This is a genomic window from Shewanella sp. 125m-1, from assembly GCF_052977065.1.
In genome coordinates this window covers 1-40,528 of record NZ_JBRILT010000042.1, presented here as the reverse complement: position 1 = coordinate 40,528, position 40,528 = coordinate 1, and the positions used below count along the sequence as shown (strand labels likewise).

At 44.7% G+C, this 40,528-nt stretch carries 34 protein-coding genes; 18 read left to right on the top strand and 16 right to left on the bottom strand.

Annotated features, from left to right (window positions below):
- The first annotated feature begins 354 nt into the window (after positions 1 to 354).
- Positions 355 to 1,551, top strand: coding sequence for a DUF418 domain-containing protein (locus tag ACVBIK_RS16330; RefSeq protein ID WP_447158897.1), 1,197 nt, complete (start codon positions 355 to 357; stop codon positions 1,549 to 1,551).
- Positions 1,552 to 1,808: 257 nt separating this feature from the next.
- Here ACVBIK_RS16330 and pdxY read toward each other — a convergent pair whose 3' ends face one another.
- From pdxY to typA, 3 genes are all read right to left on the bottom strand, one after another.
- The gene (gene pdxY, locus ACVBIK_RS16325; RefSeq protein WP_447158898.1) at positions 1,809 to 2,672 is read right to left on the bottom strand and encodes a pyridoxal kinase PdxY; all 864 of its coding nucleotides are present in this window, start codon (positions 2,670 to 2,672) and stop codon (positions 1,809 to 1,811) included.
- Between the two features lie 288 nt (positions 2,673 to 2,960).
- Entirely contained in the window at positions 2,961 to 4,415 is a 1,455-nt protein-coding gene (locus ACVBIK_RS16320; RefSeq protein ID WP_447170101.1) for a disulfide bond formation protein B, read from the bottom strand.
- A gap of 651 nt (positions 4,416 to 5,066) precedes the next feature.
- Positions 5,067 to 6,878: a translational GTPase TypA gene (gene typA, locus ACVBIK_RS16315; protein ID WP_447158900.1), complete on the bottom strand. Its 1,812-nt coding sequence runs from the start codon at positions 6,876 to 6,878 to the stop codon at positions 5,067 to 5,069.
- A 713-nt stretch (positions 6,879 to 7,591) separates the two neighbouring features.
- Between typA and glnA the strand changes: the two genes are divergently transcribed.
- The gene (gene glnA / locus ACVBIK_RS16310) at positions 7,592 to 9,001 is read left to right on the top strand and encodes a glutamate--ammonia ligase (protein ID WP_447158901.1); all 1,410 of its coding nucleotides are present in this window, start codon (positions 7,592 to 7,594) and stop codon (positions 8,999 to 9,001) included.
- Between the two features lie 100 nt (positions 9,002 to 9,101).
- Here glnA and ACVBIK_RS16305 read toward each other — a convergent pair whose 3' ends face one another.
- Complete coding sequence (locus tag ACVBIK_RS16305) at positions 9,102 to 10,109, bottom strand: WD40/YVTN/BNR-like repeat-containing protein (RefSeq protein ID WP_447163495.1); 1,008 nt, start codon at positions 10,107 to 10,109, stop codon at positions 9,102 to 9,104.
- A 242-nt stretch (positions 10,110 to 10,351) separates the two neighbouring features.
- Between ACVBIK_RS16305 and ACVBIK_RS16300 the strand changes: the two genes are divergently transcribed.
- Complete coding sequence (locus ACVBIK_RS16300) at positions 10,352 to 10,657, top strand: hypothetical protein (protein WP_447158903.1); 306 nt, start codon at positions 10,352 to 10,354, stop codon at positions 10,655 to 10,657.
- A 47-nt stretch (positions 10,658 to 10,704) separates the two neighbouring features.
- On the opposite strand, the gene ACVBIK_RS16295 is transcribed toward ACVBIK_RS16300, so the two are convergent.
- Both ACVBIK_RS16295 and ACVBIK_RS16290 read right to left on the bottom strand, forming a co-directional pair.
- Complete coding sequence (locus ACVBIK_RS16295) at positions 10,705 to 11,820, bottom strand: aminotransferase class V-fold PLP-dependent enzyme (protein ID WP_447163496.1); 1,116 nt, start codon at positions 11,818 to 11,820, stop codon at positions 10,705 to 10,707.
- Between the two features lies 1 nt (position 11,821).
- The gene (locus tag ACVBIK_RS16290) at positions 11,822 to 12,997 is read right to left on the bottom strand and encodes a PrnB family protein (protein ID WP_447170100.1); all 1,176 of its coding nucleotides are present in this window, start codon (positions 12,995 to 12,997) and stop codon (positions 11,822 to 11,824) included.
- Between the two features lie 183 nt (positions 12,998 to 13,180).
- Here ACVBIK_RS16290 and ACVBIK_RS16285 point away from each other — a divergent pair, with 183 nt between their 5' ends.
- From ACVBIK_RS16285 to ACVBIK_RS16265, 5 genes are all read left to right on the top strand, one after another.
- Positions 13,181 to 13,633, top strand: a complete 453-nt coding sequence (locus tag ACVBIK_RS16285) for an Lrp/AsnC family transcriptional regulator (RefSeq protein ID WP_447170099.1) — start codon at positions 13,181 to 13,183, stop codon at positions 13,631 to 13,633.
- Between the two features lie 87 nt (positions 13,634 to 13,720).
- The gene (locus tag ACVBIK_RS16280) at positions 13,721 to 14,323 is read left to right on the top strand and encodes a TetR/AcrR family transcriptional regulator (protein ID WP_447159132.1); all 603 of its coding nucleotides are present in this window, start codon (positions 13,721 to 13,723) and stop codon (positions 14,321 to 14,323) included.
- A 165-nt stretch (positions 14,324 to 14,488) separates the two neighbouring features.
- The gene (locus tag ACVBIK_RS16275) at positions 14,489 to 15,646 is read left to right on the top strand and encodes an iron-containing alcohol dehydrogenase (protein WP_447158907.1); all 1,158 of its coding nucleotides are present in this window, start codon (positions 14,489 to 14,491) and stop codon (positions 15,644 to 15,646) included.
- A 110-nt stretch (positions 15,647 to 15,756) separates the two neighbouring features.
- The gene (locus tag ACVBIK_RS16270; protein ID WP_447158908.1) at positions 15,757 to 16,434 is read left to right on the top strand and encodes a type 1 glutamine amidotransferase domain-containing protein; all 678 of its coding nucleotides are present in this window, start codon (positions 15,757 to 15,759) and stop codon (positions 16,432 to 16,434) included.
- Between the two features lie 123 nt (positions 16,435 to 16,557).
- Positions 16,558 to 17,181 (top strand): glutathione S-transferase family protein, encoded by a 624-nt coding sequence (locus tag ACVBIK_RS16265; RefSeq protein ID WP_447158909.1) that lies wholly within the window; start codon positions 16,558 to 16,560, stop codon positions 17,179 to 17,181.
- A 194-nt stretch (positions 17,182 to 17,375) separates the two neighbouring features.
- Here ACVBIK_RS16265 and ACVBIK_RS16260 read toward each other — a convergent pair whose 3' ends face one another.
- Complete coding sequence (locus tag ACVBIK_RS16260) at positions 17,376 to 18,062, bottom strand: MliC family protein (RefSeq protein WP_447158910.1); 687 nt, start codon at positions 18,060 to 18,062, stop codon at positions 17,376 to 17,378.
- Between the two features lie 258 nt (positions 18,063 to 18,320).
- Here ACVBIK_RS16260 and ACVBIK_RS16255 point away from each other — a divergent pair, with 258 nt between their 5' ends.
- The 3 genes from ACVBIK_RS16255 (at position 18,321) to glnG (ending at position 21,486) form a co-directional block, all read left to right on the top strand.
- Positions 18,321 to 18,869 carry a DUF4124 domain-containing protein gene (locus ACVBIK_RS16255; protein WP_447170098.1) on the top strand — a complete coding sequence of 183 codons (549 nt, stop codon included), beginning with the start codon at positions 18,321 to 18,323 and terminating at the stop codon, positions 18,867 to 18,869.
- A gap of 149 nt (positions 18,870 to 19,018) precedes the next feature.
- Positions 19,019 to 20,059, top strand: coding sequence for a nitrogen regulation protein NR(II) (gene glnL / locus ACVBIK_RS16250; RefSeq protein WP_447158912.1), 1,041 nt, complete (start codon positions 19,019 to 19,021; stop codon positions 20,057 to 20,059).
- Positions 20,060 to 20,076: 17 nt separating this feature from the next.
- Positions 20,077 to 21,486: a nitrogen regulation protein NR(I) gene (gene glnG, locus ACVBIK_RS16245; RefSeq protein ID WP_447158913.1), complete on the top strand. Its 1,410-nt coding sequence runs from the start codon at positions 20,077 to 20,079 to the stop codon at positions 21,484 to 21,486.
- A 154-nt stretch (positions 21,487 to 21,640) separates the two neighbouring features.
- On the opposite strand, the gene fieF is transcribed toward glnG, so the two are convergent.
- Both fieF and ACVBIK_RS16235 read right to left on the bottom strand, forming a co-directional pair.
- Positions 21,641 to 22,510 (bottom strand): cation efflux pump FieF, encoded by an 870-nt coding sequence (gene fieF / locus ACVBIK_RS16240; RefSeq protein WP_447158914.1) that lies wholly within the window; start codon positions 22,508 to 22,510, stop codon positions 21,641 to 21,643.
- A gap of 181 nt (positions 22,511 to 22,691) precedes the next feature.
- Positions 22,692 to 23,180, bottom strand: coding sequence for a Spy/CpxP family protein refolding chaperone (locus ACVBIK_RS16235; RefSeq protein WP_447163499.1), 489 nt, complete (start codon positions 23,178 to 23,180; stop codon positions 22,692 to 22,694).
- 231 nt (positions 23,181 to 23,411) lie between these two features.
- On the opposite strand from ACVBIK_RS16235, the gene ACVBIK_RS16230 reads away from it, so the two are divergent.
- Both ACVBIK_RS16230 and ACVBIK_RS16225 read left to right on the top strand, forming a co-directional pair.
- Positions 23,412 to 24,095 carry a response regulator gene (locus tag ACVBIK_RS16230; RefSeq protein WP_447163500.1) on the top strand — a complete coding sequence of 228 codons (684 nt, stop codon included), beginning with the start codon at positions 23,412 to 23,414 and terminating at the stop codon, positions 24,093 to 24,095.
- Positions 24,096 to 25,466: an ATP-binding protein gene (locus ACVBIK_RS16225; RefSeq protein WP_447170097.1), complete on the top strand. Its 1,371-nt coding sequence runs from the start codon at positions 24,096 to 24,098 to the stop codon at positions 25,464 to 25,466.
- A gap of 29 nt (positions 25,467 to 25,495) precedes the next feature.
- Here ACVBIK_RS16225 and ACVBIK_RS16220 read toward each other — a convergent pair whose 3' ends face one another.
- Entirely contained in the window at positions 25,496 to 26,143 is a 648-nt protein-coding gene (locus ACVBIK_RS16220) for a TetR/AcrR family transcriptional regulator (RefSeq protein WP_447170096.1), read from the bottom strand.
- A 121-nt stretch (positions 26,144 to 26,264) separates the two neighbouring features.
- On the opposite strand from ACVBIK_RS16220, the gene ACVBIK_RS16215 reads away from it, so the two are divergent.
- Positions 26,265 to 27,152, top strand: a complete 888-nt coding sequence (locus ACVBIK_RS16215; RefSeq protein WP_447158919.1) for a LysR family transcriptional regulator — start codon at positions 26,265 to 26,267, stop codon at positions 27,150 to 27,152.
- A 105-nt stretch (positions 27,153 to 27,257) separates the two neighbouring features.
- On the opposite strand, the gene ACVBIK_RS16210 is transcribed toward ACVBIK_RS16215, so the two are convergent.
- The 4 genes from ACVBIK_RS16210 to ACVBIK_RS16195 form a co-directional block, all read right to left on the bottom strand.
- Positions 27,258 to 28,364 (bottom strand): hypothetical protein, encoded by a 1,107-nt coding sequence (locus tag ACVBIK_RS16210; protein WP_447170095.1) that lies wholly within the window; start codon positions 28,362 to 28,364, stop codon positions 27,258 to 27,260.
- A gap of 133 nt (positions 28,365 to 28,497) precedes the next feature.
- On the bottom strand, positions 28,498 to 29,742 hold the full coding sequence (locus ACVBIK_RS16205) for a hypothetical protein (RefSeq protein WP_447158921.1): 1,245 nt from the start codon (positions 29,740 to 29,742) through the stop codon (positions 28,498 to 28,500).
- 296 nt (positions 29,743 to 30,038) lie between these two features.
- Positions 30,039 to 30,392, bottom strand: coding sequence for a cytochrome c3 family protein (locus ACVBIK_RS16200; RefSeq protein ID WP_447158922.1), 354 nt, complete (start codon positions 30,390 to 30,392; stop codon positions 30,039 to 30,041).
- Positions 30,393 to 30,420: 28 nt separating this feature from the next.
- Positions 30,421 to 31,941, bottom strand: coding sequence for a flavocytochrome c (locus tag ACVBIK_RS16195; RefSeq protein ID WP_447170094.1), 1,521 nt, complete (start codon positions 31,939 to 31,941; stop codon positions 30,421 to 30,423).
- A 733-nt stretch (positions 31,942 to 32,674) separates the two neighbouring features.
- Here ACVBIK_RS16195 and ACVBIK_RS16190 point away from each other — a divergent pair.
- Positions 32,675 to 33,607, top strand: coding sequence for a LysR family transcriptional regulator (locus ACVBIK_RS16190; protein WP_447158924.1), 933 nt, complete (start codon positions 32,675 to 32,677; stop codon positions 33,605 to 33,607).
- Between the two features lie 341 nt (positions 33,608 to 33,948).
- On the opposite strand, the gene acuI is transcribed toward ACVBIK_RS16190, so the two are convergent.
- Complete coding sequence (gene acuI, locus ACVBIK_RS16185) at positions 33,949 to 34,929, bottom strand: acrylyl-CoA reductase (NADPH) (RefSeq protein ID WP_447163505.1); 981 nt, start codon at positions 34,927 to 34,929, stop codon at positions 33,949 to 33,951.
- 272 nt (positions 34,930 to 35,201) lie between these two features.
- Here acuI and exaC point away from each other — a divergent pair, with 272 nt between their 5' ends.
- The 3 genes from exaC (at position 35,202) to ACVBIK_RS16170 (ending at position 39,441) form a co-directional block, all read left to right on the top strand.
- The gene (gene exaC / locus ACVBIK_RS16180) at positions 35,202 to 36,722 is read left to right on the top strand and encodes an acetaldehyde dehydrogenase ExaC (RefSeq protein ID WP_447170093.1); all 1,521 of its coding nucleotides are present in this window, start codon (positions 35,202 to 35,204) and stop codon (positions 36,720 to 36,722) included.
- A 212-nt stretch (positions 36,723 to 36,934) separates the two neighbouring features.
- Complete coding sequence (locus ACVBIK_RS16175; RefSeq protein WP_447158927.1) at positions 36,935 to 38,503, top strand: YjjI family glycine radical enzyme; 1,569 nt, start codon at positions 36,935 to 36,937, stop codon at positions 38,501 to 38,503.
- A gap of 59 nt (positions 38,504 to 38,562) precedes the next feature.
- Entirely contained in the window at positions 38,563 to 39,441 is an 879-nt protein-coding gene (locus tag ACVBIK_RS16170; protein ID WP_447170092.1) for a YjjW family glycine radical enzyme activase, read from the top strand.
- A 428-nt stretch (positions 39,442 to 39,869) separates the two neighbouring features.
- Here ACVBIK_RS16170 and ACVBIK_RS16165 read toward each other — a convergent pair whose 3' ends face one another.
- Positions 39,870 to 40,445 carry a hypothetical protein gene (locus ACVBIK_RS16165; protein WP_447170091.1) on the bottom strand — a complete coding sequence of 192 codons (576 nt, stop codon included), beginning with the start codon at positions 40,443 to 40,445 and terminating at the stop codon, positions 39,870 to 39,872.
- Between the last annotated feature and the right edge of the window lie 83 nt (positions 40,446 to 40,528).

Genomic DNA, 40,528 nt, shown 5'->3' with positions numbered 1-40,528 from the left:
AGCCGAAAAGCTAACAAAGACGCTGGTACAGTTTTTTCTTTTGCTGTTCCTAGCAGGGCGCAGCCCGTCCTCGAAGCGCAGCGCCCTAGAACCTAGTACCTTGTTTTAAATCGAAACGCCCTAGGATCTAGGGTCTTCTTTTAAAGCTGAGACGGTAATAGCCGAACGGGCTACAGCCTAGGGAACGTGACTACGTCACTTACGGAAAAGGTAGGAAAGGCAAAGAAAGGTTCTAGGACCTAGGAACTTGTTTTAACACGAAGTATGCTAGTGAATAAGATTCATTTCTACTGTGTTCAAATTATGTGTTTATGTTGATAAGCTTCGGCAAAATAGGAAATTCAAAGGGTCAACATGGAACTGTCGACACAAAAACACGCTCAAGCCACGTCAGCGTCACCTTCTACAAGCTCAACAACCCGTAACGCCAATCTTGATGCCATTCGTGGTCTAGCAGTACTTGGTATTTTGTTTATCAATATCTACTCCTTCGGCAACGGCTATTCTGGTTACTCAAACCACCCAATAACTCCGTGGTATGACTCGGCAATTGATATCTTCAATAGCTTTTTTATTGAAGGACGGTTTTTGAGTTTATTTGCGATACTTTTTGGCGCAGGATTAGCCATTCAGTCAGAGAAAAAACTCAACTCAAACCAAGCTAACCAGATGAAGTCACGGCTTAAGTGGCTGATACTATTCGGTGCTTTACATGCCACTTTCATTTGGTTTGGCGACATTTTGTTTACTTACGGCGTCAGTGGCTTATTAACCCTTTGCTATATTTCACTGACACAGCAAAAAATACTCCGCAGAGCCGGTCTATTTTGGGCCATTGGTTTAATCAGTTTAATCCTTATGACAGTATTTCTCTCAGAGCCTTTCCCGCTTCGAGAGAGCGCCGCAGCAGAGTTTCAATACCAACTATGGACAGGCCCTTATTTAAGCCAGTTAATTGAACAAGTTATTTTATTCTTAGCCATTGCCGTCACAACACCTTTAACAATAATGTGGTTTGCATCGGGACTAATGTTATTAGGTGTATACCTGTATCGAGAGGGGATGTTTGAGCAAGGCTTTAGCCGCAAGCAGCTGTTACGCTTAATGATTACTGCACTACTGCTTTCTGCCATAGATGGTCTTTGTAGCTTGTCTAACTCTGCGCTATTGCAAAGTTTCAGCCCGGCGATAGTCGTGATCAGCGCGCTTCCCACTGCATTAATCTACATACACATTTTGGTTAAGATATGCCAAAACCGAGCAACTATCCTCACACCATTGCAGAATGTTGGCCGCTTAGCATTGAGCTTATACATTCTGCAATCAATTGTGATGTCTCTATTATTTAGATACTTCGCACCTTCGCTACTATTAACCTTAGATAGACCAGGCTATGTGGCTATTGCCATTGGTTTTTCAGCCATACAGTTGCTCCTTGCTAGTGTGTATCTGAAGTATTTTAATCAAGGTCCACTCGAATGGTTATGGCGCAAGCTCTCCGGCAGCGGCACGATTGCGCCAACTGCCAACCCTATTACAAACAACCAATAAAAATATCGCTTACGCTTAAAACCAATCAGTATAAAATGGCTGCAGGATGCAGAGGCTGATTAAGTATCTACATCCTTAAACAATGCTTACAGAAGGCTGGACACAGGTAACTCTCATGGCAAGCTTAGGTGTGGTTTGCATTCAGCTATCAACTAAAAGCCATTAATCAAAAAGCAAAAGCCCTGAAGCTATGATAGCGACAGGGCTTTTCAGCATGACTCGCAAAATGTATTTAGCAACAAATTAGCATAAAACCACTAGCTAACTTTTTTGGCCTGCTGCTTAATTGTCGGTGATGCTATCGCATCTTGAGCAGCGATTAATTGCAGCTCATAAGCGCCTTGATTAAAGGTCTCCAATAGCACGGCATCAACGGAGGCATTAGTGCGCTCAAATGCAGCTACAGGGCTAAAGCCCGCCTGCAAGTTAGCCAACATCAATCCACTGATTAGGTCGCCAACGCCTACCGGTTGCTTTTCAAACTCATACAAAGGACGCGATACTAGGTAGCTGCCGCCTTTTATCACCAGCAACATCTCAAACTGCTCTTTGCAGGTTGCCGCTTTTGCAAGATGCTTAACCACCACCATCTTAAGGCCTTTGGCTAGCAAACTCTCACAAGCATCAATCACTTCATCCAGATTATGCAGCTTTGTATCGGTGAGTGTTTCTAATTCTAATAAATTAGGCGCTATGATGTCAGCTTCAGCTAAGGCTTGGTTTTTAAGAAACTCCTGCACGCCCGGCGACACAATACAGCCCTTTTCTGGATGGCCCATTACCGGATCGCAAAAGTAGATAGCATTAGGGTTTAGTGCTTTCATCTTTTTCACTGCGTCTGCAATTTCAGCGCCTTGCTCTGCACTGCCCAAATAACCACTTAATAAGGCATCGCAGGTTTGCAGCTTGCCAATATTATCTAACCCTTGCACCAACTCAGTGATCTGACCCGCTGGCATAATCATTCCAGCCCATCCTTGTGCGTACTGCGTATGGTTAGAGAACTGCACCGTATTAATTGGCCAAACCTCCATACCTAGACGACGCATTGGGAATACAGCACTGCTGTTTCCAGCGCAGCCAAATACCACATGGGATTGAATGGATAAAATCCGCTTCATTGGTCACTACCTTTAATGTTATTAGCGATGTTAATTGAGGGTGCTCTATTGCCGTTTATTGACAACTAGCAGAGATTTTTAGCAATTATACCAATTAGGCTAAATTAGTATTCTCAAACTTAATCAGCTTGTGAGCTATTGCATAGGATTTGTATTCTCGATGGCCAATCACCAGCCTGATAGATCACCTTTGCATGCCACCAGTAGGCTTAAAGCATTAAAAAAGCCCTTAACGATTAATTAAGGGCTTTGTATTATTAAAGCAATTTATTACATTGCTTTAAATTATTAGTGCTTAACTTGGTAGAAGTTAACTCGGTTGTTAGCTTCTGTTGCATCTAATACTGCAAACTCACCATTCACAACTGTCATTGCTTGTGGGTTATTCAGACCCGCAATATCGCTAGCTGTAACAACGGTATTTGAAGTCAAGTCCATGGTTAACATTTGCTGACCAGAATGGCTAAGTAAGTAAGCTTTATCGTCTGCCACGCTAATACCGGTTACATTCGGGTATTGCTCAGCATCAATATTGATAATCGCTTCACTGTTAAGCTCGTAATCTTTGCCACTTAAACGCGAAACCACAAAGTTATTACGCTTAGTATCAGGCAGAGTCACCATTAAATACTCCTGGGTGTTCGCATCCCAACCCACGTTAGCAACGTAGTTGTACTTAGCTCGCACTGTCGCAAAACGGCTACGCTTTAGCTCACGCACGCCATCTGTACCTTCAATGAAGCGACCATAAGTATCGTCAAACTTAACGCTTGGGTCGTACTCAACGCGTACAAAGCTCTTGTGATCCGCTGTAACTAATACCGATGTTGCGCCGTCAAAAGTCACGCCCGCAAGGTTAGAGATCTCAGCTGAGAATGCCGCATCAATCTGCACTTTTGCTAAAATAGTTGTCAGCGTGTCATCTAAGAAGTAAACCCAATTATTGCTAGTCACTACTGCGTATAACTTGCTTTGAGGGTTGTAGCTCATGCCCGTTGCTAGGCCAAAGACGTCACTTGGCAGCTCAACGCTTTTAAGCAATTGAAGCTCGTCGCTTGTCGCAACTTTAGTGGCGTCATTTTGAGTCATGGTTGCAAAATCAGGCTTCTCGATTGAGTAAGCACCACGCGCTGACAGCTTAGAAAGCGTTGGCCAGTTAGCTGTAGACCAAATGGTTTTCTCTGAATCAAAGGTCATGCGCACTGGGTCGCTTTGACCGATATACGGGAATGGGCCTGTTTGCGTAAAGGCTTGTACTATGTTGAAGCCAATAATGACTAGGAACACGTTAACCGTTACCTTGTTCAGTAAGCTCCATTCACTGCTATCACTTTTTTCTACTAGCTTGTCGCCTTGTAGCAGCATTAATACGCCGGCAAACAATAAGATAATCGCAAAGACCACAATCACCCATACATAGGTGTGAACGCCAAAAATCGCTGGGCCAAAACCTTGGCCAATATCACGAAGAATATGCGCTGAACTATGACGATAACCTGCCCATAAGCCGTATACCGCAGTGATAATCAGTGCGCCAATATACTTTGGCTTTAAACCGTAACGCATGATGAAAATTGCGATTAGCGAGACCAGCACCATAGCGGTGCGCTCTTGCCAACAAAGAATACAAGGGGTGTCACCCATGGCAAAGCCCAAGATGATACAAGCGATACCTACCGGTAAAGCGATTAGCGCTAATGCCGCCAACGATATAATTCTGTTTACTGTTAATTCATTCATCATAGTGTTCTCACAAGTTACCGGCAGGCACTAACATGCCCCAAGTGGCGATCAACCAAATCCCCATGCTCATTAAAATGCTCAGAGCCAAAAAAATATGCGCCATTTTTTGTTTGTGAGGTTTAAAGGCAACCAAGAAACAAGCAATAAAAATTAGGCAAAAAAGTAGAAATTCCACAACTTTCTCCAATAGAGTTCACTCGAACTCAATTCAAAAATGCGCTTAGTAATAAGCCAAATATCGGCTAAAAATGTCGACAGCATTCGCTGTAATACTTGGTAATTTGTAGTGCAAGTTACTCAAGCTGAGACTAAATTACGGTAAATCTACTGAAAAAAATGTGCCCCAACCGCCATACCTCTAAATGAGTATTAGCGTGTTCTGGTTTTTGCTAAGCAGGTTCATTTATCACTAAATTAGTGAGCGCTAGCGCTTACACACAATTGATGAGAGAGCGGCGATTCACACTCTAAAGCGAGTTGTGACCCTAGGCTAAAAGCATGAATTAATGGGATTTAAAACAAAGATCTGGGTATAGGGTGAGCAATGCCACTAAACACACGCTACTGCAGATAACAAAAAAGCCCCCAACATTTGCATGTTGGGGGCTTTCAATGCTTAACCTGGTTACAGGTTGAAGCTAAACGCGGTCATTACTTACGGTTATGACGCTTACGCTCGTTTTCAGTCAAGTAACGCTTACGAACACGGATGTTCAGCGGAGTTACTTCTACTAATTCGTCATCATCGATGAACTCAAGCGCTTGCTCTAGTGTCATTTCGATATGCGGAGTTAGTACCTGTGCTTCGTCAGTACCAGATGCACGCATGTTAGTTAGCTGCTTACCTTTCAAACAGTTAACTGTTAGGTCGTTAGCGCGTGCATGAAGACCAACTACTTGACCTTCGTATACTTCTGATGCGTGAGTAATAAACAGACGACCACGCTCTTGTAGACCGAATAGTGCGAATGTTAGTGCTTTACCAGTAGCGTTAGAGATCAATACACCACGTGCACGTTGACCAATATCACCGCCTTTCAAAGGACCATAGTGGTCGAATGAATGGTAAATAAGACCAGTACCAGAAGTCGCTGTCATGAACTCAGTTTGGAAACCAATTAAACCACGGCTAGGGATAACGAAGTCGATACGTACACGACCCTTACCGTCTAACTGCATGTCCTTCATGTCACCCTTACGGATACCAAGCTTCTCGATCACTGCACCTTGATGCGCTTCTTCAACGTCAACAGTTAGTGTTTCGAACGGCTCACACATCTCGCCATCGATCTCTTTAACGATAACTTCTGGACGAGAAACAGCTAGCTCGTAACCTTCACGACGCATGTTTTCAATCAAGATTGAAAGGTGAAGCTCACCACGGCCTGATACGCGGAAACGATCTGGGCTGTCAGTTTCTTCAACGCGCAATGCTACGTTGTGTACTAGCTCTTGTTGTAGACGCTCAAGGATGTTACGTGAAGTTACGTACTTACCTTCTTTACCCGCAAACGGAGAAGTGTTTACCTGGAATGTCATTGTTAGTGTTGGTTCATCAACAGACAATGGAGGTAATGCTTCTACGTTAGTAGGGGCACAAATTGTGTCAGAAATCTGTAACTGGCCAAGACCAGTAATCGCAACGATGTCACCAGCGTTAGCATCTGTAACTTCGTGACGCTCTAGACCCATGTAACCTAATACCTGGCCGATTTTACCGTTACGTTTTTTGCCGTCAGCGCCAAGTACAGTAACTTGTTGGTTAGTCTTAACACTACCACGCTTGATACGACCAATACCGATAACACCCACGTATGAGTTGTAGTCGATTTGAGAGATTTGCATCTGGAAATCACCTTCAGCATCAGCATCTGGTGAAGAAACTTTTTCAACGATCGTTTCGAAAAGTGGCGTCATATCTGCGCTAGTTTCGTCTGGATCTAATGTTGCAAAACCGTTTAGTGCAGAAGCATAAACGATTGGGAAATCTAGCTGCTCATCGGTAGCGCCTAGGTTGTCGAACAAGTCAAATACTTGGTCAATAACCCAATCAGGACGTGCGCCAGGACGGTCAATCTTGTTAATAACAACGATTGGCTTAAGACCTTGAGCAAAAGCTTTCTTAGTCACGAAGCGAGTCTGTGGCATTGGACCATCAACAGCGTCAACTAGTAGTAATACTGAGTCAACCATAGATAGAACACGCTCTACCTCACCACCGAAATCGGCGTGACCTGGGGTATCAACGATGTTGATACGGTAATCGTTCCACTTGATGGCAGTGTTCTTGGCCAGAATCGTGATACCACGTTCCTTTTCAAGATCATTTGAATCCATCACCCGCTCAGTGGCTTCTCCTCGAGACTCAAGGGTTCCTGACTGCGCCAGCAACTTATCAACCAAGGTAGTCTTACCATGGTCAACGTGTGCAATAATGGCGATGTTACGTAAATTCTCTAACACGGCTAAACCTCTTACCATCGGTATAATATATAGGGGGGGTTACTGCCAACGACTAAAACCAATCTAGTATAGTAGTTGCAATAAAAAGCGTGACATTCTACTCTAGCTCAGCGTTATCTCACAGGATTATTTTTAACCAATCGTTAAAAATAACTCTTTCGCATTGATTTTTTTTGCCTTAACGTCTGCTTTTTACACACTTTTTTATACTTTAGTTGTGTGACACTATTAGGTCATCCTAGACAAACACTCCTCCTTAAATTCATCATTTTCACCTTTTAAAGCTATTTTAAGCCTCAAATTCCGCTAGAAAACAACGGATATTCTCTTCACAAAAAAACAAAAAACATGACTGTCCTTAATCCTAATAACACTTATTGAAAATCTAATGTTATTTGCTTGACCTCCCCCCTATAAAATTACTCATGGCTTAGTTATTCTGTGTAACGATTTTTAGCGAGACGCCAACAGTTGATTACAGGGAAAATAGCGGCTGCACTGTTATAGCGCGTGCACCATCTCGATCCATCCCGCGCACCATTACGGTGCAACAAGGATATCAGCATCGAGAACAAAAATATTATCACCCTTAATTATCAGTGAGTTACAAATTTGGCATAAGTCTCGCTTTAAGAATGCCAGAATCGCATTAAGCGCTAAATATTAAAGATAAAACAAAGGGACGCCCCTTTACCCTACTCGGAGACTTTAGAATGTCAGCAGAATCAGTTTTACAACAACTAAAAGAATTAGAAGTTAAGTTTGTTGATTTACGTTTTACCGATACGATAGGTAAAGAGCAGCACGTAACCATTCCAACTCACCAAGTCGATGCTGACTTTTTTGAAGACGGTAAAATGTTTGACGGTTCTTCAATCCAAGGTTGGAAAGGCATTAATGAATCAGACATGGTATTGATGCCAGATCCTGCAAGTTTTGTACTTGACCCTTTCACGGCAGAAACTACTGCTAACATTCGTTGTGACATCCTAAACCCTGGCACAATGACCGGTTACAACCGTGACCCACGCTCTATTGCTAAAAAAGCAGAAGACTACCTACGTTCAACAGGTATTGCTGACACCGTATTGGTAGGTCCTGAGCCAGAATTCTTCCTATTTGACGATGTTAAGTTCGGCGCTGACATGTCTGGTTGTTTCTACAAGGTTGATGCTGAAGAAGCAGCTTGGAACTCAGGTACTAGCTACGATGGTGGCAACAAGGGTCACCGTCCAGGCGTGAAAGGTGGTTACTTCCCAGTAGCACCAGTAGACTCTTCACAAGACATCCGTAGTGCTATGTGTTTAGTGCTAGAAGAGATGGGTCAAGTTGTTGAAGCGCATCACCATGAAGTTGCTACAGCGGGCCAAAACGAGATCGCGACACGTTTCAACTCACTAACACTTAAGGCCGATGAAGTTCAGGTACTTAAGTATGTTGTTCACAACGTGGCCCACGCTTACAACAAGACAGCGACATTTATGCCTAAGCCAATCGTTGGCGACAACGGTAGCGGTATGCACGTGCATCAGTCTCTTGCGAAAGATGGCGTTAACTTGTTCGCAGGTGACAAGTACGGTGGATTGAGCGAAACAGCTCTATTCTACATCGGTGGTGTGATTAAGCATGCGCGTGCAATTAACGCATTTGCTAACCCATCGACAAACTCATACAAGCGTCTTGTACCACACTTCGAAGCGCCTGTTATGCTTGCTTACTCAGCAGCTAACCGCTCTGCTTCTATCCGTATCCCAGTGGTACCAAGTGCAAAAGGTCGTCGTATCGAAATCCGTTTTGGTGACCCAGTGGCTAACCCATACTTAGCGTTCTCTGCAATGCTAATGGCTGGCCTTGACGGTATCCAGAACAAGATCCACCCAGGTGAAGCAATGGATAAAGATCTATACGATCTTCCAGCTGAAGAAGCAGCAGAAATCCCAACAGTTGCCACTTCACTAGAAAACGCACTTGAGTGTCTAGACGCTGACCGTGAGTTCCTAACTCGTGGCGACGTATTCACTAACGACTTTATCGACTCTTACATCGCCCTTAAGTCTGCTGATGTTGAGCGCATCAACCAAACAACTCACCCAGTAGAATTCGAGCTTTACTACAGCTTGTAATCCTCTGAGTGACCCGCTAACCACTCGTAAGTGATTAGTCTTTAAAGCCCTAAACAGTCATGTTTGGGGCTTTTTTATTTAGCAGGTAAATGACTAATCTTTAAAACTGATACACCGCAACACGGCCATTATGCCCTGCAGCAACTAGTGTATTGCCCTCGATAGCCAAAGTAAAAAATCCCTGAGACTCACCGTTAATCAGCAGTGGCTGCCAACTATAACCATGATCATGAGAAATATCGGTTGATAGCTTACCGGTGGCAATACAGGTTTCTTCGTAGCACACCATAGCGCTGCGCAAACCTGGGGTTGTGCCGGGGGCTTTATGCCACACATAGCCTTTTTTATACACCATATTGGCAGCATGCTTATCACGCTGCTGATAATCGCCTCCCAGTACAAATAGATCATCTAGATGATTAAATGCCAGCGCATAACCACCGGCAGTTTGAGTATCATCATAAAGTGCGATTGGATGCCGACGCCAATGCGTGCCTGAATCGGCGGTAAGGTAGACTGAGCTACTATATCCTCCGGTAGTAAACCAGGCGCGGCCTCTCTTGCCAACAACTAAGGTGTTACCGCTAGCGGCAAACGCGACCTCTTTATCAAGCATTTTGGGTAACCCACCTTTCGCCACTCGCTGCCAAGATTTTCCGCCATCGGTTGTACGCAAAATCACATAACAACCACCAACCGGATCACCCAGCAATAAGCCGTTATTACGATCCCAAAAGGCGATTGAATTAAAAAAGCCGAGTTCATCTGGATTATCAAATATTAATTGCCAACTTAAACCCTGATTTTCGGTGATATACAGCTTAGATAAGCCCCCTTCACCCGCGCCCATAACAATGGCAGTGTTGGCATCGAATACTTCAATATCGCGAAAGTCAGTCAAAGGCTGATCTTTTACCGACACATCTAACCAGGTGTTACCTTGATCTTTGGAGATATAAACACGGTTATCTGTTCCCGTAACCCAAGCAACCCCATCAAGTATGGCGCTACCTCTCAAAGCGGCATTGGCCCCAAGCGTTTGCACATTCCAATCCATGGATGAGGTACTGAAGCAACATAAGCTAAGTAACAGTATGAATATCTTCATTTAATTTCCTTAAAAACGGCATCATAAATACTATCGGCCAATCATAGGTAATAGGCAAGCCTAAAGGTGGCAAGCATTTAGCCCATTATTGCTCGCTCACATAAACATCAGTTTATTAGCCTAAGCTAAATAAAGCATGATTAAACAACAAGTTAATAACAAGTATTGCTGGACACTGGCTACACGATAGCCTAAATTAAAAGTGTGACGAAGATCACCGTTTAAGTAATAAGGAACCTACTATGAGAAAAACAGCCACTCGAGTAACACTATTAAGTGCAGGACTACTACTTTCCACCACAAGCCTAGCCGCGATGAGCCCGATTGCAGAATGTAACGATTGCTCAAGCCAAGCAGCACTAAAAGCCGCAGAATCACAACAAAGCGACAGTGTTTTCGTGGTTGATTTTGTGAATCGCACCGCCAAAAAGTTTGTCACCGATGACCAAGGCAGCGCATTACTGACCAAGCTTTCAGTTGGTGAGCTAAGTCAGCTCAATCAAGAATTCAATTACCGCAAAGTACATTTAAGAGCGGTAAAACCATAAGTTAACAGTGACATGTCAGGCCTTAACATTAAGGCCTGTTTTTCTTTTTATACGCTTTTTATCACAGACAGAAGCCGCTCAATATCGGCCATATCATTATAAATATGCGGTGACACACGAATACCTTGGCTCCGCAGATCCACGCTCACATTCGCCTGTTGCAATGCTGCTAACACCTGTTGTTGCTTAGCGCCAAAATCTAAAATCAACGTACCACTGCGCTTTGCCTCAAGCCTTGGAGATACAAACTCCTGCTCAAACTGTTCTGCAACCACATCGATTAACCATTGGTTATGCTCACGAAGCTTATGAGAACCTATATTGGCAAAGTAACCTATGCTATGCGCCGCTATCGCATAGGGAGCAATCGAAGGTGTACCGCCCCAAAACTTAAGTGCGCTTTGGTGATAACGAAAATCGTGAATATCAAACTCAAACGGATTTTCATGGCTAAACCAGCCCACATCTTTTGGCTGGCAGTGCTCAATATGCATTGCGTTTATCCATAAATAAGCTGCGCCCGGACCACCACATAACCACTTAACACTTGAGCCGATTAAGAAGTCAGGCTGCAGAGCCTGTAAGTCTAACGGCACGATACCTGCCGATTGCGCCACATCGAGTAGGGTTAATACATTTTTAGATTTTGCAGCATTAACAATTTCTTCGACAGGGGCTTGCTGCCCCGTGTTGGAATACACATGGCTGACAAACACTAAATCGATATCGGCACTAATATGTGACTGCCAGACCTCGGCATCGGTAATATCTAAAGACTTAGGAATAAAGCGCAACTCACAGCCCTGTGGCAGGGCTTTTTTAAGCGCAAACCCCATACTTGGGAAGTCAATTTCACTCATCAGAACGACTGCATGCTGCTGATTAAGCCGCTCTAACGACATCACCAACTTAGTCAGCGCGCTAGAGAGATTAACCTGAGGACAAAACTCCTCGACGCGCGCATTAAACAACTTAGCCAGCCCCTGACTAAATTGTTCAATCACCTGCAACCAATCATGCCAGGGCTCTTTTCCCGATGTTTGCCAAGGCGCAAAAAACTGCTTTGAGAACGCTTGCTCGGCATCTTTCAATGGCCGACCCACCGAATGGTTAAGCAGGTAGCTCCCTGGCGCTAAACTAAAATCATCTTTAAAAGACTGCATATTACTCTGCCTCCAAACTCGCTTTTAGCGTGCAAATATCATCAAAACGAGTTCGGATATCACTACGTTTAGCAGCGGCTCTTCTATCGCGTAATTTTTCTAGCGAGTTAAGTAATACCGGTAATGGTGGGCCACTGGCGGTGACTTTTGACATATGTTGCTGCTGCATATTTTTTGAAGGCTGAGTAATATACTTAGATACCAGCTCATTATGATGCTGAATCGCCGTTTGCCCGTGTAATTCACATACCTCCAAAAACAACTGAAGATTTTGCTGGTACCATTGCTCGTGACGTAAATGACTCATGCCCAGTAACGCATCCATAAAGCTGGTTCGGCGCATACAGTCACGTAAAATGCGTTGATCTTCAGGCATCATGTATAAAAACTTATCAACCAGCATCTGCGAGTAACCCGGCTCGTTTGCAGCGCATAAGCCCAGCAGCATATCGATAACGTTGATCCCGGCAAAATCCCCCGCATTAGCGCCGCGATAAACTTGGCTACCTACACGATAAGGTTTGTAATAGGGTCTCACGCAATAGAAGAAGTCATCGGCATCAAGCTGCAAAAACAAGACTCGGTTTGATTCAATCACATCTTGTAAGGCTTGCTTAGCAACGTTCAGCAGATCAGAGGCAATGGGATGATCTATGCCTAACGGCTGAATTTTTAACAGTGCATCGGCGGCACGCTTATAAGCCAAAATGCCTTTGGTGTTATAATCAACAAACAGCTTCTCGGCAGCTAAATCAGTAAAGCGTTTATACACCCCCTGGTGTGCACGGTTATGGGTAGTAAGGTGCGCCGTGGCAAATCTTGGGGTCACACCAATAGAGGCGCCAATATGCATAGCAAGGGTAGACGCCTCTGTCAGTGGTGATACGGTTTCTCGTGAAGGCTCGGTAATTTCGTGCCTACGGCATGCCGCCATATACAGGCCAACATTACCAAGCAGATCAAAAGCATGATCAAAGCCTTCGTCAGTATTTCCCTCAGCCAGCAAACTGGCTATCAGCTGGCGCCCTTCAGATTCAAGTTGCAGCTTTAAGTGCTCGCCAACACCTTCAACATTAGCCCTGTCGCTCTGCTCAGCGTAAAGCGATTCAAGCTCACTATTGAGTTCAACAAAACGAGTGCGGATCCAATGATCGAATGCCTGAGTATTTTGCGTCATCTGTTAGTCCTTATTTTTATTTTTTCGATGAGACTGTGCAGTAATCTATAGTCACTTAGCCTAGCAGGATCCCTATGGTGTAAATCGATAAACTGGCGCGAATAACTTCCATTTAAGGTCGAGATCCCCTATAAAATGGATAATTGATACCGATTTTCACCACAAAAAATAAAAAGGCCTCCAATGGATAACAAGGACCGCAACATACTCGCCATATTACAACGTCAAGGCCGTATCGCGATTAGCGAGCTCGCTGCCAAATTAAATATGTCGGATACCCCCTGCCTTCGCCGCGTGAGAAAGCTAGAGCAAACGGGTGTGATTAGCGGTTATGCGGCGCAAATCGATCCTAAAGAAGTTGGGCTTAACGTAGTGGTGTATGCTTTTGTACGCCTCAAAGAAAATTCAGATCAACATGCAATTGTGTTCGAAGAAAGCATGGAAAATCTCAAGCAAGTCATGGAATGTTCAGTGGTCACCGGTGCCCACGATTACCTGCTAAAAATCGTTGCTAGCGACCTGCTCAGTTATGAAAGCTTCGTAAAAAAGTCGCTTGGCAGCTTAAGCTGTATCGCCGGGATCGAATCTACCGTCGTGTTAAAGCAAAACTTCTCGCGCAATACATTGCCGCTATAGCGGCATTCACGCCCCCTAAAAATAACTGATAAAAAAACACTAGACGACCGGTCTAATTGTGTTAGTCTGTTTACTATGAAAACAAGTATCAAAACAGATCCTCAGCAAACACGTCAGCATATTATCGACTCAGGATACAGCCTGATTTCGAGCAAAGGCTTTTCCAATGTCGGTCTATCGCAGATCTTAAAATTTGCCGATGTGCCTAAAGGTTCTTTTTACCACTACTTCAAATCCAAAGAGCAGTTCGGTGAAGAGGTGATTAACAGTTACTTTAAAACTTACTTAAGCAGTATCGACAGCCTATTTGCGCCAGAGAATGGCTCAGGCTTAGAGAGATTGATGAGCTACTGGTTACGCTGGCAAAGCACCCAAAGTGATGCCTGTATCGACCAAAAGTGCTTAGTGGTCAAACTCAGTGCCGAAGTCTCAGATCTATCAGAACCCATGCGCCTTGCCCTAGACAAGGGCTCATCAGCGGTTATTGCTCGCCTTGCGAGCTGTATTGAAGCTGGAATAGAAGATGGCTCTTTGACTGCAATGAATGCCGCCTATACCGCAGAAACCTTATACCAGATGTGGTTAGGTGCCAGTTTAAGAAATAAATTAACCCGTGATCCCAATGTCATCACACGCGTATTACAGATGACTCAAGCCCTGCTAGCTAATCCTGTTTCGGTATTGAAGTGATCTAAAGTGAAATGCTCTTCACTGAAATAATCAGCAAATTTATCTCCCCCGCCTATGCTTATACCTGTTGATGGCGGGCATTTTTTTAACCGTTTACTAGACGACTGGTCTACTAAATGTTAGGCCTTAGTATCATTCGACAATTAGTCGACTATAGGAAAGATTATGTACAGCTTCGATTACTACAACCCTACTCACATTAGTTTTGGTGAAGGAAAAATTGCTGAACTGGATAACTTAGTCCCACAAGATGCAAAGGTCTTAGTGTTGTTTGGCGGCAACAGCGCCAGAAGCACAGGTACTCTCGATGAAGTAAAGGCTGCGCTTAAGCAGCGTGAAGTTGTTGAATTTGGTGGTATCGAGGCGAATCCAACCTACGAAACATTGATGCAAGCGGTCGAAGTCGTAAAACAGCAAAATATCGACTTTCTCTTAGCAGTTGGTGGTGGCTCGGTTATCGATGGCACCAAGTTTGTGGCAGCTGCCGCGCTATTTGAAGGTGAGCCATGGGACATTCTTTTAAGCTGGGGCGCTAAGGTCACTCAAGCAATGCCATTCGGTACGGTTCTGACCTTGCCTGCCACGGGTTCTGAGATGAATAGCGCCAGCGTGGTTACCCGTAAAGAGTTCCAAGCTAAACTCTCTTTTATGAGCAATCACGTCTTTCCAAAATTTTCAGTATTAGACCCAAGCAAAACCTTCACATTACCAGAACGCCAAGTCGCTAACGGCGTTGTCGATGCTTTTATTCACATCACTGAGCAATACCTTAACTACCCTGTTAATGCGCCAGTGCAAGACAGATTCGCCGAAGGCTTGCTTCAAACCCTAATCGAATTAGGGCCAAAAGCCCTAAGCCAACCTCAAGACTTCGATGTACGTGCCAACCTGATGTGGGTGGCAACAATGGCACTGAGCGGCGTGATAGGTAAAGGCGTGCCACATGACTGGGCAACACACATGATTGGCCATGAAATTACCGCGCTTTACGGTGTTGACCATGCCCGTACTATCGCGATGATTTTACCGGGTATGCTCGATGTTCGCCGAGAAGCTAAGCAAGAGAAGTTACTGCAATATGCCGATCGCGTTTGGGGAATTAACCAAGGCTCGGTTGATGAAATCATCGATGCGGCGATAAGCAAGACCCGCGACTTTTTTGAAGCGATGGGCATTAATACTCGCCTATCAGACTACGATTTAGACAGTAGCAGTATCGATGAGATCATTAGCAAGCTTGAAGCCCACGGCATGACGGCTTTAGGTGAAAAACAAGATGTTGATCTGGCTATGAGCCGCAAGATTTTAGAACGTAACTTATAACTCTTAATAATTAAACAGATACAAACTTAACAGAGACCTCAGCTAACTGGCAGGCATCACGTAATAAGGATGCCGCTATTGGCAAACCAACAGATAAAAAGGACGACAAAATGAAGATATTGATGGTACTGACCTCACACGACAAACTTGGCGACACAGGCTTAAAAACAGGCTTCTGGCTCGAAGAATTTGCCAGTCCTTTTTATCGCTTTAAAGACAGTGGCTGTACTGTCACCTTAGCTTCACCTGCTGGCGGACAACCACCAATAGACCCTAGTAGCGAGCAGCCGGACTTTCAAACGGCAGCGACCGATAGATTCAATCAAGATGAACAGGCCAAGCAGCAACTGGCAACCACTAAAGTGTTAGCTGAGATAAACCAAGCTGATTACGACGCGATTTTCTATCCAGGTGGCCATGGGCCATTATGGGATCTCACTAACGATGATCACTCTATCGCATTAATAGCCGCTTTCTACCAGGCTAAAAAGCCTGTAGGACTTGTGTGTCACGCACCGGGGGCACTTAAAAATGTGAAAAACCCCGATGGCACACCTTTAGTTGCTGGCAAGCAAGTGACAGGATTTACTAACGGTGAAGAGGCGGCAGTGCAGCTGACTGATATCGTGCCTTTCCTCGTGGAAGATATGATGCTGGCAAATGGCGCGCTGTATAGCAAAGGCGATGACTGGAGTAGCTACTTGGCGGTCGATGGCAACTTAATCACTGGCCAAAACCCAGCTTCTTCTGAAGTGGTGGCCGATGAGATCATCAAGCAACTGAAGTAACTCAAGTAGCTAACTTCTGACTACACTCTTGACTACATGAACTATGGCGCGATTAACTTCGCGCCAGATTCTATCTTTCGCACAGAACTTCTTAATAGCTCTTATTAATTGTAAGGACCGCCAATGATCACTCTGCATCATTTAAATAAGTCTCGCTCAAAACGTATCATCTGGTTACTTGAGGAACTTGGGGTAGATTATCAAATAAAAGCCTATCAACGAGATAGCCAAACTTTCCTAGCGCCGCCAGAACTCAAAGCCATTCATCCACTAGGCAAGTCACCTGTGATTGAGTATCAACAGCAAGTGATTGCAGAATCAGGCGCAATTACCCAATACCTTATCGATAACCATGCAGCAGGAACGCTCGCACCAGAAAAGGGCAGCCCTGATTATGTTGAGTATCTACAATGGCTTCACTTTGCAGAAAGTTCAGCAATACTGCCTTTATTACTGAGAATGTTTGTCGCCAAAGACGGCTGTCAAACCAACTTCTTAGAGGGCTACGCTGCCATTGAGTCTGAAAAAATTCTTAGCTACGTCAATCAATCGCTTGAAGGTAAGCGTTACCTTGTCGCCGACAAGCTTACTGGCGCGGATATCATGATGTCGTTTATCGTTGAGCTACTCGTGGCCAGTGGTGAAGCTGAAAAGTACCCGCATATTGCCACTTACGCTAAGCAGCTTGGTCAGCACGCCAATCACATTAAGGCTGGCGAGATTGAGCAGCAATACGATAAAAGCTAGCTGTTAGCTGTCAAAAGCTAAAAATGAATATTCAATAGAAAGGCAGCCATAAGGCTGCTTTTTACATAAGCTAATTATGATATTCAGTTTAACGATTCACTTTAGTGCGCCGTCGACTTACGTGACTAAGATTAACTTATGTCGACGGCACAGGCTTACTTAACTAGCACTAACTTAGTGTAGCTGGCACTAACTTACGGAACGGGTACTAACTTAGTAGCAGGCACTGACTTACGTAACTGGCACTGGTAACGTTCACCGAGGTACTGCACGCTGGCTTCGCCTTGATGCTCCCAAAATTCAAAGTTACGTCCCTGGTATTTCGCGCCGCTACCGCTACGCACATTGGTTGCTAACAGCTGTTGTTCACCCATTTTTTCACTCGAAAAGGTAAATACCGCAGTAACCGGATCGAGCTGGGTATAAAAAACCGCAGTGATCTGTGGATGATTATCACAATCAAAAACTACGGCTGCAGGCACCTCTAACAATCCACCTTGGATCTGTAATTCAATAATCCGGCTTTGATAATTTTGTAATACGCACTCACGTACATCTTGCGCCTTCCAACAATCATTACGACCTTTAATCCAGCCTCTTTGCATCGCCTTAGGCTGCTCTGCTGCGGGAATATTAACAACCGCCGCTTGATAAACCTGCGCCATTTTCTGATCTAACACCGCTAACTCGGGATCATTGCAGATTAAAGTTTCAACTTGTCCCTGAGCCTTAGCGCAATCAAAAGCCGGAGCAACATGTTGATGGCCATCAACTGTAGCAGCACTGTCGACTGCCGCTATCGCTGGAGCTGTTTGAGTCGTTTGAGTCGAATCACATGCAGCCAACAATAATAGGCTACTCACTAACATCGTTTTTTGCATCTGTTATCCTTATGTGTTGCCAGCAATAATCTAAGCTAATTGATAGCCATCTTACTGCTAAATTACTGCTAAATTACTACTAATTTACTGCTAAAAACTGGCTATCAACAAGATGCCAATCAAGTGAAATGAGCTTATCACTCAAGACAGTCAACTTCTGCACGACCCCTCGCGGTATAAAATCACCACAAAGTTCATGATTTTTTATGTTAAAACAGCTAATCTTCGGTATCAAACCCTGTAACAAAGGATGTCACAATGCGTGCTGGCTTTATACTACTTATGCTACTGGTTACAACGCTTGCTCATGCGACGGTTTATAAGTGGGTCGATGAAAATGGTAACGTTCATTTCTCTGATGAACCGGTAAAAAATGCTGAAGTGGTCGAATTTAAAGAGAACACTCAAAACAGCCTTAAATTACCAGAAGTCTCCGTACTCCCCGGCACGACAAGCGATTCCGAAGCCGTTAAGCCTCTTTATAAAATGAGTATTGCCTCTCCAACTGAAGAAGAGTCTATCCGCAGCAATGATGGCGATATTACCATTATCACCAATATCACTCCGCAGCTCGCAACAGCACATCAATTAGCGCTCTACATGGACGGCAATCAGATAGGCAGCAAGCAAACCATCGGCATATTTAAGCTGAAAAACATTAATCGTGGTGAACATACCTTTGCTGTTAAGGCTTTCGATCAGAACGGCAAAATAATTGCATCGACTTCTACCAGAACGATTTTTCTTCATCGGACGTCGATTTATGGGCCTGCTCGCTTAAAACCTCAGCCTAGAGATAATGGGTAAATACCTTTTAATATAAAAGCTTAGGATTATATTGATTTAGTCTACATTCCGATGAAGTCCAGTTGCAGGGCGCACCACTTTGGTGCACCATAGTGGTGCGATCAACTGAAATGCCCAAACAGGTGCATGTGCATAATTCGGAGTAGCTGATGGATACAAGTTTATTGCTCAACCATTTAGTAACGGCGGTAATCGTTACCAATGAAGAGCTTGAGTTACTCTACGTGAATGCGGCCGCCGAGCAGTTGCTCGGTGTGGGCAGTCACCGCCTTAGCGAACACCCTTTACCCGAACACTACCAATTACTCGGTGTCGATCCTCAAGTGCTAAAATTGGCAATTTTCGATGGTCAAGGCCTGAGTATTAATACTGTCTCTTTAGTCACCCTTGATGGTCAGCAACATACTGTCGATGTCACGCTCACGCCACTTGAGCAAGAACAGAACCTTGCTCTGATAGAATTTCGCCAAGTAGATCAACAGCGCCGCATCCATCAACAGTTGACTCAAGATGCTCAGCAGCAGGCTGCGCAATATTTAGTGCGTAACCTCGCCCATGAAATCAAGAACCCATTAGGCGGATTGCGTGGCGCTGCGCAGTTGCTATCTCGTGAGCTAAAAGAGCCTGAGCTTAACGAGTTTACCGATCTTATTATTGAGCAAGCAGATAGACTACGTAACTTAGTCGACCGTTTGCTCGGCCCACAAAAGCCGACGCAGCATAGCCTGTTTAATATTCATCAAGTCATCCAAAAAGTCGTCAAGTTAGTCAATGTCACCCTACCTGATAACATTGAGCTCACCCAAGATTATGATCCCTCTATTCCTGATATTGAGATGGATCCGGACCAACTGCAGCAAGCTATTCTCAACATTGTGCAAAATGCGATTCAAGCCTTAGAGCCTATGGGTGGGCATATTCGCCTGAAAACCCGTACTCAACACCAGATCACCATAGGTACACAGCGCCATAAGCTAGTGCTGATGTTATCGGTCATCGACGACGGTCCAGGCATACAGCCCGAGCTAATGGACACGCTGTTTTACCCTATGGTCACTGGTCGTGAGCAAGGCTCAGGTTTAGGCCTATCTATTGCTCATAATTTTGCTCGCTTGCACGGTGGACGCATAGATTGCGACTCAACCGTAGGCCATACCGAATTTACCATTACCTTACCCATCAATAGTTAATAAGAGGAAAACACTCAATGGCTGAACAAGTTTGGATCCTCGACGACGATAGTTCGATACGCTGGGTATTAGAAAAAGCACTACAAAGCGCTAAATTTAGCTGCGCCAGCTTTGCCGCAGCCGAATCGCTGTGGCAAGCCTTAGAGATGGCGCAGCCTCAAGTGATTGTGTCAGATATCCGCATGCCCGGCACCGATGGCTTGACTCTGCTGGAGCGCCTACAAAATCATTACCCGCATATTCCTGTCATCATCATGACGGCACACTCCGATCTCGACAGCGCAGTGAGTGCCTATCAGGCAGGTGCATTTGAATACCTACCTAAACCTTTTGATATCGATGAAGCGATATCTTTAGTCGACCGAGCGCTCACCCACGCTAAAGAGCAAACATCGAGTATCATCGTTGAAGAGCCGCTAGTCGCCACACCAGAAATCATTGGTGAAGCCCCTGCGATGCAGGAAGTCTTTCGCGCCATTGGCCGCCTTTCTCGTTCTTCAATTAGCGTATTGATTAACGGCCAGTCGGGTACGGGTAAAGAGCTCGTTGCCAGCGCACTGCATAAACACAGCCCGCGTAAAGGTAAGCCGTTTATTGCCATCAATATGGCAGCCATCCCTAAAGACTTAATTGAATCAGAACTTTTTGGTCACGAGAAAGGCGCTTTTACTGGTGCAGGCAGTGTGCGACAAGGCCGTTTTGAACAGGCCAATGGCGGCACTCTCTTCTTAGATGAAATTGGTGATATGCCGCTCGATGTGCAAACTCGACTATTACGTGTGTTAGCCGATGGGCAGTTTTACCGTGTTGGCGGCCACTCACCGGTACAGGTAGACGTGCGTATTATCGCAGCGACTCACCAAAACCTTGAACAGCTGGTGCAGCAAGGGGATTTTCGTGAAGACCTGTTTCATCGCTTAAATGTCATTCGTGTGCACCTGCCGCCACTGTCTCAGCGTAGAGAAGATATCCCACAACTTGCGCGTCATTTCTTGATGATTGCCGCCAAAGAGATTGCCGTTGAGCCAAAAATGCTAACCAAAGAGACCGCGACTAAACTGTCGCAGCTTCCTTGGCCCGGTAACGTACGTCAGCTTGAAAACACCTGTCGCTGGTTAACCGTCATGGCCTCGGGACAAGAGATCTTACCTCTAGATCTACCACCTGAGCTATTGCAAGAGCCTAAGCTCAATAGTACACCAAGCAGCGATAGTGATGACTGGCAAGGCGCATTGAAGCTGTTTATCGATCAACGTCTCAGCGACGGCGACAGCGACTTGCTAACCGAAGTGCAGCCCGCATTCGAGCGGATATTACTGGAAACTGCGCTTAAACATACTAATGGCCATAAGCAAGAAGCGGCCAAACGTTTAGGCTGGGGTCGCAACACCTTGACCCGAAAACTGAAAGAGCTAGAGATGGATTAACGAGATCTTCAATGCTTGTAGTAAAGCTTAACTTTCATTTGTTTTATTTCAGGCAAAGCCTCATTGATGATAACCACCTACTGCAGTAGTTGGTTTAGGGCTGAAAACAAAAAGGAGAGCCACAGGCTCTCCTTTTTTGCTTATACGCTAACGGCTACACCGGATCTTGGTGAATAATCACCTCTGACTCCACAAACTCTTTGCGCACCCGCTCGGAGGTTTCTACCGCAATTTTATGTGCCTGATGCAAGCTCAACGTCCCGTCGAGTTCGAGATGAAACTGAATAAACATGGTCTTACCCGACTCGCGGGTGCGTAAATCATGGATCCCTTTGACTTGAGGATCTTGCTTAGCTAAATGCGTAATTCTCTCCCGAGTCTCATCATCAAGTTCTCTATCTAACAAAGACTGCACCGAACGATAAGCCAGCCCCACGGCTTGCTGACCAATAAACAACGCAATTAATACCGCAAATAAACCATCAGCCCACCACCAGCCATATTGAGATAAAACCAGTGCCAGTAATACCGCCGCGTTTAAGAATAGATCCGACTTATAATGCAGCGCATCGGCTTCAACAACAGTGCTTGAGGTCGCAGCTAAGGCTCTTTTCTGCAGCATAACCAATGCCAGTGTCAGCAAAATTGCGATAACAGAAACAATCACCCCCAACGTGGCGTGCTGCACCTCTACCGGATTAATCAGGCGTTCGCTGCCGTGCAACATCAGAAAGAAAGCAGAACCTAAAATAAAGGCTGATTGCGCTAACGAGGCTAACGGCTCAGCTTTACCATGCCCATAGCGATGATCTTGATCCGCAGGCACGATAGCGTAGCGGATTGCAATAAAGTTAACGATTGATGCAAGCGCGTCAGCAAAGGAGTCGGTCAATGAAGCCAGCATACTGGCGGAACCAGAATACATCCATGCTGCAAGTTTGATGGTAATAAGGGTTAACGCTGTCGCAACCGCTGCGCGGCTGGCCAGCTTAACCCAGAAGTCATATTGGGAAGTGTCATTCATAAAATCTGTTTACTAATATAGTAAGGGAAACACAGACCTTAAGTTTATAACAAACCTGAGGGAAAAACTGATGTTTCCCCTCAAGTTAATAGCAATCGACCTAATAGAGAAAAACAATTAACCTCTATTACACCCAAGTGGCTTGGGTAGCTGGTGCAATCGTGTTCAAAGCATAAGCTAATTATCTTTTATGATGCTTAGCAAAACGCTGTTTGAATTTTTCTTGCTGCTCAGGTGTTAGCAACTGATACGCTTGGTTTTGCAACTTCAGCATATTAACGGCCTTTTGCTGACGCGCTGCTTGTTTAGCGGCTAATGCCTGCTTCACTTCAGCTTCGTTAAAGTTAGCTGCAGTAATAAAACCTAACATCTGCTGTTTTTGTGCCGCGCGCGCTTCTTTAGAAGGACGATTTTGTTTCATCTCGTCACGATGCGCACTAAATAGCGCTTTCATCTCAGTCTTCTGCTCATCGGTTAAGTCCAAACCGCGAAACATCTTGCGCAGGTCATGATGGCCGCCACGCTCGCTTTGCATCTGGTGATGGCCATTCTTGCCATGCCCATCACGTGAGCCATCTTGGTCATCGGCAGCATTTACACCAGCGGTTAATAATGCGGTGCTGGCCACTATGGCAAGCAAACCTGCTTTAAACGTATTCTTTTTCATCATGGTAGCCTCATTTGAATTTGCTCAGCACTGCTAAGCTTGATTTGACGCTTATCAGTTTAGTCTACTCAATGTAAGCTTGGGTTTGTACAGCGTAAAGCTCTGTAAAGCTGTTTAAATGAGGCTCGATAATGCCAAGAGCTGCCGTTCTTTACGTTGAATTACACTCCTAAACTGCAATTGACATCAAACAGGGTATACTCGCCACAGTAAGAGTACATTAGAAGGGTAAATATGAGCCGTATATTATTGATAGATGATGACTTAGGTCTATCTGAATTGCTTGCACAACTGCTAGAACTTGAAGGCTTTGAACTGACACTGGCCCACGATGGGCAGTCAGGGTTAGATCTGGCCATAGAGCAACAGTTCGACCTTATTTTACTCGATGTAATGCTACCTAAACTCAATGGGTTTGAAGTCTTGCGCGCGCTGCGCAGCAAGAAACAAACACCGGTGCTGATGCTAACTGCCCGAGGTGATGAAATCGACCGTGTAGTGGGTTTAGAGATCGGTGCCGATGATTACCTGCCTAAGCCATTTAACGACCGTGAACTGGTTGCACGTATTCGTGCCATTATCCGTCGTACTCATATTCAATCAAACGAAGCCCCGCAGACAACACATCAGTACGGCGATATTAATTTAGATCCCGCACGCCAAGAGGTGCACTGCCAAGATCAGCTCATCATTCTCACCGGCACTGAATTTAGCTTACTGTTTGAATTGGTTAAGCATGCCGGTGAACTGGCCAGCAAAGAAGTCTTAAGCGAAAAAGTGCTCGGTAAAAAACTGATGCCTTTTGACCGCAGTTTAGACATGCACCTTTCTAACTTACGCAAGAAGATGCCTGAACGAGACGACGGCCGCCCACGTGTGAAAACGATTCGTGGTAAAGGCTATATCTGGTTACCTTAAATGCAGCTGAGAAAAACCCCCAATAATATATTCGTTAAATTACTACTGGGCTTTTGGCTCTGTAGCTCACTGATCATCGCGCTCATTGGGCTGCTGCCTTTATTGCAGCAAAACCATGATCAATCAGCACTGCCACCTCCGCTTGAACGTATGCTTGAAAAAAGTGCCGAGCGTATTAGTGCAAATCCGCAGGTTCTGGGCACTGAAAAGCTCAAACATTTAAGCCGCTTTAAAGAATTTAAAGGCCGGCCGGCCCGCATCTATTTGGTCGATGAGTACGGCAAGGTACTCAATACCCATAAACAATCTCGAGCTTTAAGACGCTTTATGCTGATGGCCGATGAAGCTGGCCATCCGATTAAACACCAATTTAAAGACGAGCTGATTTTCGGCCCCTATAACTTTGACGTTGAGGGCAAGCCTTTCAGCCTATATGGCCGTTTACCAGAACATCATCCACGGCCCTGGTTCTTCTTCTTTATCGATAATAAAATCTTAACCCTTAGCATCGCTATTTTACTATCAGGGTTATTATGTGGCTTATTTGCCTGGCATTTAGGGAAGCCATTACGCTCACTCAAACGCAGTGCTGATGCAGTTGCCGGAGGCGATTTAAGTCACCGGGTCGATATGGCAACAGCCCAGCGAAACGATGAAATTGGTCAGCTTGCTCAAGCCTTTAATGGTATGGCCGACTCGGTTGAAAATATGGTTAAGAGCCAACAAAGATTGATCAGCGATATCTCTCATGAGCTGCGCACACCACTGACAAGGCTAAAATTGTCTTTAGCGCTAAGCCGTAAAAAAGGCCAAGAAACCGCTGAAACCGAGCGGATTGAGTACGAAGCAGATCAACTTGAGCAGATGATTGCCGAGCTGTTAGAGCTGTCTAGAGTCAAGCTTAACGCTAACGAAAACAAGCGCAGCCTTGAGCTTGCTGAAATCTTAAGCCAGGTATTAGACGATGCCGATTTCGAAGCTCAACAGCAAAAAAAGCAGCTGCATATCGACATAGATGAATCAATTACGCTGCCGCTTTACCCTCGGCCTTTATGCCGAGCGGTTGAGAACTTACTGCGTAACGCCATCCGCTATGCCAACACGCAAGTCTCGATTCAAGCATTTGCCAGTGGCAGCAGCATACAAATTGAGATTATCGATGATGGCCCAGGCATTAGCGACGAAGCTGACTTAGAAGCGATTTTCGAGCCTTTCTATCGCCCACAGTCTGCGCGCGATAGAGAGTCCGGCGGCTGGGGCTTAGGGCTGGCAATTGCCAAAGCCGCCATTCAAGCCCATCAAGGTAAGATAAAGGCAGACAACCATCAAGCTCACGGATTGAAAATAAGTATCAGCCTACCGATGGAATAACCATTATCCATTACAATGATGGATAATAACTAAGCGGCGTTTGCCGCGGGCTCGAGTCTGGTTAACCAGCTGGCATAATCTGCCTGCTTAGGAATACGTTTATCTGAGTGCCCCATCAACTGCGCTAGGGCATAGCTAAATTGATAGTACAAACCCGCGTCATCATATTGCTTGCCCGCATCGTCGCAGTTGATTTGAGCGCCGCGCAGATAGTTGGCAACCAGCTCTGCACGGTTAAAGCCCTCGACCACCCCAACAGACTTGATGAGATCGTTATTCCACTGTATATACTCACCATAAACCTGTTCGAATGCCTGACGGTTATCATCGGTGACTTGCTCTAACAGCTCTGGGTTAGGCATCACACGGGAAATAATAAAACGGTCATATAGGAGATCGTCATGCAGCCCCCAGCAATGGTGCATCAAGAAGCGGGTTAAATAGTCTTGATAAACAGCGTCATCAATCGCGGCTCTTTCAAGGCGTTTTCTAAAATGTGCCGTAGCAACTGCCACGACTAAATCTGCTTCACTTGGAAAATGATTGTAGATGGTGCCTTTGGAGATCTGACTCGCTCCAACCAGGTGAGAACGGCACAAATCAAAGCTTTTATGCCCTCTTAAGCAGCGCTCCGCAATGTCGGTTAAATAGCTTTCTCGCTGTTGCCAGTTACTCATGTCGACCTCTTCACAAATCTAACAATCAATATAATTTAAGTTCACATTCATAAAATAGCAGCCTAGGTATCAAGCGGGTATTGAGTAATACTGATAGCATCATGAATAAACTCAATAGCCCATGTTAAAAATTGAACTATTAGAAAGCTTTATTGCGGTAGTTGAATGCGGAAACCTTTCCAAAGCTGCTGAGAAACTTTGCCGTACACAGTCAACGATAAGCCTGCAAATCAAGAAGTTAGAAGAGAGCGTTGGTAAGCCTTTGTTACTTAGAGATAACAAAGGTGTCACCATGACCGAGTCTGGTAAGACGCTGCTTAACTACGCTTATAAGATGCTGCAACTCAGTTCGCAGGCGATTGACGAGCTAAAAGATTGTCAAAACCGTGAAGTCATACGGCTCGGTGTGCCAACTGACTACATAAATCGTTATTTAGGCAGCTTCTTATTAGAGTTTATTCGCGAGTTTACCTGTATCGAATTAGTCATCGATACCGATGTCAGTGGCAATCTCTATAAGCGGCTACATAATGGCGAATTTGATGTGATTGTTGCGACTCATTGGCAAACACCCGCAGCGGGTCATGGCGAGTTACTATTTGAGCGACGTTTTCATTGGGTTGCAGCCAAAGACGGCAGCGCCCATAAGCGCGAAACGGTACCGATGGCGTTATATCCAGAAAACTGCCCTATTCGGGCGCAAGTTTTTGCTAATCATCAGATCTCAATGCGCCCCATGAGTGTGCTACTTTCTACGCCCTCACCAACGGCTATGTGTATGGCCGTTGAAAATGATTTAGTCATAGCGCCCATTGCTGAGTTTCGCATTAGCGATAAGATGCAGATCCTCGATCCTATCGAGCATAACATTCCGCCATTACCGACCTTTAATGAGTCGCTGTATATCAACCCAGAGACACAAACTGATGCAACAAATCAGTTAATCAACTTGATCAAGGCCAATGTGCTAGCGCTAGGTGAAGCCACTCAAGCGCAAATGCTTAGCTAAACTGGCTTGAGGCTTAAAGTAAAAATGCCAACGAGAACGTTGGCATTTTTGTATCTGAGCTTAAATAACTAACTTAAATAAACACTTAAATAAACACTTAAATAATTAAAAATAGTAAGCTAGGTTGATATTAAAGCGGTGATCCCAATTATCATTAGTTTGGACTAACCCCAAACTATTGCCCCCAAGCCAAAGCACATTCTTCGCCATATAATGGTCCACATACACAAAGACGGGACCATAGGCTAGCGATACCCCTGTGGAGTTTAGTATGGAGTCATCAAACTCTTCAAAGTCTGGCTGTACCATACTGAAATCGTTATACACAGTTAGGCTACCCCACGAGATGCCAATACTTTTAGACAAGTTAGCCGTATAGATATTACCTTTACTTGCGACTTCATAGAATCCACCTAGCATACCCATACCAATTTTATCTGGGTCGATTTGGCCATCGTCATACTGGTCAAAATCAAAGGCTAAGTACTGTGCTTGAAAGCCCCAACCGGCATAGTTCATATCAAGGTGCACTGCATAATTTAGCGTATCGCCATTCTCACCAAACTCTGAGTTATATAGCTGACCATACTCAACTGACGCACCCAATATTGTGGTTAGCTCACCACTGGTTAAGGTAAAGCTTTGGCGCGCAACCAGAGTATTGGTTTCTTCGTTGTTATAACTAGTACCATCGACAGTGCCCTTAGCCACAGTACCCGCAAAATCGCGGTGATCAGTGCCGCCGTAAACCGCGTTTTTAATAAAGGCAAATTCAGATAATGAAACCCCATTTTGGTACTGAGCACTGACACCCACGCCATAATCGTCTTCAAAACCCATGTAATAGTTTAAGCTGTACCACCAGTTATGAGATGCGTAGCCTTTATTACCAAAGGGTTTACTAATGACACCACCATTAATGGTGAGATCTTTATTTACATCCCAAAAAGCATAACCGTATTTTAAATGATCATAACCATCATAAAAACGGTACTCCGCTTTAACGCCAATGTCATTCCACTTATCTGAAAAAGTAATAGAAAGAAGATTGAAGTCAAAATCACCCATTTTATCTTTTGATGGCTCGGAATAATCACTGTAACTATAATTTGCCCGAACAGAGCCACCAATATTAAGATCATCTGCAACCGCTGTATGACTTGCCAAAGCCATTAATATTGACAATGGTATTGCTGTATTTAATTTATTCATCTGAAACATCCATTTCATGTAAAATAAATATAAATTGCGTTAATACGTACAACGTCATCATATTAATACAATTTATATTTCAATATCGCCATAAAAAGTGGCAAGGTCATTGCCACCCATACTTATCAAATGACTACCATTTAACTTTGGTTAAGTCGCATTGAATCACTTCACCGCGTTTAGCAGGTGTGCCTGGGTTATTTGCTGATTCACACAACAAAGTCGTGCCGTAGTCATTGCGTTTGTCGTTGGCATTACTGCGGGCCCATACCGATACAATCGCGCGCTCTTCAGGCTTCGCTTCACAACTACCATCAACATCAAATGCGTGAATCGTATTTTGATGGAAGTAGATCAATGGATCTTGCTCGCTGCTGCCAGACAGCCACATTGTTTGAGAGTTGTGCTGTCCCTCATCAAACTGCACCCGACGCACCTTGTCGTCCTCTTTAACTGTGCTAACTAATGGTGAGTCTTCACGGATAGCCATAGTTTTAAATTGATTGGTGCAAGCAGGTACACGCATGTTGTAGTACATTTCAGAAACCGCATGGTTATGGAACGGATACAAGGTATCAACTGACTGAACCGTCATGCCGACTTCTGCCCCCACCTTTTCACCATTAATTTCGTCAATACGCAATAAACCCCAATGACCAAAAATTTCTGCATAGGCATAACCACCGCGAATATTATTGAAATTCTTATCATTTCGCTTACTTTCTTCGGCATACATAGGGAACCAGCCAGCTGCTGCCCACAAGTTAGGCAATGAGTTAGCGCTAATGTCGTAAGGGAATACAGCCGGCATTTTTACTTCATCACCGGTGACCATTTTGTAGAAGTTTTTAGTAAAGCTTTTGCCGTATTGCTGCACTTGTTTATCGGTCACTTTCTTATCGAAAAACTCGTCAAAAGTCGTACGACTAAAATGCTGTGCCACTGGAGAATTCTTGCTGAGCTCGCCACCTGGGTTATAAATCCAACTCACATCTTCTCGTGCACCAAAACACTTCTTTGCTTCATCGCTATTGTTAATCACTTGGTAGATGTTTTTAACCATCAGCTTCATATCGCGTCTGTCCATCACGCACATATGTTGCCCACCCTCAGTAGAGTCAACCATTGCGGTATCTGAATTTAAACAACCACTGGCTTGGCCATTGGTTAATGCAATAGCGTAAGCCTCTAAATACGTTAATGTTTCATCCCACAAAATATCAATATACTTTTGATCTTTAGCGCTGTATTGAGGGGAATCACCTAAACACTGAAATTGAGCACTATTAATATCGTTTTTATCTAGAAAGTCAGGAATATCAGCTGCCACAACACTGTTTGATAAAAGTATTGTTGCGAGCACCAGTTTACTATTCATACATCACCCTATTGGTTTAAATTATAATTTTTAATAACTATATAAATACTATATTTGGAATGGTTTCCAAAAATGGTCCGATAGCTAACTTTACTTATTAAAACCCAATATTTGTCACATATTAAAAACAAATGTAAAAGATATAAACAATATTAAAACATGCTTATTTATTAAGGCTAAACCGTTTAAGCAGAAATAATTAAAAGACAAAAAAGGCCATAATTAAATTAATTATGGCCTTACTCATTATTCAGTGTCGTTGAGATGAAACGACACTAAAAATATTTGAGTTGAAGTTACTGCTGAAACTTATCAAACTTAAATGTATGACAGTTACTACATAATGGCTGCTTAGTGCCATGTTCGCTATGACACTCTTGGCAAGGAAGCTCTTTGCCGTAATGTAAGTTGTTGTGTGGGTTCTGCCACTTATCATCTTCACTACGTGCTGTTTGCTCTGCTAAGTCATCAACATCATGACACTGCAAACACGCTTGATCTGATGGAAATTGCTTGATGCCATTGTCATGACATGTTTTACAATCTTTACCGATCACTTCTTTATGGTGGTCACGTATTTCTACAGCTTGTGCAGATAAGGTTAGTAGGCAACCAAAGGTTAGCGCTAATACCGCTTTTAATTTACTCATCGCTCATTCCTCTTATTATCTGGCAAGTTTAGGCTTTCATCATGCTGCGCGCAGCCGTCATACCCATCACCATGCATTCAGGAATAGAGCAACTCCCTAAACGGCTCACACCATGAATACCACCACATACTTCACCGGCCGCATATAGGCCTGGGATAGCTTGCCCAGTAAAGCTGTCTTTTACTTCAGCGTTAGTGTTGATCTGCACACCACCTTGGCAGTAATGCACTTTTGGCCATAAGCGAACCACTGTGAATGGCGCCTCAATATACTTACCCTTTGCCTCTGTCATATTCTTACCAAACTGAGGATCATTTTGCGTTTTAACGTACTCGTTATACTCAGAAATTTGCTGCTTAAGCGGCGCTAATGGCACATCGAAATGCTTCGCAAGATCATCAATTGAGTCAAACTTCCAACCCACATCGTACTTAAGCACTTTCTTGGTATTAGGATGCTTTTTAGAATCCTTATAGCTAGTGATCAAGATTGGAGGCAGAGCGTTACCTTGTGCATCACGACAATTTAGCTCGGCATCAGCACGGGTTTTACGGTCGGCAATCTCGTTCATGAAACGCTGACCAGTTAAACGGTTAATCGCCACTGAATGCGGGAAGTTATAAATAGAGTAGTTAGACACATAACCAAAACCACCTTCATCTGGTGATGCCCATGGGCCAGACTGGATATGTGCTAAGTGAACAGGAACCGCGCCTAGGCGGAACATTTCGTACATCCCTTCACCTGTAGCGCCAGGTGCGTTAGTACAACCTACTTCAGCTGTCAGCGTTGGGTCTTGCGCCATACGCAGATCAACGTTTTGCGCGAAGCCACCTGTCGCCATAATCACGCCACGTGTCGCACGAATATTACTGACTTTACCCGGCTGATCTTCACCAAAGTGATAGTTGTCACGCATTTTCACGCCAACGACTTCACCTTTATCACCGACTAAGAAACCTTCAAACTTAGCACGGTTATGAGTATGCACACCTAATTTGCGACACTCATGCAGTAATGGCTGGGTGATCCCCGCGCCACAGCTCACTGTTGTTTGATAAGTACGTGCAACAGAGTGACCACCTAACTGCTGTAGGTATGGGTGATATTCAGAACCCGCATCTAAAGTCATCTGTAGCGCTTCTACAGCGTGTTCAGCTACGTGACGTAATAATGCCTCATCAGCAATACCACGGCCCGACTTTAACTGGTCGGCAACCATGATTTCTACAGAGTCTTTAACACCTTCTTGCTTTTGCATCGGTGTGCCCGGGGCTGCGAACAAACCACCGTTAATGGCAGAGTTACCGCCAAAATAAGACATCTTTTCGAAAATATGTACATCTTTTGCGCCTTTACGCGTGGCTTCAATCGCCGCCGCTAAACCCGCAAAACCTGAACCGATAATTAGGACTTCTACTTCTTGGTCCCATTTAACGCCATCCGCTTTCTCAGATACGGCCAATGCTGGTGCAGCTAGCGCCACGCCAGCTGCAGCTCCGAATCCTTTAATGAAATTACGGCGTCCTAGCAGATCTTTATTGCTCATCTGTCATCACCCTATTAGTTTTATTAGACGCAATAATCATAGGGCTGGAACCCGTTCCAAAACGGGAGGTAAACAAGGATTTACTGTATACAATAAAACAACATTTACGAATTTTAACCGAGATCTAATGTTTGAGTTTTTTATTACTTTAGAGGTATTTTGGAATCCATTCCAAATGCAGACCAAGTGCAAAGTCCTTAACAACAAAACCCTAAAAATGCTGAGATAGCGCGAGTTTACTTGCATTATGACGTAAGCCGTATCCCCCTTTAAAAGCAAATTTAATCTGGCAACAACCCCACGATATGTTTAGGTTGTATTTTTGTAACCATGACAGAGAAAACGCACTCATAATCAGCGCAATAATCTCGCCAAGATAGATAACCTTTCGCTTTAAAGGCGATGATTTGATGATTAAACTCATTCAAACTTGATTACAATTTCCGATTATAATTTCCGATTACAATTTCCGATTACAATTTCCGATTACAATTTCCGATTACAGTTTCCGATTACAGTTTTCGATTACAGTTTTCGATTACAGTTTTCGATTACAGTTTTCGATTACAGTTTTCGATTACAGTTTTCGATTACAGATATGGATTCGAGTGGAATTACGGATCTGATACAGGTACTTATATTAAAAAAGCGCTAAACTCTCGATAACAGTAACGATAAGGGTAACTATCACGCCTTTATGCTGCTTAGTATTAATTGGAAAACCTGACATATTATGGAATTAGAAGAGATCTACCGCCAAGATCTGAGCTTATTGATCGCCCTGCAAATTTTGGTCGAAGAGCGCAGTGTCACTCAAGCAGCCAAACGCTTGCACCTGAGCCAATCGGCGACTAGCCGCATATTATCTCGCCTGCGAGAGATGCTAAACGATCCTTTGTTTTCACGTGTTGGCCAGCAACTCGTACCCACTTCATTTGCACTCGAGTGTTATCAGCAATTACGCCAACCCACAGGCCAGCTCATCGAGCTGCTAACTCCAAAAGCTTTTGTGCCCGAGGAGTGCCAGCAACAATTTTCTATCGCAGTGACTGATTACGCCATGCAGGCATTAATCCCGTTTATTTTGCCCGGTATTTACCAAAAAGCGCCGCAGATCAGGTTAGAGATCGTGCCTGTGCAGCAAAAAGAATTACAAGCGCAGCTAAGTGTTAAAGGCGCCGATATGGCAATTTGCCGCGCCATTGGTCAAACCGGGAATCTGCAGCACACCTTTCTTGGGAAGGTCGGCGTCAGTTGCTTATTGTCCCCTAACCACCCACTGGCTAATAGCGACATCAGCTTAGAAGATTACCTGCATTATCCCCATGCCACCATTGCGATTAGTGATGGGGTCAAGGCGTTGCTCGATGATGCCATAAGCCAATATCCGCCGCGCACCGAACTACTGCGCACGCCGCATCTAGATACCGCGTTGGCACTGCAATCGGTTAATCCGCTGATTATTACCCTGCCAGAAGGCATGGCTGAAATGGCAGCCCAGCGACATAAACTAACAGTTAAACCGCTGCCCTTTAAGCTGCAAAGCCTAGATTACAATCTGTTTTGGCATTCTCGCTGTGAGCAAGACAAGGCGCAAAAGTGGTTACGCCAAGAGATAGCTAACGCCACACAAACCTTGTTGGAGCAAACGCCACAAAATCTGTAACCGATTAGTATTTTCTAGCTCCTAGGACGCAGTGCTTCGAGGGCGGACATAATAAACAAGGTTCTAGGTTCTAGGCCCTAGAGCGCTGCGCTTCGAGGACGGACTTCGTCCTACTAGGAAAAGCAAACACCAAAACAGTGCCTTTGCCACTTTATGTAGGTCGGCATTTATGCCGTCAAAAAAATAAATCGAATTAGAGATGGATTGAACTGCAGATAGACATCAAAGATATGGGTCGCATGCATGATGGGCTAAAGCCCAACCTACAGAAGAAAGCATGCTTTTCCGGCTTTCCTAGGACCTAGGCTCTTTCTCAGCTTTTCCTAGATCCTAGCACCTGCTTATAGCTGAACTAGCACGCGACCAGTTACCTGGCCTTTAATGATACGTTGAGCAAATTCAGGTACTTGCTCAAGCGAAATAGTCTCGCAAGCATCTTCAAAGTAGCTAGCGGGTAGCAAATTAAGTACCGCTTCCCACGCTGCTTGACGCTTGTCAAATGGGCAAGAAACCGAGTCAACACCTAGCAGCCTCACGCCGCGTAGAATAAATGGCATCACGGTAGTCGGTAATGCAAAGCCACCTGCTAAACCGCAAATAGCAGCAGCGCCGCCGTAGTTCATCTGTGCTAATGCGGTTGCCAATACCTTATTACCTACGGTATCCACTACGCCGGCCCAGCGCTGCTTTTCAAGCGGGCGCGAGTCCACTTCAAGCTCGCTGCGATCAATGACTTCACTGGCACCTAACTTAGTTAGCAAGGCACCGTTTTGCTCTACGCGACCGGAGCTTGCCACCACACGATAACCTAACTGCGCTAGCAAGGTCACCGCAACTGAGCCAACGCCACCACTGGCGCCAGTGACTAATACATCGCCATCACTAGGCTGTACACCCGCCTGCTGCAATGCTTGAACACACAACATCGCCGTTAAACCTGCAGTACCAATCTGCATCGCTTTAGCAGCATCGCAATTGCTTGGCATTGGTACTAGCCAGTCGGCTTTAACACGGGCTTTCTCGGCTAAGCCGCCCCAGTGATTCTCGCCTACGCCCCAGCCAGTTAAAATCACCTTGTCACCCGCTTGATAACGCTCGTCACTCGACTCAAGTACCGTACCCGCAAAGTCGATGCCCGGCACCATAGGGAAGTTACGAATGATTTTGCCAACACCTGTAACCGCTAAGCCATCTTTGTAATTGAGTGATGAACATGAAACGTCCACCAACACTTCGCCTTCAGGCAAGTCAGCCTCGGTGATTTGACGAACATTCGCCAAAGTAAGCTTTTCTTCTTGGGTCAAAACAAGTGCGTTAAACATAACAAGTTCCTATTTAAACTGATGAGAGAAGCATAGGCCATAAATAGTTATGAATGAAGTGCATATTTTGCATAGAAACAATGCACAGGATTCATGTTTGATAACGACTAGCACAAATAACCAAAACCAAAGGCTCTAATTATTGTTATATGGAGCAACAATATAGCCAAAAAACCTAGCAATAAGCTACTCGACTTTTTTCCTATACCCTCGCCATTATTTTATCTACTACACTGAGTTATCGCATAAATAATACACAAGGAATCGTTCGTATGATTTATAACAAACCAGGCACCCCCGGCGCCATTATCAATTTCAAACCACAGTACCAAAATTTCATTGGCGGTAGATGGACTAAACCGGTTAATAATCTTTACTTTAACAATACTTCCCCCGTAGATGGCCAGGTATTTTGCCAGGTGCCACGCTCAGGTTCAGTTGATATTGAACTTGCACTCGATGCCGCCCATGAAGCCAAAGACAGTTGGGGCAAAACCTCGGTCACCGAGCGTGCAAACATCTTGCTACGCATTGCCGATCGCATTGAGCAAAATATTGAATACTTAGCCATTGCCGAAACTTGGGATAACGGTAAAGCTGTACGCGAAACGCTAGCGGCCGATCTACCGTTAGTGGTCGACCATTTCCGCTATTTTGCTGGCTGCATTCGCGCCCAAGAAGGCAGCGCCGCCGATATTGATGCTAATACTGTTAGCTACCACTTTCCCGAACCCCTTGGCGTGGTTGGTCAGATTATTCCGTGGAACTTCCCACTACTGATGGCGGCATGGAAAGTTGCCCCCGCGCTCGCTGCTGGCAACTGCGTGGTACTCAAACCTGCTGAGCAAACACCGGTATCAATTCTAGTGCTGCTCGAACTCATTGAAGACTTACTGCCAAAAGGCGTGCTGAATGTGGTCAATGGTTTTGGCGCTGAGGCCGGCCAAGCGCTAGCCACCAGCAAGCGCATTGCAAAACTGGCCTTTACTGGCTCAACCGAAGTAGGTCACCATATTTTAAAGTGCGCCGCTGAATCATTGATTCCATCAACCGTCGAGCTTGGCGGTAAGTCTCCTAACGTTATTTTTGCCGATGTAATGGATCATGAAGATGAATACCTCGATAAAGCCATAGAGGGCATGTTGTTGGCGTTTTTTAATCAAGGTGAAGTCTGTACCTGCCCATCACGCGCATTAATTCACGAGTCTATTTACGACAAGTTTATTGCTAAGGTGATTGAGCGCTGTAAAACGATTAAGCAAGGTAACCCACTCGATACCGACACCCAAGTGGGCGCGCAGGCCTCGCAAGAGCAGTTCGATAAGATCTTAAGCTACCTGGACATAGGTAAAGATGAAGGCGCTGAAGTATTGATTGGTGGCGACATATGCAAACTTGAAGGTGAACACGGTCATGGCTTTTATATTACGCCGACAATCTTAAAGGGCACCAATGATATGCGCATCTTCCAAGAGGAAATTTTTGGCCCAGTCATTTCGGTAACGACCTTTAAAGATGAGGCAGAAGCCTTAGCGATTGCCAACGATACCGAATACGGTCTAGGTGCAGGTGTATGGACTCGCGATATGAATACCGCCCAGCGTATGGGACGCGGCATTCAAGCGGGACGCGTATGGATTAACTGTTACCACGCCTACCCTGCTCACGCCGCCTTTGGCGGTTATAAAAAATCAGGTATTGGCCGTGAAACCCACAAGATGATGTTAGATCACTACCAGAACACTAAGAACCTGTTGATCAGTTACGATGCTAATCCGCTAGGTTTCTTCTAGCTCGCTTTACCTTGTTCTCACCTTATGCAGGCTGGCAGTTGCCAGCCTGCCCCGCTCACTGACTCACTGACTCACTGACTCACTTTCAAATAAGTTGAGAACCCTGGCTTCGGATTTCCAAATTGGCAATCACTCTTTAGCCGTTTTTCACTATAAGAATTCAGCGTTAGCATCTTAAAATATATCCATAAAATATTAGTGGATACTGCACCATGACCGTCGCAAACAGAATCGCTCAAATAGCTCGTGACCCTAACCTTTCGCCAAAGCAAAAGTCTAACTTCTTAGCCTTAGAAGCAGAAGCGAGTCTGCCTTATGTTGAGGTGTCAGATGCCGTAGCCGAGGCCAAAGAGCAAGGTGTTATCTGTGATATGTTTGAAGGCAACGCGCCGTTCAAGCCAAGATATGTTCTGCCCGATTACGCCAAGTTTTTACAAAATGGTTCTGAGTATTTAGAACTAAGCCCGGCGCAAGACTTAGATGAAGCCTTAAATGCATTAACTATCATCTATCACCATGTACCATCAGTCACCAATATTCCCGTTTATCTAGGTCAACTCGATGACGTGCTATTACCATTTTGCCAAGGTCTTGATGACGAGACTATTTATCGTAAATTAAAGCTATTTTGGATCATGCTAGACCGCACCTTGCCAGATGCCTTTATGCACGTAAACATTGGCCCGACAGACAATATTGTTTGCCGCACCATTTTACGTGTCGATGCCGAGCTTAAGCAGATAGCGCCGAATCTAACCTTTATGTACGACCCACAAATTACGCCGGATGAGCTACTACAAGTTGCCGCCAGCAATATTTGTGAGTGCAGCAAACCCCATATTGCTAACTACCCAATCCATGCCAACACGTTTGATAACAAAGGCTTCGGTATTGTCAGTTGTTATAACTCGCTGCCATTAGCCGGTGGTGCCAACACCTTAGTAAGACTGAACCTAAAAGAGGTCGCCCTTAAAGCCAATAGCATCAGTGACTTCTTCGATAATATCCTGCCGCAATACTGCCAGCTCACATTCGAGTTGATTGACGCACGCGCTAAATTTTTGCATGAAGAATCTAACTTCTTTAATAGCTTTTTAGTTAAAGAAACCTTGATTGAAGAATCACGTTTTGCACCTATGTTTGGGATCTACGGCATGGCCGAGGCTGTTAGCATTCTGCAGGGCACACCTGATTTCAATGAAAACAACATAGACCAATCAAGAGAAGATAAGCCAAGCAGCCATTATGGTCATAGTGCGGCAGCTAACGAGCTTGGGCATAAGATCTCTAAAGCACTCGATGCCATCGTAAAATCAACACCTGTAACTTACGGCTACAACGGCCGAGCGTTATTGCACTCGCAGGGCGGCATTAGCATCGACAAAGACGTGACGCCGGGCGTGCGTATTCCCTATGGCACCGAGCCCAACCCGATTGCGCATATTCAAGCGCTCGCCGAGCATCACCAGTATTACACCTCGGGGATTAGTGACATTCTCACCATAGATGAAACGGTTAAAGCCAACCCACAGGCGATGATGCAGCTGTGCAAAGGTGCGCTGAGTTTAGGTTTTCGCGAGTTTACCGCCAACGTGGCCTCAAACGACTTGATCCGCGTCACAGGTTATATGGTTAAGCTGTCTGATATCGCCAGCTTTAAAGCAGAGGGCTCACGCACCAATACCACATGGTTAGGCGCTGAGGCAGCAGAGAATACTAAGATTTTGCAGCGTCAGCCTCGTGTGGTAGCTAATGAGCATGCGCCGGTATACGCCAAATAACGGCCAAGTAAGCTGCTTATAAATTAACAATTAGTTTAATACAGGGTTTAGAGTAAAACATGGGCAGAGTCGCGACGGTTAACCAAATTATTCCCTTCTCTTGCGTCGATGGTCCAGGCAGTCGCCTAGTCATCTTCCTGCAGGGGTGTAATTTTAGCTGCAAAAATTGTCACAACCCGTACACCATAGACATGTGCGACAGTTGCGGCGATTGCGTGGCCACCTGCCCAGCAGATGCGTTAGCTCTGACAACAACAGTTCAAGGTAAATCTAAGATCGTTTGGGACAGTGACAAGTGCACCCAGTGTGATATTTGTTTAACCACCTGCCCTAAGCAATCTAGCCCTAAGACTCGTCAATTCAGCGTAGAGCAAATGCTTACGCTCATCCGCAGCCAAGTGCACTTTATCAACGGCATCACCGTCAGCGGCGGTGAAGCCACTTTGCAACTGCCGTTTATCGTCGAGCTGTTTCAAGCGATAAAAGTCAGCGCAGATTTAGCTCATTTAAGCTGCATGATCGACAGTAACGGCTATGTAAGTGAAAACGGCTGGCAGCAAGTTATGCCCTACCTAGATGGCGCGATGATCGATCTAAAGTCCTGGCAAGAGCACACTCATTATTACATCACAGGCCGCGATAATCATCGGGTCTTTAGCAGTTTAAAACGGCTTGCGGCAGAGGGGAAGTTATACGAAATACGCTTGCTGTATATTCCGAGAATAAGTGATATTGACAGTGAGATTAACGCCATAGCAGGCTATTTAACCCAACTACCCGTCAATGTAAGAGTCAAGCTCAACGCTTTTCAACACCATGGTGTAACAGGCGAAGCCCTTAATTGGCCAACTTGCAGTGAAGCGCAGATGCTTGAGTTAGCGGCACGGCTAACTGAGCGTGGAGTACGTAATTTAGTTTTACCCAATGTTTATTTGTAGGCTTTCTTGCCAGCCTAGTGTGGGCACTTTAGGTAAAGCGGTGAACCTTTGGGTTGCTAATGCTTAGGCAGCATTTGCAGTAACTTCAGACATATATGGTTCTAATGGCCTGCAACCGGCGTTTTGATACGCGATTCTAGCCAACGCGTTAACGCTAGGAAGAATCTACAGCGGTGAACCTTTAGGTTGCTAATACTTAGGTAGCATTTGATATAGCTTCCAACATCAGTGGTTCCAATGGCCTGCAGCCGGCGTATGTGCAGACACTTCTTAGGCACGCTACAAGTACGTCCATGTAAGCTCTACGATGGCATCCATGCCATCAAAGGCCTAAGCCGCATCTACACGGGGTTGGAAAAGCAGAACCTTTAAAATGAGGAGTCACGCCTAAAGAGCTAGGACCATCTAATTCATAAATTTAAAACAGGCTAATCATCTAGCCAATCCAGTGACGAAGATAGCTCAACAAGATCTTTATAATGATCAGACTTCAGTTTGTCTAAACCACAATCTAGATATAAATATTTTAACCAAGCATTGCCAATTTCATACTTACGAAGCTCAGTACTTCTGCTCTGTTCCAATTGCTTAAGTATTACTTGTAAATCTTCTATAGGATTAGAACTCTTTTCCCTGTTCCTTGATACTATCAAGTTAATGGCCGTGTTTTCACTAGAAAAAAACGAAGAGAACATCTCAAAATATTTGTTTAAAGTCATAAAATAAGACCCATTTGGATACTTATTACCAGAATTAGGCCTAATGTCTGATAACTTTAAAGCTGGCTCAAAATTAGATACAACAAGAGTTTCTGACTTATAATTGATAGCCATATATTGATTAAGCTTTATCTTATTTCCGTAACCTTTTTGCTCTCGCTCAAAGCCTCCAGCTATTATATCTTCAAATAAAAATTCATCTTTTTCTCTGAAACATAGCAATGTAACAAGCATCAAAAGGTCTACTTTACTGCTGGTAGGTAGATTAGTAATTGTCGCAATCACTCTATCTGGTAAGCCCCTAGAACAGTAGACACTTCATAGAGTTATACTTAACCAAAAATATGAGGTGTTACATGCGCGGAAAA

Bases quoted from the DNA above. Each gene is read 5' to 3' on its own strand.
- acuI (WP_447163505.1), bottom strand. From the start codon at position 34,929: ATGTTTAACGCACTTGTTTTGACCCAAGAAGAAAAGCTTACTTTGGCG.
- ACVBIK_RS16255 (WP_447170098.1), top strand. From the start codon at position 18,321: ATGCGTGCTGGCTTTATACTACTTATGCTACTGGTTACAACGCTTGCT.
- ACVBIK_RS16270 (WP_447158908.1), top strand. From the start codon at position 15,757: ATGAAGATATTGATGGTACTGACCTCACACGACAAACTTGGCGACACA.
- ACVBIK_RS16260 (WP_447158910.1), bottom strand. From the start codon at position 18,062: ATGCAAAAAACGATGTTAGTGAGTAGCCTATTATTGTTGGCTGCATGT.
- ACVBIK_RS16290 (WP_447170100.1), bottom strand. From the start codon at position 12,997: ATGACGCAAAATACTCAGGCATTCGATCATTGGATCCGCACTCGTTTT.
- ACVBIK_RS16200 (WP_447158922.1), bottom strand. From the start codon at position 30,392: ATGAGTAAATTAAAAGCGGTATTAGCGCTAACCTTTGGTTGCCTACTA.
- ACVBIK_RS16330 (WP_447158897.1), top strand. From the start codon at position 355: ATGGAACTGTCGACACAAAAACACGCTCAAGCCACGTCAGCGTCACCT.
- ACVBIK_RS16220 (WP_447170096.1), bottom strand. From the start codon at position 26,143: ATGAGTAACTGGCAACAGCGAGAAAGCTATTTAACCGACATTGCGGAG.
- ACVBIK_RS16210 (WP_447170095.1), bottom strand. From the start codon at position 28,364: ATGAATAAATTAAATACAGCAATACCATTGTCAATATTAATGGCTTTG.
- fieF (WP_447158914.1), bottom strand. From the start codon at position 22,510: ATGAATGACACTTCCCAATATGACTTCTGGGTTAAGCTGGCCAGCCGC.
- ACVBIK_RS16230 (WP_447163500.1), top strand. From the start codon at position 23,412: ATGAGCCGTATATTATTGATAGATGATGACTTAGGTCTATCTGAATTG.
- pdxY (WP_447158898.1), bottom strand. From the start codon at position 2,672: ATGAAGCGGATTTTATCCATTCAATCCCATGTGGTATTTGGCTGCGCT.
- ACVBIK_RS16215 (WP_447158919.1), top strand. From the start codon at position 26,265: ATGTTAAAAATTGAACTATTAGAAAGCTTTATTGCGGTAGTTGAATGC.
- ACVBIK_RS16320 (WP_447170101.1), bottom strand. From the start codon at position 4,415: ATGATGAATGAATTAACAGTAAACAGAATTATATCGTTGGCGGCATTA.
- ACVBIK_RS16170 (WP_447170092.1), top strand. From the start codon at position 38,563: ATGGGCAGAGTCGCGACGGTTAACCAAATTATTCCCTTCTCTTGCGTC.
- ACVBIK_RS16300 (WP_447158903.1), top strand. From the start codon at position 10,352: ATGAGAAAAACAGCCACTCGAGTAACACTATTAAGTGCAGGACTACTA.
- ACVBIK_RS16295 (WP_447163496.1), bottom strand. From the start codon at position 11,820: ATGCAGTCTTTTAAAGATGATTTTAGTTTAGCGCCAGGGAGCTACCTG.
- ACVBIK_RS16205 (WP_447158921.1), bottom strand. From the start codon at position 29,742: ATGAATAGTAAACTGGTGCTCGCAACAATACTTTTATCAAACAGTGTT.
- ACVBIK_RS16305 (WP_447163495.1), bottom strand. From the start codon at position 10,109: ATGAAGATATTCATACTGTTACTTAGCTTATGTTGCTTCAGTACCTCA.
- ACVBIK_RS16190 (WP_447158924.1), top strand. From the start codon at position 32,675: ATGGAATTAGAAGAGATCTACCGCCAAGATCTGAGCTTATTGATCGCC.
- ACVBIK_RS16285 (WP_447170099.1), top strand. From the start codon at position 13,181: ATGGATAACAAGGACCGCAACATACTCGCCATATTACAACGTCAAGGC.
- glnG (WP_447158913.1), top strand. From the start codon at position 20,077: ATGGCTGAACAAGTTTGGATCCTCGACGACGATAGTTCGATACGCTGG.
- ACVBIK_RS16265 (WP_447158909.1), top strand. From the start codon at position 16,558: ATGATCACTCTGCATCATTTAAATAAGTCTCGCTCAAAACGTATCATC.
- ACVBIK_RS16275 (WP_447158907.1), top strand. From the start codon at position 14,489: ATGTACAGCTTCGATTACTACAACCCTACTCACATTAGTTTTGGTGAA.
- ACVBIK_RS16175 (WP_447158927.1), top strand. From the start codon at position 36,935: ATGACCGTCGCAAACAGAATCGCTCAAATAGCTCGTGACCCTAACCTT.
- glnA (WP_447158901.1), top strand. From the start codon at position 7,592: ATGTCAGCAGAATCAGTTTTACAACAACTAAAAGAATTAGAAGTTAAG.
- exaC (WP_447170093.1), top strand. From the start codon at position 35,202: ATGATTTATAACAAACCAGGCACCCCCGGCGCCATTATCAATTTCAAA.
- ACVBIK_RS16195 (WP_447170094.1), bottom strand. From the start codon at position 31,941: ATGAGCAATAAAGATCTGCTAGGACGCCGTAATTTCATTAAAGGATTC.
- ACVBIK_RS16225 (WP_447170097.1), top strand. From the start codon at position 24,096: ATGCAGCTGAGAAAAACCCCCAATAATATATTCGTTAAATTACTACTG.
- glnL (WP_447158912.1), top strand. From the start codon at position 19,019: ATGGATACAAGTTTATTGCTCAACCATTTAGTAACGGCGGTAATCGTT.
- ACVBIK_RS16235 (WP_447163499.1), bottom strand. From the start codon at position 23,180: ATGATGAAAAAGAATACGTTTAAAGCAGGTTTGCTTGCCATAGTGGCC.